We start from the raw sequence: 43,543 nt of genomic DNA on the forward strand, positions 1-43,543 counted from the left end.
TGCCTCAAGGTGATTTTGTTATCGCGGATAAAGGCTATGATAGTGAAGCGATTAGAAATAAAGTTCGAGAGAGAAATTCAAGCCCTGTGATCCCCAGAAAGCAGAACTCAAAAACGGGTAATGGAGATATAGATTGGTGCTTATATAAATATAGGCACTTAGTTGAAAATGCATTTGCAAGACTGAAACACTTCCGTGCTATAGCTACAAGATATGATAAATTAAAGTTACAGTTTGAAAGTATGCTAGCACTGGCGTGTGCAATGATTTGGCTGCCAATGTGAAAGATCAACAGCCCCTAGTTTTAGTCTTTTTTATTACTTCATCTGACTCTGGATCTTTGGTAATTGATAGTATTACCGCAGGAGGTAAATTAGATGTACCTGTAGTGCAAAGAGTTTTTTGGGCAAGTATAGAAGGGGTTATTGCTGCCGTATTGCTTTTTGGCGGCGGTGCCGATGCTTTAGGTGCACTGCAAGCTGCTGCTGTGACGGTTGGTTTACCTTTTACAGTTATCTTAATTTTTATGTGTTTAAGTCTATTTTTAGGATTAAATCGAGAGTATAAAAGGTTGATGACTTGATTTAAGTAGGCATGGATAGTGCTTACATTAAACAAGTTAGCTTATTAGGTGACCTTAAAACTGTTAAGCAAAGTGATAACCAATTAACGGAAAAATTTGAGTTATGAACAAAGATTTTATTCTTCAACGGATATGTATTTTTTCAGAAAAAGAAATAGACCCTAACTCTGATGAGCAAGTTATTAATATATTGAAGGATAAATTCAATATTTACTTGCCTCAGAGGCAAACACTAAACGAATCATTAACGGCATCATGCAGTGTGCATGAAATTGTTTATTTGCTTTTACAATACCGTAGTTCAAGTTGAAAAAACTATAAATTTTAAATAAAAAAGCCACAAACTTTTTGTGCTTTGTGCTTTGTGCTTTGTGACTTTTAAATTTGGCTATTTCAGTTGTGTGATAATAAATGATACATAGGTTTCTGTAGTTGTTTTTTTAAATTATTTTCACAATGAATTTAGCCATTATTTGCGTATATGGATAAAATTGGAAATTTATTTTTATCAAATGAAAGAGTAAAGGATTGAGTCTCATTACCTGAAAAAAGTAGTTTCTTTTCTAATGGCTTTTGACGTTCACCATTGGCAAACAATGCCATTAAATGAGTATGTTCAAATGTGCGGTTACCAGATGATAAGTTTGTTAAAGTTACGACGGCCCAGCGCTCGCCCTTATCATTACTCATGAGTACATAATTTAAAATCTCAAAATCACTTATTTTAGGATTAATATTTTTATCGTTGGGAAATTTAATTGCTATGTTTTTAGAAACTGAACGCTCTATAGTGAGGATGTCATCAGTTTCTGCCTGAGTTTGAAAAGCTAAAAAGATAAAAATAACTAAGCAAAATTTATACATTATTATATTCCATTCATTTGTTTAATAAATTTATTAGAATCATCGATTGAGTTATTCATATCTTTGATTAACGTTTGAATATCCCGTTTTAAGTTTGTAAATTCGCCCTTTATAGCGCTAATTGCTTGAGCATTTAAATTATGTTTTAAATATAAAGTATTGTCTTTTAATGCGGCTAATACGGGGGCCATTTTTTGTTCTGATCTTCGCATTGAGCGTAATAACTTATTAAACTGGCGCTGTGTTTGATTGAGTTTTTTTTGGCTTTCACGTTTTAAAGAGGCGCTTTGATATTGCTCTAATTCGGTTTCCCACTCAGAAAATAGTGCAAGGCCGACATCTTCCACTTTATTTATTTTATTCGTCACAGTATCTGCAGCACTTTTACTTGCTTCATAATCATCGCTTAATTGTTCATATACAGTTTGTAATTCACCACCATTAAAATTAATAAGTGCACTTAAATGTTCGAGTGATGATTGAAATTGTTTTTGAGACTTTTCTTGAGATTCTTTAGTTGCTTCCACTCGGTCAACTAATATATCCCTTTTGTGAATACCGACCTTTTCCATTGCTGAGTAATAAGCGCTCTGGCATCCGGTTAAAGAAAGCATCATGATGCTCATTAGTAATATTTTTTTCATTTGAATCTAATCCTTGAATTTTAATCACTATTATTAATGCTATTATAGGATATCAGTTAATTAAATAATCACAAAAAATGCAACAGAAACTAGATGTTATCATTCATAAATCGAAAGTGCGATTACAACAGCAGGTTGTTTGGTGGCGAGTCTATTTAGCGCGTTGTCAACAAGACCAAATCACAGTTAATGCAGGTTATTTGGCTTATGTTACATTATTATCTTTAGTGCCTATGATAGCTGTTGGTGTTGCTATATTTTCGGCTTTTCCTGTTTTTGAATCGTTTAGAACAGGTATTGAAAACTTTATTTTTAATAACTTCGTACCCACTTCAAGTGATGCAATTAAAGATCATATTAGTGCATTTGCAAGTAATGCAAGCCAAATGACAAGTGTCGGTATCGGGTTTTTAGTTGTTGTTGCTTTATTTTTGATCCGTAATATTGATAGCACTTTAAATAAAATTTGGCGTGTAAAAACAAAACGTAAAGCAATGTTTTCATTTGCTATTTATTGGATGGTATTAACGTTAGGGCCGGTGATTTTAGGGGCCAGTTTAGGTGTGACTTCTTATTTAGTTTCTCTAGCGAGCCTCGCCGATCAAGAAATTCCAGGCTTTAGTGGTGTTTTATTAAAATTACTACCGTATTTAATTTCTATGGCAGGGTTTATTTTACTTTATACATTAGTGCCTAATATAGATGTACCATTTAGAGCTGCTATGCCAGGCGCTTTATTTGCAGCAATTCTTTTTGAATCAAGTAAAAAAGGTTTTGCCTTGTATGTAAGTCACTTTCCATCTTATGAAGTGATATATGGGGCGCTTGCAACAGTGCCGATTTTATTTGTTTGGGTTTATTTATCTTGGATTGTTGTTTTGTTAGGTGCTGAATTTACGGTGTCATTACAAGAGCAAAAAAGAGAAAAGCAATTAAAAAAAGCAATAAATGAAGAAACTGTACTCGACTAATATTTATCCTATCAACAGCGACTATACTTTGTTAATTATTTCTATTAAAAATAACCTAACAGGGAGTAAATTATGCCACAGCTTTATGGAGTTGGGGGCGCCCGACGAAGCTATCATTTAGCTGTTGGTGAAGGTCATCAAATTCATATTGAAGAGTATGGTTGTTCCGATGGAATTCCCGTTTTAATATGCCATGGAGGTCCTGGCAGTGGTCTGAATCCATTAAACTGTCGCTACTTTAATCCAGAACATTATCGACTTATTTTATTTAGTCAAAGAGGTTGCGGATTATCTACACCTCACTTTGAGTTACAAGCAAATACAACACAACATTTATTGGCTGATATGGAGCAAATACGAAACTCCTTGGGTATTTCATTGTGGGTCATTACAGGTGAATCTTGGGGGGCAACTTTAGCTTTATTATATGCCATTACATATCCAGAGAAAGTATCTGGTTTATTGCTAAGAAGTACCTTTTTGGCTAGAAAAGCAGATATAAACTGGCTGTTTGGTGAGCATGGCGCGCCAGCTCAATCTTTTCCGGAGCATTTTGAAAGTTTTAGAACTGGATATAAATCTGTGTCCGAAACCTTGCAGTATTATAAAAAACAGCTCAGTAGTGAGGATGAATTTGCTTGCATTAAAGCTGCAAAAGCTTGGTGCGAATGGGAGTCTGTACTATCAGGCATGTATCCAAACCATATTGCAGATTTAAGATTAATTACAAAAGAAAAAGTGTTGGATGTAGCGCGCTTAGAAAATCATTATTTCACTCATGATTTTTTTATTGAGGATGAGTATATCGCAAATAAAGTTGATAAGTTATTAGATGTTCCTATGTGGTTCTTACACGGTCGACAAGATTTGATTTCGCCTTTTGCTGGGGTTTATCATTTAACAAAAAAATTAGAAGCAAATCCCAATATTAAATTAGATATTTTAAATGATGTAGGGCATAGTTCAGAAAATGTAAATTATGCAAATGCAATACGTATCGCATCAGATATGTTTTATTGTTTGATGAAAAAAAGATTTAAAATAAGGTAACTTAATAACGTGCAGGCATTAATTCAAAGAGTTTTGGAAGCTAAAGTTGTTGTAGATGGCAAAGCGATAGGGGAAATAAAGCAAGGTATTTTAGTTTTATTGGGTATAGAGAAGGGAGATGAAGAACAAAAGTCAGATAAATTACTTAAAAAGGTCATGGGATACCGTATTTTTCCAGATAAAGAAGGAAAAATGAATTTAAGTCTTAAAGATATCGAAGGACAGTTATTAGTTGTTTCGCAATTTACCTTAGCCGCAGATACCAAAAAAGGCATGCGACCTAGCTTTTCATCTGCTGCAGTTCCGTCAGAAGGTGAGCGTTTGTATAATTATTTTGTTTCCCAAGCAAAAGAGTATGCAAGTCATGTTGAAACAGGGGAGTTTGGTGCCGACATGAAAGTACATTTAGTAAACGATGGACCGGTTACTTTTCGCCTTGAGTCTTAAAACTCCGTCATTATGAATGTGTAACTGTGATGACAACACTTACGTGCCCGAATCACTCATACAAATGAGCTGAACGGGCCTAGTATGTTTGTTGCCTTACTATATTTTCAATTATTGGAGGGTTTATAATAAACCTATATTGTTTTATTAATTGTGAATCACTACTTTAATTGTTTAATACCCTAATTTAGAGTCTATTAAATTAATTAATGGCTCTTCTTTTATCATACATTGATAGTTTTTTGTGATTTGTTCTACAACTGTATCAATACTTGTTAAAGCTGAAGCATGTGGTGTGATAATGATTTTTGGATGAGACCAAAATGGGTGGTCTTGTGGTAAAGGTTCCGTTTTAAAAACATCTAAAATTGCAGTTGAAATTTCATTGTTTTGTAATGCTAATAATAAGTCATACTCATTTAAGTGCTCACCTCTGGCAACATTTATAATGCATGCATTACTTGGTAAATTTTGGAATAGTTTATAATTTAATATATCTTTAGTGTGTTCTGTAAGGGGTAGTAAACAGACTAAAAAATCTATTTGAGAAACCATTTCAACTAAACCTTCATCGCCATAAAAACAACTTATACCATTAATATTTTTTTGTGTTCTAGACCAGCCTGATACAGTAAAACCATTTATAGTAAGTAATTGTGCTGTTTTAGTGCCTAATTGACCTAAACCTAAAATACCCACTTTAGATGCATTATGTGCGCGCTTAGGTTTCCATAATTTATTATTTTGTTTGGTCTGGTATTCATTAAGGCGTAGTTTAAAATTAAGTATTTGTCCTAGAATATATAAAGCCATATCATTGGCCAATTGTGGGTCTACAATTCGAGCAATAGGAACTTCAGGTAGCGCTTCATGTTTCATTAACCCATCAATACCGGCTCCAAATGAAGAGATTGCTTTTACATTTGGTAAAGTTTGCCATAAGCCTTTTGGAGGGTTCCATGCAAGTACAAATTCTATAGCCGCATGGTTTTTGATATTAGGCCAAATTTCTATCAGGACATCTGGTAAGGCATGGGTTAACAGTGCTTGCAGTTTAGACATATCTCTATTTGGTACAACAATCAGTAAGCTCATTTTTTATTACGTATTCATTCAGCTGAAGTAAATAATACGCTGTAGCTAATCGTTTATATAGTAGTTATGGTATTTTTTATATTTGTAGCCACAATAAGTGGTTACTATATTCAGCTATTTTTTTATGTTTTGGGGTTTTGCCAAATACTGTTTTAAGTATTTTTTTTAGTTGAATTAGTTGGGATTCATGTTCGGCAACAAAATTAATAAAAACCCATCCATTTGTATTTAAAATATGATAAATGTCATCATAAAATTCTTGTTTGAATAAAAATATTGGCGGGTCAGTTTTACTAAATAGATCTATGATGACCCAATCGAAGGTGCTCTTATTTTTTAGTTCTGTAGTGGCATCCTCACAATGTAAATTTGAAGCTGCAAAACCCCCAAAATATTTTTTATAACAATGAATAATTTCAGAATTCTTTTCTACTGTGGTGATTTGGGCGTTAGGGTAGTGGAGTTGTAAATAATTTCGAACTGCACCAGCACCTAATCCTAATTCTAATACTGAACCAGGTATTGTCAATGGACGCCAAATATTTGAGAGTGATTTTAAATGAGGGAATAATAAGTGTTCAGGATTGTCTTTTTCTATAACTGATTGTAATATATGATCTATTAGTAGCCACCTTAATTGTTTGTACTGCCGAACTTGCACATTTTGACCATATTGTTTATGCCAATACAGTACATGACCAATGTCATTACAATGTTTTATAAAGTTATGGCTGATCACACCAGTTTTGGCTTTAATATAATCCATAGTTTACTGAACCCTAATTTTACAAAATATGTTGGAAGGATTGATCTCCCTCACATTTTTCGTTAATTAAGTAAGGATCATAGTAAAGCTTTGTCGATCGTGCCAATGATGTATTTTATCTTAAGGTTTTTTGTTGTAAGGTATTTTCAAATAAAACCACTGTAACAGGAATTTATATGTTTAAGGTGACAACACCTCTGAGTAGCCAAGACTGGCAAGATTATTATCAGTTACGTTGGCAAGTTTTACGTGCGCCATGGGATCAACCTAGAGGTTCGGAGCAGGATGATTTAGAGCAAGATTCTGAACACAGGTTCATTAGAAACGATAAAGGTGAAGTTTTAGGTGTTGCAAGATTGCATTTCAATAGTCATGTTCAGGCGCAAGTTCGCTATATGGCTGTATCTGATGAGCATCGCAATCAGCATTTAGGTAGTCGATTATTAAATGAATTAGAGTTACTTGCGTGGGAGCAAGATGTTGATGAATTAGTGCTTTTTGCAAGAGAAAGAGCGCTTAACTTTTATCAAAGCCATGGTTATGAAGTAAAAGAAAAAGCACATTTAGCCTATGGTGATATACAACATTACCGTATGGTAAAATCACGTCCGTCTCAGCCTGGTTGGTTTAGGCATCCTGATTGGGCGCAAGTTTTACAAAATACCTGGCGAGAGTCTATTCCTATCTCTCATGCTATGGGTATTGAAGTGGATACTTATACCGATTGGCAATTTACGACACGAGCTGATTTTGGTGCAAATATAAATTTACATGGCTCTATGTTTGCAGGTTCTATTTATAGTTTAGCAACACTAACAGGCTGGGGCGCAACTTATTTAGCACTAAAAGAAGAAGGTCTGGACGGTGAAATTGTATTAGCAGATGCAAATATTAAATATTTAAAACCGTTAAGAACGCAGCCAAAAGCCAGCGTTAAATTAACTGACTGCGAAGGTAGACTATCTAAACTATCAGAAGGTATCAAAGCAAAATTTATTGTGCCTGTTATTGTCTACGATGGTGAAGAAATAGTTGCTGAGTTTGAGGGGATTTTTGTCGTTTTACCTAAAGCATAGAAATAACTAAAGCCAATTTTTAGGGTACTGTAAGTAGTTCAGACTAAAAATCGGCTTTGTTTTAATTACAATGAAATTGAAACTTGTATCCCACTAAATATATGCTCTTTAGCTTCCCAAGCGTGACTATCTATTTGTCTAATTCTTGTAAAAGCTTCAACTTTTATTGGTTTTAGATCAATTCCTATACCTACACCAATATAGCCATCAACGTCGCTATCATGACTTTTTGTATTATGGTAATCATATTCGTCATCATCTTTCTCGCTGTCAAATACCTCACCATTTAAAAATGTATCAAATAAATCAATACCAACTTCACCATAAATTGATATATCTGAAAAATAACCAAATTTAAGCCCAGTATCTAAAGTTAAAAAATTATTTTGATGGTTTGTTTTATCTGTGACCTCAGCATAACCTAAGGCAGAAGTAACATAAGCGCCAAAATTAGAGTGCGATTTTTTTAAAGGCACTTCTAGACCAAAACTTACAATACTGTCATTACCGTGGATCTCATTTTTTATAAATATAGTGGGTGAAATATTATTTGAAGAGGCGTACAAAACGGGAAGCATATCGCTTGTACTACTAAAGGAAACTGACTGGGAAGTAGATGAAACAGCATAACAATAATTTGATGATAAAAATAATGAGATAAATATTAAGCCTGCTTTCATTATAAAAATACCCATTTAGTTTGATAATTAATGTATGTATTTTAATGTTTTTTAAGTAGTTAGTTTGTTAGAAGTGTGTTGAACTTTGTGAGAAATTGTAGAAGTTTAATATATTCGTAAAAAGGTTATACATATTTACGAATATATTATGTACTATATACAGGAACTTAAATAAAATAATAGATGAATAGGAAAACAGGTTTGGAAAACTATAAAAAATCAATCAATGATATGTCTTGGTGTGGTTTAGTCTCTTTGGCTATCGCACAGCAAAATGGTGATTGTGGTTTTAACGCGATGCAAGAAAATAAATTTTTGAGTATGTGGTTACATAGTGCTTATAAACAAAAACGGTTTCCTAAAGCCATTGCACCAGACTTAGAGCATTTAATGAAAATAGCTAAAAGCAAAGGTCAATTTGCCCAATTAAAATCATTATTAAATGAGTTATATCAAAATGCTGAATAAAAGTTTTATTTTAGGCACTGATATTAAGCACCTACAATAAATCACTTAATAAAATACCTATGCCAAAACGCTCTACAGAAGCATTGTAATCTATTAGGCTTTCACCATAACCATTAAAATATTGTGCGTAGCCACGTAACCGACCCCAAAGAGGAAAAGACCAGTCTAATTGTATTGCTCCGCGGTTATCTTTGCTTAGATTGTTACGGCTCATAAAACCAAATTCATGGTTGTTATAACGGTAAGCACCTGAAAATTCATAATATCCCATATATTTATGAATGTCGGCATTATCATCACCTTCAGATTGTAATGGATCATCTTTACGCTCTTCAGGTAGACGATACCAAGGTTTAAAACTGAAAACGAAACCACTTTGTTCCCAAATTAAATTTGCATAAATTCGGTTCCATGACCGAGATAATGGCATACTGCGACCATTTGATTGATGCTCAGCACCAAGAACAACTATCATTTCATCACCCCACAGGCGATTTTTTTCATCTAAAATATTAAGCCAAAAAATCTCAGGTTGATAATTTGTTTCTCTAAAGGGGGCTGATATATCCGAATTATAAACTTGCCAATATGACTGCATCGTAAAAGCAAAATAGATGATTTGATCTTTATCTGAAAAGTCATTAAATAAAGGGACTTTTAATGAAAGCTGAAATTTAGCTTCAAAATTATCTAGGATCTCTTCTTCTTCAGTTAGCCCTTCAGCATTGATAATTGGAAGATCATTAGGACTACTCATAAATGTAATGGGGAGCATATAGTTACGTTTATGTGGTGTGATCACATTCGGGTTATTCTGACTAACTTGTTCTCTAACGGCACGTTTATTTATTGCTGATAAAACTTTGTTTTCAGCAAACTCTTTACATTTATTTTTGAGATCCCCAATGGTTTGTTGATCATCACCAGATAGAATTTCATTCAATATACATTGTTTAACAGCTGATAATTTTTCTTTAACATTACTTTTTTCTTCATTTGCCAAAGTAGTAAAACTAAAACTTAACATACAAAAACTAACAAAATGTATAAACGAGCGCATTGAGGTATTACTTTGATAAATATAAAGTTGATTACAGTATACTTAGGGTCTGTTGATCTTTGAAGTACAAATGCTATTCAGCTTGATATAAAAAGAAAAAGGCAGATGATTTTCATCATCTGCCTTGAGTAGTCAAAAACACGGGTTCATGACTCTCACGCAATATTGTAGTGGTTTCGAAAACTAAGTTAGAAGTTCGTAATTGGTGAAAAATTTATAAAGCTCAGTACCTTGATTAACACTTGCTGAGGCAAAATGTAAAATTGTTATTGCATCTTGATCTAAACAAATAGACTGCAAAGGTTGTTCTGATAAATATCTTTCCATTCGTAGTATGTTAGCTATTGGTTCACCTGATTTTATATGGCTACCAAGCGGTGCTAAGTATTCAACCATGCCGCCCATTGGAGCATAAAATGCGATGTAATCTTTTAGCTCACATACATATCGTTGCATTGTTTTAGGTTGATATTGTGAGTCTGTAAAAGCTTCTTTATAAGTTAAATAACTTAAAATACTGTTTGCATCATGTTTTGCTTCTTTCAAATCTATTAGCTCTTGAGAGCCCAGTTCAACAGTAAAAGCTTCCACTGCAATAGGAAGTTCTTTTCCTAAAGTTGCAAATGCTTCTGTTAGGTTCCACCAAGGGCAAAAGTTCGCTTCATCCATAGCACCATCAAAATCATTAGGGATCATAAGTACATTTGGAATATCAAAATAACTCGCACTTGGCTTGGCATATTCAGGGCAATATAAATGCTTACTTGAAATTGGTCCTGTGTGTAAATCCAGTACGATATCAGCTTGATGCGCTAGCTTTTGTAAGTTTAATGCAATGCGTTTACCTGTGGTAATCGCATAAGCTGGGCCATCTAATACTTTATCTACTTCAGAAATCAGTGTTTGTCTAAATTCGTTTTTAATAGTTTCGATATCACTCTCTAAGTGTTTATTTGCAAACTCTTTTACCAAATGACTATTATCTTGGTACATGCGGTTCCAATTAGTACCAGTGATAGGATCAAATCGACCTAAAGTGAATTCACCTGACTTTTGATTACAACCAATTGGGTTTGCATAAGGCACTAAAGTGATATCAGCAGTTAAATGCATATGTTTTAACTGTTCAAGTAACTGATAAATTACTGCATTACCTTGTACTTCCGCACCGTGCATATTGGCTTGAATATACACTTTTGGACCAGTACCATCACCTTTAATACGATATACAGGGATCGTTAAAGGTAATCCATTCGCTATTTCACCAACTTGAATATCTTCTTGTGTGATTGGGTTTGTTACTTGTGTTGTCATAACCAATTACCTTAGTACAAATAGCTTTGAGCGGGTTGAGCTGGGCGAATACAGTGAGTTTGATTATTTTCTATCACATATTCTGCAGCAAGTTCATGGCATAAAAAATAAGGCATGCTTTCAGTAAAACCGTATGCACCACATTGATTGAATACCAACCAGTCATTTTCATTTATATCACTAGCGAAAGTATGTTCACCTAAGCTATCTAGTGCGGTACATAAAGGTCCATGCACATTAAATGATTTGCTAGGTGCATTAGAATCCCTTAACAATAAAGCTGGGAAATCTTGCGATGTCACCGCTGGGCGTAAAATATGGTTAATACCGCCAGCCATAATGAGTTGGTCTACACCGTAGTTTTGCTTTTGCTCTACGACAGGATTGGCATAATAACCGTATTCACCCACAGCGTAACGACCAAGCTCCATCCAAAGCTGTTCAACACCTGCATTTTTTTTGATAAGGCTCAGTGCTTCAATTAATTCAGGCCAGTGCAGTTGCTTATCTTCTTCGGTATAAGGAATGCCTAAACCACCGCCTAAATCGAGAGTTTTTAATTCAAAACCTAAATCTGTAGCTAATTGCTGTAAAGGAGCAACCATTTGTGACCACAAGTCAGCTAGCTTTTCAGTGCTAAGCATGTTGCCCCACTGAAAAATATGTAAACCAGTAAAGTTAAGCTGTGAGTGATCAGCAATATTAAGCGCTTGCCATTGCTCACACCCTAAACCAAATGGCGTTAAGCTATCGCCACCTAATGAGTTTTTTTCACCTTCAGGCCAGCGTAGTTGTACTCTTAATAATATGTCTAACTCAACTTCTTGTGCTGCAGCTTCTTCATTTAACCAAGTTACTTGGTTAAGACTTTCTGCAACAAAAGTGCGCACGCCTAAATTAATAAACTCATTAATTTGGCGTTTACTTTTGGCTGGGCCAGTATTAAGAACGCGATTAGGATCGATACCTTGTTTGAGCACTTGTTTTAATTCGCCACTGCTTGCAACATCAAAATTAAAACCAGATTTATCTATTGTTTTAATGATAGAAGAAAGTGGGTTAGCTTTAACTGCATACCATAACTTAATACCTGCATCACTGACTGATGAAGTTAGGCCTTGTAAATGTTCAGCTAAACCATCTAAATCATAAGTAAAAAATGGGTAAGGTTCATTTTTACTGATGCTATCGATATGTTGGCGAATTTGCGTGCTCAAAAAACTCATAATGATCCTAATTTAACTTATCTTAAAATATCTTCTAACTCTAAAGATGCGTCGCTTTGCTCATCACGATATTTCACGATTAAGGCACATGACATGCTTAAACCTTGTGCTTTACCCCATTCACTTGAAGATGGGCGAGAACCAGGAATTACAATTGCATTCTCAGGAATGGCTTCACCTTTATCTAAAACACGTTCATTAACACAGTCATATACTGGAATAGTTGCTGAAAGACGAACACCCGGTGCTAATACAGCACCTTTCTTTATTACAACACCTTCAACTAAAACACAGCCAGCACCAATAAATGCATCGTCTTCAACAACCACTGGGCTTGCACCAATTGGCTCTAATACACCACCAATTTGTACCGCAGCACTTAAATGCACGTTTTCACCAATTTGTGCACATGAACCAACAAGTACGTTACTATCAACCATAGTGCCCGCACCAACATAAGCACCAATATTCACATATGCTGGTGGCATGATAATAGTGCCTGATGCAACATGAGCACCACGACGTACACTTGAACCACCAGGTACCATACGCACGTTATCTTGTGCAGAAAAACCACGAGGTGCTAAATTGTCTTTATCTACAAAACCGCCTGGAAACTCAATATTGGCGCCATTTTTAAAAGCTTCTAAAATGCCTTTTTTAACTTCAACATTGGCATGCCATTGACCATTTTCGTCTTGAGTTGCTGCGCGTACAATGCCATTTTCTAAATTATTTAAAAGTTCTAACCAGTTCATTTTTACTACCTAATAATTGAATTTATATTTTGTTATTTACAAAAAACTTTACTGCCAAGATAAAATGTTTTTATTTGCCAGTTCAATCGCTGAAAAGTCTGTTAATTCAAGGTGCGTTAAAGGTGGTCTGAGTTGGGAAAGGGGTAAACGACCTTGCTGTTTCATTAATACTTTAACGGGAATTGGGTTTGCGACTGCAAATAAGCTATTAACAGCTTGCGTCCAAGTTTGAAATAAATTTGGGTTAGTACCTTGTAGTGATTTACGAACAAACTCTGAGGTTTGCTGTGGCCAAGCATTTGCTGCAACAGAAACTAAACCCTTGGCACCCGCTTGGGCAAAATAAGGTAATAAAGCATCATCACCACTGAAAATAGCAAGTTCTGGTGCTGCGCTTCTGAAGGCTTCAAATTTACTAATATCACCACTGGCTTCTTTCATTGCCCATAAATTTTTATGATGCGATAGATCTTTAACAACTTGGGGCTCTATTGCAACAGCGCTGCGTCCAGGTACGTTGTATAACATGCAAGGAAAATTAGAATCAGTTAATAAAGCCTCAAACCATTGAGTTTGGCCAATAACACCAGGCTTAGCATAAAGTGGGGTACCTAATAAAAAGGCATTAATTGGTAATTGATTACAGTAAGAAACCCACTCTTGTTGTTGTTTTAAATTACTGCCTCCAACAGCAACCATAAGAGGTACTTTAGGTTGTAATTGGCAAACAAATTCAACAATAGATTTATGTTCCTCTAAGGTGAGCGCTAAGCCTTCCCCTGTACTGCCGAGCAATAAAATACCATTATTAGCCTCAACTTGATCGGCAACCAAGCTTGCAAGCGTCACAAAATCAATATTATCTTGTGGGTCAAAAGGTGTAATTAATGCAGTCCATAAAGGATAGTCATTTAAATTGTAATTTTGGTTCATCTCTACCGAACTCGTATTATGCCGGTAGGTGCCATTTGCAGGACTCTAACGAACATATTAAATTCGAAGAGCAATGGACTTAAGAAGAAAAAGGCTAATGGCCTAAATTCTTTAAGACCAGAAGCTCTCCACCATTAGGTGACAGTCGATGGGATTCAACCCATTCGCCCGAAACTTTATTTAAGCAAAATAATAAAGATTTCTCGGCGTTAATTCCCCTTACAAGTTCTCATTGGAGTTTGCTCTCCTAAAACTTGCTACCTGAATAACGCACCTCTTCCAGCCCTACAATTTACATCCGAAATCTAAACGTTAGAGGATATAAATTTTTGAATAGGGAGTGTGTAGATGTTTTTAAAAACATCAACAACGGGCGAATTGAAACATTTTAGACGTCTGAATGTCAATAAGGATTTTTAAATTACTCAGTTTTTAGCTAAATAAAATCCCATTGCTATACTGAAAAAGAAATAATTTTAGTAGTTAAGGCTAAAAAAATAATGCAATTCAGATTGATTTTAATGGTTAGTATTACTGTTTTATTTTTAACGATTAGTACTGTGTGTTTTGCCAATATTGCACACCAAGATAAGCCTGAATTTATAATTAATGTAGGCATATTAACAACACAGAACAGTGCTGATAAGTTAATCGAATCAGTCTTTAAAGAAATATATAGCCCTTTAGGGTTTACTGTAAAACTCATTTCAGTGCCAAAACCAAGAGCATTTAAAATGCTAGAAACTGGCGAGATATCGGCTGAGTCGACGCGAATAAAATCAGCCTTTGACGGTTACAAAAATGTAATTCGAATTGAAACCCCAATTATGGCCGTTAACAAATTTTTTTATTGTACTAATCCAAGTTATTGTGGATTAGGTCACAACACAGTCGTGAGTGTTATAAAAAATAGTGTTCAAAGTAACAAGTATTGTATTAAAAATAATTTGAATTGTATCAGTGTAAATAATCAAAACTCAGCTTTGAAATCTATCATCATAGGTTACGCGGATACATTATTAGCTGATGAAACGTCGGTTAATATGACTTTGTGTGAAACAGAAATAAAAAAAATATATCGCAAAGCCATACCTAAAATGAACGTCAATTTATATCATTTTGTAAACAAACGTTATGCTAATTTAGCCTCTGGAATTAATGAACAAATTATCTTGCTTAGAGAAAATAAATCTGTAGATAAATTACTAAACAAAGTTGCAGAACAAAAAGATTGCCATGTTGAAGTGATTGATTTATAGCTGGAAAGTTATTTGTGTTTTATTTGAATTTTGATTGTATGTAAGTCAGAGTAATCAGGGGGGTTAAGTGTTTTTTAGTTTAAGTATGAAATATTATTTTTTGTTTTTTTTATTAATATGTCACTCAGCGTGTTTGGCAAACTCGGCTGAAAATAATAAATCTGATTTTACGATAAATGTTGCTGCTTTTACTGAAAATAAGGCGCAAAGTAATTTAGGGCAGTTATTATTTGAATCTATTTACAGGCCTTTAGATATTAACGTTAAATTTGTATCTCTTCCAAGAGATAGGGCATTTAAAATGCTTAATGAAGGGGACCTGTCGGGAGAGGCTGCGCGGATTAAATTTGCTTTTGATGACTTTGAAAATGTTGAGCGCGTTAATACCCCCATCCTTGAAATTAAAAACTATTTATATTGTATTAAGCCCGAAATGTGTAATTTTAAAAAAAAGACACTAATCAGTATAATTAAAAGCAGTATGCAAACTGAAATTTATTGTAAACAAAACAGCTTAACGTGTATTGGGGTTAATAATGAACATTCTGCATTAAAGTCTTTAGTGGTAGGTTATGCTGATACTTTATTAGCCAATGAGTACTCTGTAAATATTACAATATGTGAGGCCAAAATTGCTAAAGTTTATCGCAGGTTAGTTCCTGAAATGACCGTTAATCTATATCATTTTGTAAATAAGCGTTATGCTAATATAGTCCCCGATATTGAAAATCAAATACACCTTCTTAAAACCAATGGTTCTGTTAATAAATTAATAAAGAAAACTGAATTGCATCATAATTGTCAGGTTAAGATTATTGATTTGTAAGTTTTTTTGAATGCTCTATATTTTAACAATGCACTTATTTTAAATTTGATGAAATATGAATGTATTTTTGACCTTTGTCATGTTTAATTTAGGGCTGCTTTCTTTGCATGCCTTTAGTCAAATACTTAATGAAAATTCAACTGACCAAGCTAAAATTGAGCGCATTATTGTAACAGCACAAAAGCGGGTGCAGTCATTGAAAGATGTGCCTTTATCTGTTTCTGTTATGAGTGGCGAGCATATAGATAAATATGCGATTGCAAACCTTGAAGAGTTAAGTCTTTCTGTGCCTAATTTAACAATCAATGAATCAGGTATTGGCACTAACCTTTTTATTCGAGGTGTGGGCTCAGGGGTTAATATTGGTTTTGAACAGGCTGTGGGCACGTATATTGATGGTGTATATTTTGGGCGTGCGCGCAGTGCTCGATCTACGTTATTTGACATTGCTCGTGTTGAAGTATTAAAAGGCCCACAAGACACATTATTTGGTAAAAATGCGATTGCGGGTGCGCTTAATATCACAACGCGTCAGCCTAATTTTGATTTAGAAGGTTACCTCGAACTTAATACTGAACCTAAGTTTAACGGATTAGGTTTTAAATCGGCAATATCCATTCCTATTAATGATGAGCTAACAACACGGCTTGCTATGATGCAGCATAATGAAGATGGTTGGATTAAGAATGATTTTATTAATCAGCCAGAACGTCAAAAAGACGATTTAGTTATACGTTCCACTTGGCTTTGGCAACCTAGTGAACAATTGGATCTGGCTGTAAAAGCAGAGTATGGCAAGTTTGAAACGGTAGGACGTGTTGATTTGGTATCTCAACTGCCTCAAAATTTAGCTGTTTATGAGATCGTAAAAAATAGCTTTCCAAGCTTTAATCCTAGCTTGAGTTTAACTAAATTTATGGGAAGTAATACACCTATGGGGCTTGAGAATGCAGACAATGAAACGGCTTTATTAAGTCTTAATATGAACTGGATATTTCTTTCTGGCACCTTAACATCCTTATCGGCTTATAGTAATTATGACTTCACTGAAAATGCTGATGTAGATTATTTACCTATCGATTTTCTACATATTGCATCTAAACAAAAACAAAAGCAGTGGAGTCAAGAGTTACGCTTTACTTCAAATAATACTGGTTTAGGTTTTAATTATATTGCTGGTGTGTACTATCAAAAAAATGAGTTAACTAGCATACGTAATGTTGATATAGATAATCGGATTGTAGGTAATGACTTTAGTGGTAGGCGACATAATACATTTTTACAAGATGCAACAAATAAAGCTGTTTTTGCTCAAGTCAATTATAAATTTAACGCGTATTGGCTGTTAAATACAGGGTTACGCTATTCTTACAGTAAAAAAGCCTTGTTCAAACACTTATACATTGCGAACTTTATGTCTGAAGAGGTTAATTCAGATCCGGTTGCAAATTTTGTTTTTAGAAACTCATTTAATATGATCCCGCATCAGTTTTCATTTGAATCTGATCGAGACGGTATACCTTTTGATTTTAATCCAATAAGACGAGAATCTCATTTTTCACCTTCGGTAAATATTCAGTACTTCTCAAATCAAAATTTAATGATGTATGCAAGCATTGCTGAAGGTTTTAAAGGAGGTGGTTTTGATGAAGACAATACGGCTGGGATCCCTGACAAAGAAGAGTATGAAGATGAGCAGGTTCTAGCCTTTGAGTTAGGAGTAAAGAGCCTTCTATTTGATGAAATAAGCCTAAATTTAAGTTTGTTTAGAAGCCAGTATGATGACATTCAAGTAAGCACTTTTGATGGTCTATCTGGATTTAATGTGGGAAATGCGGCTAAGTCTATTAGCCAAGGGGTGGAGCTTGATGGTCGTTGGATCATAAATAAGCAGTGGCGAGTTAAGTATGCATTCACTTATTTAGACGCATATTATGAAAGTTACCTTCAAGGTCAATGCACATCTTCAAAAACGCATTGTGATGATTTAGGGGTTCAGGATTTATCTGGAAGGTCTTTACAGTTTTCACCTAAATTTAGTGGTGCAATTAATTTTCAATTTGAACAAGAAATTAATAATTGGTTAGTGATTGCAAATGGCAATCTTAATTACTCAGATGACTTTGAGATCCCTGGAGATCTAGACCCTGAATTACTACAAAAATCTTTTATTAAAATTAATGCGCGAATACAGTTAGGGGATTTAGATGAAAATTGGTATATCGCCTTGGTAGGGAAGAACCTGACAAACAAGTTAACAACAAGTTGGGGTAATGATATCCCATTTGCTCCAGGGGGATATTTTCAACATATAGATGCTCCTCGTAGTATTGAGCTAATGTTTAACTGGCGGTTTTAAAAATATAACGGATACGTTTTGGTACAATTAAGATACAAAACCGCAACATTCATTTATTAAGTAATAGCTTAATCTTGAAGCACGTAAAAATACAAGATTAGGTTTTATATGAAGTTAATTTATACCATTTTGAATTTCATTTTAATATGTGGCTCAGCTCAAAGCGTGATTGCAAAGGAAACTACTTCAAATAAAAGAGTTGCTTTACAACAGTATAGTTGGCACGGGGAACTACCAAAACAAAGAGTTGTAAAAGTATTTAATCCATTCGGTAGCATAAGCAGTAGTAATACAAATCATAACATGATCGAAATTGGTGGTGTGATCCAGCAAATAGGCTCGATTAAAAAACCTTATGATGTAGAGATTTCAGATGTTGATGGTATTACTGAAATTCATGTTGTTTATCCTGAAGGTATTAAATCTCTTTCAGGAGAAAGGATCGCACGTTTTGATTTAGGTATTTATGTTCCCGCAAATGTTACTTTATTGATGGAAACAGACTTTGGTGATATTAAAGTAAAAAAACATCGTTCACATTTAATTGCATATTCTAAATCAGGGAAAATAAAACTCGGTACTGCCGGTAGTGTTCAAGCACGTTCTGAATCGGGCAATATCTATGTAGATTTGTATGCAAAAAACTGGTTTCAGACGCAGAATATTAGCTCCGAAAAAGGTGATGTTTATTTAAGTATTGTCAATGATGCTAATGTAGAGCTTAAGTTAAGTGCTAGTGATATTCATTCAAACAAATTAGTTGATTACCCTAATATAAAAGTAAATTATAAAAATTTTCATGGTAGTGAACATAATAAAGTGTCTGTTGTTTTTGGTCGTGCTGCTCAAACTTTTAATGTGCACACTCAGCTCGGTAGTATTAATTTAAATGTACTAGAAAAGCCTTCTTTTAATAAAAGTGCCGGAATTGCACGCTTTAAAACCCGAACATATTCTCAATAAACTACAAAAATTCGCCCCCCTAAAAACAATAAACTATAGTTGGAGAGCTATTATGAGCTACGTAAAAACTGGTATAGATGAGGCGTGTCTATCAATACCAATTAAATCTAAATTAAATTGTGCAATGACCTTGATTTTTATAGGTATGAGTACATTTGGAACGGCTGCCACTTATGCCAATGATATTAAAATTGATGATACAGTGCGTACCAAGGTTATGTCTGGTGCGAAGAATATTGCCGTTTCTAATCCATCACACTTCAATCAAAATTTAGGCCAAATGTCATCCCCAGATAATTGGCAACCGGGTGATGCGGTTAAAGTTGCAAATCCACGACATATTCGCGATATACAAGGCTTATTACCATCTGTTAATGAAGTAGCAATAGGCCAAGACCCTTTACTCAGTAAACAATTTAATCAAGCAGAAAAGCGTAGCAGTACTTCAGCGGTTAATGTGGGGATTAATATTGATGGTCTGGGTTTTACAGGTGTTAATCCTCCAGATACCACAGGTGATATAGGCATTAAATATTTCATTCAATCTATCAATGGTAGCGAAGGTTCAATTTTTGCTATTTATGATAAAACAAATGGTGAAAAGGTTGCTGGTCCTTTAAAAATGGCTGACTTAGCAACAGGAGATTGTACTAGCACTATGGGTGATCCCATTATTTTGTTTGATGAAAAAGCAAAGCGTTGGATGATCACTGAGTTTACCAATGAATCAACTAAGAAAATGTGTGTTTATATTTCTAAAAGCGAGGATCCAGTAGCTGGTGGTTGGTATGGGTATGATTTTGCTGCACCAGAATTTCCTGATTATCCAAAATTTAGTCGCATGGGTGGCGTTTATTATATTTCTGCAAATGAAGGTGGCGGTGCTATTTATGCCATAGAGCGAGAGCAAATGCTAAAAGGGAAACCTGCTCGCATGCAACGTCAAACTGTGCCTAGTTTGGCTGGTTTTGGTTTTCAATCAATTACGCCCGTTGATGTTGATGGTGAGTCAGATCCTGTAGCTGGCACCCCGGGTTATTTTATTAGGCATAGAGATGATGAATTACATAATTCAGGTGCTAATGATGCAAATAAAGATTTCTTGGAATTGTGGAAATATAGCGTAGATTTTAATAATGCGGATAATTCTAAAGTCGAGGGACCCATTAATATTCCTGTTACTGACTTTGATTCAAACTTTACTTGTGATGGTTTTGGTTGTTTAGCACAAAAAGGCAGTGAAACACCTGTTGATCCTCTTAAAGAAGTTGTGATGTATAAAGCGCAATACCGAAAATTTAGTGGTCATGAATCGATAGTGGGTAACTATGTAACTAAAACAAAAGGAAATGTTGCAACTTTGCGTTGGTTTGAGCTGCGTAAAATTGGTGATGGTCAGTATTCTTTGCATGATGAAGGTGCATATAATGTAGATGATGGAAGTAGCCGTTATATGGCTGCTTCAGCTATGGATAGTAGTGGTAATCTCGCTATCGCTTATATGGTCACCGGTCCAGATAGATATCCAAGCTTAGCCTTTACTGGACGATTAGCATCGGATACAGCTGGCACTATGTCATTTGGTGAAAATGTGATTGTTGAAGGTACGGGTCCTCTATCAACCGTAAGAGATGGTGATTACGCTCAAATGGGGGTTGATCCTGTTGATAATTGTACTTTTTGGTTTACCGGTGAATATAGTGGTAAAGATGGACAATGGGGCACACGAATAACCAGTTTTAAAGTGCCTAGTTGTGGCGATCCAAACCCAGGTTTTACACTTTCAAGTAGTAATACGTCACAAAAAATATGTAAGGCTGGTAACTTAGAGCCAATCAATATTAGTATTTCTGGATATAACGAATTTAATAAAGCGGTTAATTTGAGCTTAGCTGATTTACCAACGCAATTATCAGGTAACTTTAGTGCAAACCCAATTTTGCCGGGTAAAACTGCTGCTTTAAATATGTTAGTGGCACAAAATACAAGTGCAGGTAGCTATTCATTTAATATTAATGCAAGCAGTGAAGGGGTTAAACCTAAATCTTCATCTGCGAGTATTGAAGTCGTTACTGATAAACCCGCTGTTAGCTTAACTGTGCCTAATAATGAAGCGACAGATGTGAAATTATTACCTACGTTTGAATGGAGTAAGGATGCTTTAGCGCAAAGTTATATTATTGATATAGCAACTGATGCTGAGTTTAGCTCAATTGTTGCAACAGCCACAATAAATGGGGGGGATAAATATCGACCGTCACAAAAACTGGCTGAAAAAACGAAATATTTTTGGCGAGTAAAGGCATCAAATATTTGTGGTGAAACAATAGCTGAAGTTAAAAGTTTTACAACAGGTGAGGATATAGGCAGCGGTACCCAAGCCGACCCTTATTTTTTAAAGGAAAATGAGCCTTATTCTGGTATTAATGTTGCGGCTAATGAAATGGTTTATTTTGTGGCTAATTTTGAGCAAGCACCAACCTCATTAACGCTAAAGTTAACCGCTGATAATGGTGATGGCGACTTGTATGCTGGCTTTTCAGAAGTTCCACAATCAAGGGATGACTTAGTTTGTTCAAGTGAAAATCCGGATACTTCAATTGAAGAGTGTATTATCGAAAATCCGCAAGCTGGAAAATACTTTGTTATGGTATCGGGCTATGCTGAACTTTCAAATGCGACTTTATTAGCGATTACGCCACCACCAGTCCCAGCTCAAATTACAGGCCAAACACCCGTGGTAATAAATGAAGATACTTTTACTATGCTATCACCTGAAAACTTAGCCATTACAGATCCTGATAGTGCAGCAAAAGACTTTATTTTAAAAGTCGGTGCCGGTGAAAATTATCAATTATTTGATAATGTTTTGCAGCCTAAAGCGAATTTTTATGGTGAGTTAACGGTTCCCGTTAAGATATTTGATGGTAAGGTCGACAGTGAAAGCTTTAATTTAAAGATAACTGTTAAACCAGTAAACGATACGCCAAAAGCGAATAGTGATATTGCAGCTGTTAAGCAAGATAGTAAGTCGAATATGATCTCTGTTATTGAAAACGATACTGATGTAGATATGGAAGATGTTTTAACCATTAAATCTGTTGATTATAATGGCGGAGGAGTTGTTGAAATTAAAGAAAATAAAATCAGCTACGTACCAAAAGCAGGCTTTTCTGGCATTGAAAAATTTAACTACACAATATCAGATAAAGCAGGGGCTGAATCTCAATCATCAGTGACAATTGTTGTTGAGGCAAAACCCGTAGTGGCACCTGCGGCTGAAACTCAATCTAAAAAATCATCTGGTAGTCTGGCGTTCATCATAATGTTAATGCTACCACTGATGTGGGGTCGACGTTCAAAACCTTAAATTAATCTCATTATAGACTCAATGAGAAAGTTGCAATAAAAAATGCCCAGTTCGGACGCGAGCTGGGCATTGTTGAAACAAAACAGTATTGAGGGGTGATTATTTTATATTATTAAAAACTGACACTGACATCAGCTGAACAATTATTTGTTCCTTGGTCACATACTTTATAAGTAAAAGTGCCTGATGTTTTAAATGAATCAGTAAATGAACCATCATTAGATGTTGTTGTTCTTAATGCGTTATTGCGATAAATGTCAACACTTGCAGTTGAAGCACCAGTCCAAGTTAAATTAACGTTATTTTTACCTCTAGAGCGAGATGTTGTGGCATCTAAAGTTACATCGCCTGCTGGAGGTGTTACGTCACCGCCACAGCCATTCGCTGTTAAATGTGCATCAGCTGCTGCAATTTTAACAATGCCGTATCCAAAGTAGTCATCGTTACCAGCTGCGCCGCTATCTTGCGCCGTTGCTTTTAATGCATCACGAATATCTGTACCTGTACAATCGCTATGGTTTGACCATAATAATGCAGCTAAGCCTGATACGGCAGGAGTTGCCATTGATGTACCACTCATATAACCATAATCAGAAGTGCTTATTGTAAGATCTGCATTTGTTGCAGCTAACAAGGTTGCACGGTCTTCAAACGCAGCACCTACAGCTGGAATATTTGTAGAGTTTGTATCACCTAATGTTGCGTATAACATGCCCGCTTCATTATTAATAATAATAGCACCAACACCTCCAGAGTTTTCACAGTTCAATACTTTGTCATGGAAAGAAATATTACCACGATCAATAATACAGATATTACCATTTGCACTGCTATCTGTCGTTTCAGCTGTACCCATGTAGTATGTATTACCGTAAATGCTACCTGCATTTTCCATTGCAGAAGCTGCCATTGTTGTGCCGTCGATAGTTAATGAAGCACTTGTGGCCATATCTGCTGGGTAAGTTGAAAGTGTATCTACACCGCCTGCTGTCACTTCAACACAGATAGTTTCATCTGTCGTTGTTGTTGCATTTTTGCCTTTACCTTTAGTGACTGTACAGCTTGGAAATTGAGAAAAATCGGCAATATTATTATCGGCATCATTAGCGCCTATCATCATTACAGATGAATAACCTGCTGGGTATGAACGCACATTGTTACCATCATTACCCGCAGCGGCAACAACTAAACCACCCGCAGCAGTAAATGCTTTAAATGCATTTTCTTCAGTGCTGTTTGCACCACCACCACCTAGACTCATGCTGATTATGTTCGCGCCTGCGTTAGTACATTTGTCTGCTGCATAAGCTAAATCTGAAGAATATCCCCAACCGTCAGCATTAAATACTTTAATAATGTGAAGATCAACGCCCGGTGCCATACCAATTACACCTACATTATTATCTGCAGCCGCAATTGTACCTGCAACGTGAGTTCCATGTGGACCACCGTTTACATCCCAGCTGCCAGTACCTGAGTCGTTATCACCTGTAATGTTGCCCCAAACAAAATCTTGGTTACTACGATCTAGGCCTGAATCAATAACACATACTTTCATGCCTGCATTGGCGTTAAAAGTCATTTGATCTGCTTGTGATTGCTTAACAGCATAAGGTGTTAATTGCTCTGTCATAGCATTACCTGCATCATCGCTGTAGACAGATAATGGCATACGACGGGCGTCTTCTTCGATTAGTTGAATATGAGGGTTGTTTAATAAACCTTTTACTTGAGATAGATCTTTTCCTGAGAATGTTGCTGCAAAAAAACCGTTACCCTCTACTTTTAATTCAGCACCCATTTGTTTAGCAAGTGCTTTTACAACACCTTTATTATTGTTGTCTATTTTGATGATGAAACGATCATCCGCAGCCTGTGCACTAAAAGCAGTTGTTACTGCTAAAGCTAAAATAGATGTCGTGAATTTAGATATTTTCATGTTAACTCCAAACGAGAACGTTATTATTTTTATAAATTATGTTGTCAATTATGTGTATTGTTTATACGCGTTAGCGAATTTTATTTGCGACTTTATCCTTAAGTTCGCTGACTTAAATACTTAATTGTAAATTTTAAGTAACATAAGTTTTAAGATGGATTGATGTTAGCAATTTTATTTTTGTGTCCTAGTAATTGGGCGACAGATTTTCGTACAAAAACGACGCTTAGGGTTGGTTGTCTTTTAAATCAATGGTTTGCTGGTTGACGAAAATGTAACAAAAGAGTGTTTCATTGTTTTAATTTTTTAAAGTTACTTTAAAGGTGGGGTTTATTACTCTTTTTCATTTTTAAATAGGCCTGAAACTCTTTGCAATAAAGGGTTTATTACAGCAATATCGCAATGCGGTATGTAAGTAAAATGTAAATAAAGCTTATTTTGTTAAGAAAGTGATTTAATCCTTTTTACTTAAATTAATTCCTTTTAAGCAAAAATAAATGACATTTTTAGTACAAATGCGACTTTTATTCGTTGTTTTGCGACATATCTTAGTTCAAAGCAGAAACTAATAATTACTTGGGTTAAATTTGTGGCAATTAAAATAAATAACTTGTTTACATTCTATTTGAATGAAGAAACAGCGTTCATTTGCACTTGGTCTGATAAATGATTGGGTAAAAATAAATTTAAAGTTAACAGTCATTAATTATTTTGCATTGTGCTGAAATTTTTATGGTAAAACTATCTGGGGTAAAATATGCGAGTTAAATCGTTTAAAGCAAAACCTATAACAGTAATAGGAATATTTTCTTTAGTTGTTGGTGCTGTGTTGAGTTACTTAAGCAGCACAATATCAAAATCTGGAAGTCAGCAACAATCATATTTATTGCAGGCTAAAAATATAAGCGTTTTAAAAAAAGCTTTAAATCGGCTTCATGTAAAACCAAGTCATGAATTGGCAATTATAAATTCGTTTGCTGTTGACCTTACATCTGAACAACTTAAAGTCTTAAAACAATATGGTGATTTTAAAGTTACTAAAAATAGTGATGTAAAACTCAGTGGCTCAGTTGCTTCAGCCTATTCTGAACAAATATCTGTAGTGAATAAAATTGTAAATGCGACAAGCGCACATCAGGTTAACAATTATGGCGCAGGCGTCACTATGGCGTTTTTAGATACCGGGTTACGTCAATTAACAGGTATAAGAGCGGATGTATATGGTTTGCAGAAAACCTATGGTACTTATGATGCCATTAATGATAAAACTTTAAATAATGATAATGAAATTAATGGTCATGGTACTCATGTATCAAGTATTGCAGGTAATAGTGAATTAGATATTTATGGTAAACCTATGGGGGTTGCGCCTAATGCACGAATGGTCGGAATAAAAGCATTTGATTTTGAAGGAAAAGGTACTTATGCCGATATTATTCGTGGAATAGATTGGGCTGTTAAGTATAAAGATACATTGAATATTCGGGTATTAAATATGTCATTTAGTGGCCCGCCTCGCTCATATTATTGGGATGATCCACTAAACCAAGCGGTGATGAAGGCATGGCAAAGCGGTATTGTTGTTGTTGCATCAGCTGGTAATAAAGGACCTGATCCTATGAGCATAGGCGTTCCCGGAAATAACCCTTATATTATCACTGTGGGAGCAATGACAGATCACTATACGCCTGATAATACGAATGATGACAGGTTAACAAGTTTTTCTTCTGCAGGCCCAACAGTTGAAGGTTTTGTTAAACCTGATTTAGTTGCGCCGGGTGGTCATATGGTTGGCTTATTACCTAGCAATACACGGTTAGCGAAAGACCATCCTGAAGCACATGATGGGGGGAAATATTTCACTATGTCGGGTACATCTCAAGCAACGGGTGTTGTTACTGGCATTGTTGCTTTGATGTTAAGTCAAGATCCATCATTATCACCAGATGATGTGAAATGTAGATTATTATCAACGGCAAAGGCTGCTTTTTCTGATGAAGATACATTTGCTTATAGTATATTTCAGCAAGGTTCTGGTTTAGTTGATGCACAAGGTGCGATAAGTAGCACTCAAAGAGAATGTGCTAATCAATCATTAGATGTTGCTTTAGACTTGGCGGGGACTGAGCATTATGGTGGTCCAGCAAATAGAAATAAAGATGGTGAGTTTTATATTATATCTCCAGATGGCTCTGTTCTGAATGATGGCGGTACTATCTGGAGAGATGGCGGTACTATCTGGAGAGATGGCGGCACTATCTGGAGAGATGGCGGCACTATCTGGAGAGATGGCGGCACTATCTGGAGAGATGGCGGCACTGTCTGGAGAGATGGTGGATATAGTTGGAATGATGGTGGCACTATTTGGCGTGACGGATATCCACAAAATGATGGCGGTACTATTTGGCGTGATGGTGGCTTTATTTGGCGCGATACAATTGAAAATGATAGTAAAGTTAATCATTGGGTTGATCAGGAGTAGGTTAATCTATTTCTTTAATTGATAAGGCTGTGAATACAGCCTTTTTTTTACCTGTTTTTCCGATAAGATAGCTTATTAATAATAAAAATAAATTGTGGTGTTGAATGAAAAGAGCGTTTCAAATCAAATACATTTATATTATTTTCATAATACTATTCATTTGTAATGCGAGTGCATTTGAAGCCGATTTTTTTAAGAAGTTATCGCCAAGTTTAGATATATCTCATCAGTCTATTCGTGCGATAACACAAGATAAAGATGGATTTATCTGGCTAGGAACCCAAGAAGGTTTAAGCCGTTTTGATGGGTATCAGTTAAATAACTACCACCATGATCCTGATAATATAAATTCACTAAGCCATAACATTATTAGTGCTTTATTAACGGATCGTTTTGGGCGGATCTGGATAGGCACGCGAGGTGGTGGGCTAAACTTATATCAAGCGCATAATAAGAGTTTTATGCGTTTTACTAGCCAACATGAGTTGAAAGCTATCACTAATAATAATATCAATGTTCTTTTTGAAGACTCTCAAGGAGCAATTTGGATTGGCACAAACAAAGGACTAAATAAAGTCTCCTCTGTAGGAAAAAATCAAACATTAAAAGTAACGAATATTGCTAAAGAAAAACTCAATGATATTAGTATCAGGGCTATCATAGAAGTCAATAAACAGGTTTGGATTGGTACCGAAGATTCAGGTATTTATGTGTATTCTTTAGCGGGGGAGTTTATTTCTCAATTGGTTCATATTAACGATAATCTGCAAAGTATTCCCAGTAATATTATTCGTTCTTTGCTACAGGACTATGAAGGTAATATTTGGATTGGCTCGATTGAAGGTGGTTTAAGCAAGTATGACCCAATAGCAGGGAGGTATCAGCACTTTAAAAGTGATGAAAAGAATGCTGATTCACTTGCAACAAATATAGTAACCACACTATTTGAAGATTCAGTTCATAGGCTCTGGGTCGGTACTGATAAAGGGCTGCATTTATATAATAAAAAGCAAAATAATTTTCAAAGATTTACCCACGCCAATACAAATATAAATAGTATTTCTAGCGACATTATTCTTAATGTATTTGAAGATAAAGGAAAAATGATTTGGATCGGTACGTTTTCAGGTGTTAATCGTTGGGATCCTAATGTTGCGACATTTAAACAATTTAATCTTGAAAGTAAACGTGGTCTTAATAACAATATGGTTAATATATTCTCGCAATTAGATAACGATAAAATATTAATAGGAACATATGGAGGAGGTGTTAATCAGCTGTCATTAAAAACATTAAAAATATCTCAACCTGACTACAATGCTGCATTAAAAGATAAACGTATTATGTCTATTTTGGTTAATGGAGATGAGGTTTGGCTTGGCACACGTGCTTCAGGGGTACTTAGAATTAATGCTAAAAATAATGCTGTTATTAACTATCGTCATAACCCTGATGATCCAACTTCTTTATCAGCAAATAGTATTACAGATATGAAAGTTGATGATGCAGGAAGTGTATGGGTGGCGACTTATCATGGTGGACTTAATAAATTTGACGGTAAGGGATCATTTACTCATTTCAGGCAAAAAAATGGATTAAGCAGTGACCATGTCTTTCAAATATTACCTGAAAAAGATCACATTATTTGGCTAGCGACAGATGGCGGTGGGTTAAATAAACTCAATACTAAAACAAATAAAGTAACAGTTTATAATCATAAGCTTGATGTGGCAAATAGCTTAAGTAGTGATGTTGCCTGGACTTTATATTTTGATCATGATGAAAACTTGTGGATAGGCACAGAAGCGAGCGGTTTGAATATATGGTCAAAACAAGACCGAACTAATAAAATTGAGAACTTCCAGCACTTAAATATTAACCATGGTTTAAAAACCAGTACAGTTTACGGTATTAATCAAGATAATAATCATGATATTTGGTTGAGTACCAATAAAGGTATTTCACGTTACTCACTCAAAGAAGCAAGTTTTATGCATTTTGATACTAGTCATGGTTTGCTTGATTTAGAATTCAATTTGCAGTCACTGCTAAAAACGAATGATAATAAATTATTATTTGGCAGTGCTAAAGGTTTTAATTTATTAGACCCTGATAAGTTATTGTCGAACCAACATGCACCTGATGTTAGGCTGACAGATATATATTCATTAAATACTAAACTTAAATTTAATACTCCTTTATCTGCACTAAAAAAGGTTGAATTTGATTATACAGATAAGCTTATTGCCTTTGAATATACGGGGTTAGATTTTGCGTCTCCTGAATCAAATCGTTTTAAATATCGTTTACAAGGGTTTGATAAGCAATGGATAGATGCCGGAAAACTTCGAAGGGCAACGTATACCAATTTAGGACCAGGTAAATATCAATTACAAATTATAGCTGCAAATAATTTTGATGTTTGGGGAGATCCTGATGTTAGTTTAGATATCATCATTCATCCCGCTCCTTGGGTTACCTGGTGGGCATATCTTATTTATGCAAGTGTATTAGCTTTATTACTGTTGATGTATTCAAAATATATGACACGTAAACTCATCACTGAACAACACCAAAGATTAGCGCTTAAAAAAGAAGTTTTTGAGAAAACACAAGAGTTCAAAAATCAAAATAAAGAATTGATTAAATTAAATCAAAAGCTTGAATCATCGGCTATCACTGACAAACTTACAGGAGTTAAAAGTAGGCGTTATTTAGATATTTATATTGAACAAACATCAAGACTCATGACGCAGATCCATAACAATATCAGTCCTACCCAGCATGCGCTATTGCCTAGATTATATTTAATGTTAATAAAACTTAATGTAGAAAAAAAAGACGATGATCGTATTTTAATTAATGTCGCAGAATTTTTAGGTTATAAACGTTCTGAAGATGACTTAGTTGTGCGTTGGTCAGATGATATTTTTGCCATTATTGGTTCAGAAAAAGATAATAATGTGAGCCTGTTAGCACAACAAATCGCGGGTGAGCAAAAAAATATTGCTTTAGATAAATGTATATTAAGCGTAGGTTATTCATTTTTCCCATTTAATCGTGAAAGACCTCACGAATTAAATTGGGATCAGACTAGTGTTATTGCAGAGATCGCTCTAAATTATGCCAATAGCAAAACTTGGTTAGGTATTTACCAACCAATTGAATATCCTTTTAATTTTAATCAACTGATCAGTGCGCCAGACCTAACGCATATTAAAAATTTAGTCACTGTATTGCATGATTAAAATAACATCATAAAAATGGATTTGGTTTGAAGGTGATTTTGTTTTTTGTATGGAGTTTTACTATTGAACGAATTGTATCTAAATACATTTATTACTAAATATTTAAATAGTCCTGTATAAGACGAGATACTTTGCTAATTAACAAGTAGCTCGCCTTGATTTATTCTAGGAGTGCATTTTTTCAGGTTATTTAGTTATAGCAACTTTTCTAAAGTTACTTCTCAAAAATACTATTATTAACAGTCACTTTACTTTAAGTGCTTCTTTAAAGCACCTGCTGCTTGGTCAAGGGCTGTTTCTACCGTAGGGTTTTTGCTCAAAGCGTTAAGTAAACCATAGTCATGTATCATACCGTTATAGCGAGTCGTGGTTACTTTAACACCCGCTAAGTTTAACTTTCGGCCGTAAGCTTCACCTTCATCACGCAATACATCCTTTTCAGCGGTTTGAATGAGTGCTGGTGGCAAGTCTTTTAATTGCTCTATGGTGGCACGAAGTGGAGATGCATAAATTTCATTTCGTTCTCTAAGGTCTGTGGTGTAGCTATCCCAGAACCATTCCATCATATTTTTTGTTAAGAAATGACCTTCTGCAAACGCTTGATATGAACTATTGGTAAAACTTGCATCTGTTACAGGCCATAATAGTAACTGAAACTTTAACTTGGGCACGCCTGCTGATTTTGCTTTTAGGCTAACAACTGCAGCAATATTACCTCCAGCGCTATTCCCAGCAACAGCCAATTGACTGCCATCGACGCCGATTTCAAGACCATTATCTGCAACCCATTTTGTGGCAGCATAAGCTTGATTGATTGCTGTGGGGTATTTGGCTTCTGGTGAACGGCTATAATCTACATATATTGCCGCTGTACCCGAACGGACTACCAAGTCGCGAATTAAGCGTTCATGAGTGGGAAAGTCACCAATCACCCAGCCACCACCATGGAAAAACATAAATGCAGGTAGTTTTTCTTGAGCACCTTTTGGTTTTACGATTACTAAGTCAACTTTATGACCATCAGCGATGATTGTTTTATGGGTGACATCTGCTTTTGGTAGTGTGACGCCTTGTTGAGCACCAGTAAGTACATTTCTGGCCTTATTTGCTGAGAGTCGTTCCATTGGCGTACCACCACCTTTTTCCAGTACTTCTAAAAAGGCTTGTGTTTGTGTATCTGTGCCTGGTGATCCTGCTGCTGCAATTGCACTGTTTGTACTAAAAATAAGAGGCAAAGCAAGTGTGAGCAGTGATAAATACTTCTTCATAATAAACCTTTCCTTGAGATAAATTAAAAATTAATTAATGCGTGTTGTTATGTCGATATTACCGCGGGTAGCATTTGAATATGGGCAAACTTGATGAGCATCATTAACTAATTTTTCTGCAATTTTTTGTTCTAAACCAGGTAGCTTAACTATTAAATCAACCGAGATGGCAAACCCTGTACCTTGAGTGTTTTCACCTATACCAACATGAGCAGTCACATTTAAATTATGTGGTAAAGAAAGTTTTTTCTGAGCCGCTACAAATTTCATCGCGCCAATAAAACAAGCAGAGTAACCAGCGGCAAAAAGTTGTTCAGGATTGCTACCATCACCACCTATACCCCCTAATTCTTTTGGCGTCGATAGTGCAATATCCAATTTATTATCATCTGAGATAGCACGTCCATCTCTACCACCTGTTGAAGTAACATTTGCTTGATAAATTCTATTCATAACTATTTCCTACTTTTAATTGATGTTGCGATAATAATTATCGCGATAATCTCGTGAGTTAATAAAAACCCAGGCTTTCTGGGTTGAAATGAATGTTATCGCGATAACTATTTGCGTGCAAGTTTTATTTTAATAAATTTTTTCTCAACTTGACCAATTGTTCTTTCAGGGTCGTTATTTCATCAATAGCAATACCACATGTTTGAGCAACGCATTGATTCACATGTTTCCCTTGTTCTTTAAGTGTATGTCCTTTAAGTGTTAATTCTATGCTGAGTGAGCGGTCATCTTCTGACCCTCTAACACGTTTAATTAAATTATCAGCTTCCATACGTTTGATCACGGGTGTTAGAGAGCCTGACTTTTGACCTAATCGATCTGCTATTGTTTTTAAACTTAAACCATCTTTTTCCCATAGGATCAGCATGACAGTATATTGCGGATAAGTAAGATCTAATGGAGATAAATGTTTTTTATAAAGCTGTGTCATTGCTAAAGAAGTTGAGTAAAGAGCAAAACACAGCTGGTTATCAAGGTTAAGTTGTTTGTCAGTATTCATAGTTTTGTGTACTAATAGTTATTGCCGTTAGTATTAGAGTACTGATTTTTTTTTGTTGTTACTAGGTCAGCGTTAGATATATTTTCTTTTTATTTAAGGTATAAATAGGGATCTTATTCGTATTTGTTTTGGTTGCTGTGAAATTAATCACAGTGCTCTTTTTGATATTGCTTCGGCGTACAGCTAAAGCGTTCTTTAAAGCAGCGGCCAAAGTAGGTTTGAGATGTAAAACCTACGGTTAATGCAACTTGGCCTATTTGTTCGCCATTTAATAAACGCTCTTTGGCTTTTCCTAGTCTGAATTCTTTAATATAGTTATTTGGGCTCATGTCTAATAGTGTTTTTAATTTCCTCTGAAGTTGGCGTTCACTTACAGCTAGTTCCTTTGATAATATATGGATATCTAAATCCATATTAGTATATAGCTCACTGGTTATATGAGCTAGCTTAACTAAAAATTTATCTGTTTGACTCATGAGCTGGGATTTATCGGTTGATAATTCAATTGCGTTATCAAGGGCCTCTTTTTTATTTGTTTTTTGTTGGTTTTTTAATGCATGACTTAAGTGAATTGTTTTAAGTTGTTTTCTGTTTTCAATAAGGCTATTTATTCTAGCTAGTAATTCTTGTTGGTTGAAAGGTTTACTGAGATATTCATCTGCTTTTAATTCAAATCCAGAAATACGACTATCCAAATCACCTCTTGCAGTTAATAAAATAACAGGAATGTGATTGGTGAGTTCATGTTCTTTCAGGGCGGTTAAAGTTGCAAAGCCATCTATGCCTGGCAGCATTAAGTCACATACAATAATATCTGGAATGGTTGTTTTTGCCAGTTCAATGCCGTTTTCACCTGTATCGGTAATAATGCAATGGTGCTGCTGTTCAATGACTCTCTTAATGTGAGTTTGCATATCTGCATTGTCTTCGATAACTAAAACGACTTGTTGAGAATGAGGTTTTTTTATTGTTTGCTCTTGTGGTTGCTGAATGATTAGTGAACTGACTTCTTGTTCTGAAATACTGTGTGGAATGATATGTTCATTTTGAGGTTGAGAGGATACAGGGATCACTAAAGTAAACCGACTACCTACACCTTCTTCACTGATTAAATTTAATCGCCAACCATGTATTTTTACCAGTTCATTCACTAAAGAAAGCCCAATGCCGACTCCAAAAGTACCTTTATTCATAACCTCATCTGCACGATGAAAACGTTGAAATATCTTGTCGTGTAAATTGGAGTTTATACCTATGCCTGTATCAATTACATTAATGAAAATTTCATTATGCTCAGCATAAACTTCAACCTTAACTGTGCCGCCTTTTGGTGTATATTTGATTGCGTTGGATAATAAATTAAAAATAATTTTTTCAAAACTTTGTGCATCACATTCTATATAAGCATCTTCTGTGATATTAAAGTCAAATGTTAAATGACTTTGTGTCGCCAATCTTGAAAATGATGTGAGTGGCATGTTCATTAAAGATTTTAAAGAGTAAGTTAGTTTTTCAATAGGGGGAGTATCAGCTAACCGAGAGAGTTCTAATAACTGCTCAACCATACGCACTAGGCGTAAGCCATTCCTCTTGGCTGTGGTCAAATCAATAATTTCACTTTGATGTGTAGTTGATGTTAGTTGATGATCTATGATGCCATTAATAATAGTCAGTGGGGTTCGTAATTCATGTGAAATATTGGCAATGAAATTGTCTTTAGATTCAAGGTTTTTTTGCTCAGTTAATTTACGTGATGTTAAATCTATGAAAGTTAAAACAACTAAAGGCTGCTCTGCGCGTTCAGCCCATTGAAGCTCAGCCTGCACTGGAAAAACATTTAAATCTGATCGTAATGCAATGCATTCTTTAGAAATTCCAATTTCGTTACGTTGTAATGAATGCAGGTTACTTTGAAAGTTAAAAAATAGTTTCATTTCATCATCTGCTACAAACAAATCACTGGCATTACATTGAATGAGTTCATCTTCCAAACGTTGAAAAAGCTGCACCGCAGCTGGATTTGCACTGAGTATTTTCCCTTGCGTATCACAAGTTAAAATAGCGTTATTTGACGCGCGAACGATGGCTTTTTCTTCACTATAAGTAATTTGGGTGTTGAGGTGTGTGATTTCGCTAATAAGATGTTGATTTATTTCTTGTTGTTGAGTCAGTTTTTGAATTATTTTGGAATTCTTTTTTTGTTGTAATTGAATTAAACGATATAAATAAATAAAGGAAATTAATAACATAAACAATGTTATTAAACTTTGACCTAAATTTTCAATTAAAAATACAGGTTTTAGCTCAATTGCTAATATATGTATTATAGGTAATGCCATGAAAAATATAATGTTATAGCTAGGTAATATATTTGTTTTTATTGATGTATCTGAGTTTTTATTTACTTCTTTTAATAATAAGCTTGCACCTAGTATTAAGATTAAACCTAATGTAATCAATGAATATTGGTATGATAAAAAAGATATTTCACTTGGATTAAGCCTTTTATAAATACCTAAAACATGGCTTATGGTTAAAGTGAAAAATGCCAAGCATAAACATATATATACCCATTTCCAATAATGATTAACGGTATAGCGTAGGTGATATAAAATCTGAATAATGATCAAAATATCGATTAATATATAAAAATAATGAGAAGGTAAATAACTTATATAACTAGAGGGCGAAAAATTAGCTGGCAAAATAATAAAGTAACTAAAGCAAGCCACAATGAAAATACTTCTAGGGATCAAACCAACTGCAATTTTAGAGATAGGCATCACACCTAAATTAGGATTCATTGCGAGCGCAGTGATAGAGAATAAGTAAAATAATAAATATGAATAATCGTTAATAAGTAGTTGGTTTTTTTGATTAAAACCATCTAATGGGAAAAAATTTAAAATCACTGAGCTTGTGATAGCGAGTAATAAAAATTGCCAAAATAACTTTTCTGATTTGGTGTAATTTAACCTTAACAGGTTTACCAAAGCTAAAAGACAGGCAAGGCTTAGAGCTTGTATTAAAAATGAAGCAGCTGGTAAAAACTGCGCCTCAGATAAAAATAACTTATTTAAACCTAAAATACTGAAACCTAAAAATATGAAGATCAGTAAACTTCTAATTGTTTTTAACAATATACACTCACATGAAAATAAACGGTTTACTAAATAGGAACTTCTAGCATATCAACCCAACCAGTAACATCAAGTTAACAATGTGTAAATGAAATATATTTGAATAAATTAATTAAAATGTCGCTAATTTTGGAATAATTGTCGCTAATTTACTATTGGTTACTTAAATTTATGCTCATGATTATTGAGTGATTTATATGCAATATATTTCAATCGTCACTCACAAATAATAATAGGATAAAATATGAAATTTCAAATGAAATACTTAGCAGCAAGTATGTTAATTTTAGGATCTAGTTCAGTTATAGCAGGTAACTCAGATGCTAAACTAGATGTCATGGTAAAACTGAAATCAAACCTTTCTGTTACTGGGCATCAGTCGAATAAAGATAATGCAAAAAATCTTGCTGCAGGGATGGGAGTTGGAGCGGTTAAACATGCCTATGGTACTGCATTTTTTGGCTTTGCGGCGTCAGTTACACAAGGGCGTTTAGATGCCCTTCGCAATAATGCAAATGTTGCTTCAGTTGAGTTTGATGGTGAAAAAAGTATTAATAGGGGTAAGCCAGGTTCAGGTGGAACAACGCCAAGCCCACAAGTTATGCCTTGGGGGATTGCACGTACAGGTGCTGATAATAATTCAAATGAGGGGGCGGGTGTACATGTGTATGTATTAGATACAGGTTTGGATTCAAACCATGCTGATTTAGCTGCCAATATTGGTAACAGTATGGCGTTTGAGCAATGTAAAGGTAAGTCGTGCGATACTTCATGGGATGATGATCATGGTCATGGAACGCATGTTGGCGGCACTATTGCAGCTATTGATAATGATATTGATGTCGTGGGTATGGCTTCACAGGTAACATTGCATGCAGGAAAAATTTGTTCGAGCAGAGGCTCTTGTCCAAATTCAAGCACAATTGCTGCACTTGACTGGGTTACATCGGAAGTGCAGTTACGTGGTGAAGCGGCTGTGGTAAATATGTCGATTGGTGGTAGTGGTAGTGTGACTGGTAGTTGTAGTAACAATGGCTTCACAGGAAATGATGCCTATCATGAAGCAATTTGTAATGCCCGCAATGCTGGTGTGGTCGTTGTTGTGGCGGCGGGTAATGATAGTGATAATGCTGCTAATTACACACCAGCAGGATATGCAGATACAGTTATAACTGTAAGTTCTGTTAAAGAAGGTGATGATTGGAACAGCTTTTCTAATTGGGGTTCAAAAAGTGCATCTTGGACGAGCAATAACTCGGCTCCAGTTGCAATTGCAGCACCAGGCGGTACGATTTTATCTCTGAAACCTGGTGGTGGTACTGCTACTATGAGTGGTACTTCAATGGCTTCACCTCATGTCGCTGGTGCCGCTGCATTGTATTTAGCAACACATCCACAGCAAGCAAATGGCAGTGCATTTATTAATACACGTGCTGCTTTATTACAGGCAGCTGAAAATACAAATAGCTTTAACAATACTTCGGGTGACCCACATTCTGAAGATTTCTTAGATGCTTCAAACTTATAATTATTGAAATTTACTCTGTTTTAATACGAAGCTTCTACTTATTTATAGGTAGGAGTTTTTTTATTTTTAAATTTGCATTATTTATGTTTCGTAAATAGGTAATTTATGTTGTGGTTCTTTTACATTTGATGCCTGATTTAGGTGTTTTGTAGACAAAAATGATTATTTGAATTTTACTGCGTGTCTGACTTCTGAAATTGTAAGTTTTTATTTTTTAAATATATTTAAAGTTATTTGATCTTTAGTCGATATTTAAAATATATTTAATTTGTGCTCAATTTTCTAAAATTACTAAATAAAGTGATTATCAAGAAGCCTGCTCATTTATTTTTCGTAATTGCATCTTGCATGCAAAATAATTTTCTTTGGTGGATAATATATGCAAATAAAACATAAGTTAATTCTAAGCACTGTATTGCTTGTTGTGAGTTTACTTCTAATGTTGTTAATTCAAAGTTATAGCATGAATAGTATGAATCGTTTATTGAAAGGGGCTGAAATAGCAGGTTTGGTTGATAAAAATGTTTTAGAGCTAAGGCGAAATGAAAAGGACTTTTTAGCCCGTAAAAATCAAAAATATGTACAAAAATTTAATGACCGCACAGACAAGTTATTTAAAAATGTGGCGCAACTAAAGGCTATATTTTTAAGTTTTGATTTAAAAATAGAAAAAATAAATCAGTTTGAAGGGATTGTTAAAGATTATCAGAATAAGTTTAGTGAGCTAAATATACTGCAGGAAAAAATAGGTTACCAGTTAGATGAAGGTGTCACTGCACAGTTACGTAATGCTGGCCGTCAGTTAGAAAGCATTGCAAGTAATTATGATCTCAAAATAGTAAATGAAATTTTATTATTAAGGCGAGCGGAGAAAGACTTTATGCTACGTAGAGATTCTAAATATATAAGTAAAGTTGTTACGCAATTATCTAAAATAAAAGAACTCGTTTCCCAAAATAACTTACCAAATAACTTGAAAAGTATTTTAAATGAATATGAAATGCAGTTTTTATCATTATCAAAGTTATATCAAGAGTTTGGTTTAACAGCTTATGAAGGAAAGTTAGGGGAATTACGAAAAACAATTCATCAAACAGAAACGTTACTAAAAGACATTATTAAATTAAATTCAGCAGAAATAGAAGCAAACTCTCAAAAAATTGAAGTCTGGTTATATAGTTTGTTTTTCGTTTTGTTAATTGTTTCAGCTGTTATTTCATTTTTAACATCTCGAAGTATTTTGCAGCCGATAGAGGCGTTGCGCCAGTTGATGTTACACATAGGTGAAAGTAAAGATTTAACTCAAAAAGCAGATGAAAGTAAAACCGATGAAATAGCAGAAATGGCGCGTTATTTTAATCAAATGGTTGCGCAATTTAAGCATTTAATTGTAGAGGTCAATGGTTCGGTTGATACGCTTAATGGGGCAACAGGAAAACTTGCAGAAAATATCGCAATTACTCATGATGGTGTGCAAAATCAAATGAATGAAACTGATATGGTTGCTACGGCTATCACTGAAATGGTTTCTACAATTGATGAAATAGCCAGAAATACAACTGATACTGCGAATAAAGCCCAAGTCACAAATGATAATGCATTGAGTGGCCAGCAAGGTGTTGATAAAACAATAGAAAATATAAATAAATTATCAAGTAATTTATTAGATTCTGAAAATGTGATTAATCAATTAGAAAATGATAGCCAAAGCATAGGTTCAGTTGTTGATGTTATTAGAGGTATTGCTGATCAAACTAATTTATTAGCGCTTAATGCAGCCATTGAAGCAGCAAGAGCCGGTGAACAAGGCAGAGGTTTTGCGGTTGTTGCCGATGAAGTACGTACTTTGGCAAGTAAAACACAAGAATCCACAACTGAAATTGAAGCAATTATTGCACAATTTCAAAAGCGCACTGCGGATATTGTGACCTTGATGGCGCAATGTAGAGCGCAAGGTAAGATAAGTGAAGAGCAAGCAGCAACAACAGGTGAAATGCTGGCTGCTATTACATTAGATGTGTCTACGATTTTAGATATGACGACTTCCGTTGCAACTGCGATTGAAGAACAAAGTGCTGTGGCGTCGGAGGTTAATGTGCATGTAGTCTCTATTAGAGATATTACAGATCAAACTGCTGATTCATCACATCAAAACTCTCAAATGAGTGAAGAAGTATCTCAGCAAGCAGCTGTTTTGCATCAATCGGTTGAAATATTTAAAGTAAATTAATAGTTTATTGCTGTAACTTAAGTTAGAGATTATTAGACAACTTAGTGTCTTATATTTGGATAAAAAAACCAGCTTATGCTGGTTTTTTAAAGGTTGGCAAATGTTGTTATTATAAAACTAATTTCTAACTTTTATATCACCAACTCCAACTTCTATATCGATGCGGTATTGACCTGAACTACTATAGTCACTTGAAGAGCTTACCATAGTGCGTTTTTGATTTGAGTTACCTGAAAATCCTGATATTCGGGTATCACCCACTCCAGACTCTAAATCAATTTGTTTAAAATCTTCAGTATTTGTTTCTATCATGACAGAGCCTACACCAACATCAATTTCAACTGAATTGTCTAATTCATCTATGTCTACACTTCCTACACCTAAATCAATATCAATCGCTGCAGTTCGCGGTACTTTAATGAACCATTTTTGGTTTAAGTCATCATCATCAATTTCAAGAGCAATTTTACCATGATGTATCTCTTTTTTTAGCTCTATGTTAGTTAAGTCTTTATCTGAATTAAACCAGTCGTTCCAACCTTGATTTTTATGTTTAAGTTCGATTTCAATTTCAAGCTGATTACTATCAACTACTTCAATTTCAACACTGCCAACTGGAAATTTGATATCTAAACTTTGTTCTTCAGTTAACGTGATGTTTTCAACAATACGTTTATCTGAGTCAGCTAAAACAGTTGAACTCATGATTGTGGCAATAATGCTTGTAGCGATAAATAATTTTTTCATCTAATAGTTCCTGTTGTCTAACTCGAATTTAATAATCGTTTAATAAGTTAGACGCAGGGCATTTCAAAAGGGTTTAAATAAAAGATAATTATTTTTTAGTGACTTTGAAGCCTTTATTTTGTAATTGTTGGATCAGACCTTGCTCTGAGGATAAGTGCAGAGCACCTACCGCAATAAACAAGGATTCATTCTTTAATCTAGGGACAAATTCATTGAGCCAATTTTGATTACGGTCCGTCAGCATTATTTTTTCACTGAACTTACCTAGTTCACTCTTAGTAAATATTTCAGTGTAATAGCGATTTAAGTCTTGTTGGGAGCCTCTTTTCCAGCTAGAAATTAAGCGACCAAAATGAGATTGCATATCTTTTAATTGTTCAAACGTATCTGAAATCATAATGTCGTTATAAGGTTCTAGCTTGGTAAAGATAGATAGTTGTTGCTCTAAAGTTTCAAATTGTTCTATGTTAATTTTATGTTCATTGGCAAAAGCAATGATTTGTTTATCAATGCCATTTGTTTCACTTAATCCAGCATTCTGATATTCCATTTGTGTAATTATTAACATAACAGCCCAAGGCTTCATGGCATTAAATACGTTAATATTGATAGATTTTCCATTAAAGTAGTTCTCAATTGCTTGATAATTTTGTGCCTTAAGCTCTGACTTTAATGTTTCCCCTTGAGGTAACATCATAAAAGGCATGGTTTTTGTTTGTAGTTCAAAAGGAGTGAATTTTGAAATATCTACTTCAACAATGACTTTGTCTGACTTCTTTATTGCGGTGGTCACTTTTGTTGGTAAGGTACTCATACTTTTATCACCAACATGTACAGTGCCAAAAAGGTAAGATTTTTTAGTGCCATCCTTTTCTATCAACCACAAAGCTGGCGTGGCACATACTGAAAAATTTACAGTAATAAATAAAGTGAAAACGATAAGAGGTCTAAATTTAAATGTCATAAAAAGCCGAGATTATTATTTTTAATTTGATGCTAATATTTTAAACCTTGCTGAAAGTTTGTCTAATATTAATTATATGATTTAGTTATAAGTGATTTTTACAGGAACGAATATACCTGAATGTAATGAAATGTTAGCTATTTGTTTTCACGTATTTTATAAATTGAGACTATTAATTCCATTAATCTATAAATTACCAATAATTACCGCATTAAATATGCGCGAGGTGACTAAAATAAAAATAATTTATATCTTGACATCTAAGCTTTAAAAAGTTAAAAATTAGCCACTAAATAAAGTTGAGAATGAAACTCCTTTATTTAAAAACCGAATTTTAAAGTTAATTTTATATAAAAAGTGATTATTTATTAATGTTTAATACAGCAAACTCTCTCGTCCAAATTATTATTATCGTGGTGATTATTATCACCGCGGGGGCGGGTTAGTGCTGTAATCTAAGCAAGAATAACCAAAACCCCTCGCACCTACAGGTTCGAGGGGTTTTTTCGTTTTTAGAGCATAAAATTTTAGTTAGCATTTATTTAAGTACAGGTTGGGATTGAGGATGACAGGCGCAGAGTTATTAATCGAGTTATTAGCCAAGCATGGTGTAAAGGATGTATTTGGTTACCCTGGTGGAGCCATTATGCCGATTTACGATGCATTGTATGGTGCTCCGGTTAAGCATTATTTAACACGCCATGAACAAGCCGCGGGATTTTCTGCTATTGGATACACGCGTAGTACAGGGAAGTTAGGAGTGTGTTTTGCAACTTCAGGCCCAGGTGCTACTAACCTAGTTACTTCAATCGCCGATGCCATGATGGATTCAATCCCTTTACTTGCTATTACAGGCCAAGTGCCTACAGCAGCAATAGGTTCAGATGCATTTCAAGAAGTTGATGTATTAGGCGTATCTTTAGCAATAACAAAACATAGTTATTTAGTTGAGCGTGCAGAAGATTTAGCTGAAATACTACAAGAAGCCATCCATGTTGCTACTTCTGGTCGCCCTGGCCCAGTATTAGTCGATATTCCAAAAGACATCCAATTAGCACAAGTTAATTTTAAGCCTTGGTTAGCAGCAGAGGACTATCAGCCTGAAGTTGATTTAAATGAAGTTGCTAAAGCAAACGAATTACTTAAAGAAGCTAAAATGCCAGTTGCTTATGTCGGCGGTGGAGTGCATGCCGCTGATGCTCAAGATAAATTAATGGCATTTTTAAATGAAACACGTATGCCAGCAGTGTCGACTTTAAAAGCGTTAGGTTCAGTATTACCTGATTACGAATATGATTTAGGCATGTTAGGTATGCATGGTGGCCAGGCTGCCAATTTAGCTGTGCAAAAATGTGACTTATTAGTCTGTATTGGCGCGCGTTTTGATGATCGTGTTACAGGTAATTTAAGTAAGTTTGCTTCTAATGCAAAAATCATCCATTTAGATATAGATGCTGCTGAAGTGGGTAAACGTAAACCAGCTGAGGCATCTTTAATTGCAGATTTACATGATTCATTGCCTTTATTAACGCATCCGCAAACGAATGAATCTTGGTTAACGCATATAAAATCAATGATGGTGAAACACGCTTGGCGCTATGACTATCCTGGCGAAAAAGTTTTTGCACCTTACTTATTAAATAAATTAAGCCAAACAATGCCAAGCAATGGTGTGGTGTGTTGTGATGTGGGTCAGCACCAAATGTGGGTGGCACAACATATGAAGTTTAATAGTCCAAAAAACCACTTAAGTAGTGGTGGTGCAGGCACTATGGGATTTGGTTTACCTGCTGCAATAGGTGTTCAGGTTGCACGCCCTGATGACTTTGTTATCACAGTGTCGGGTGATGGTTCAATCATGATGAACATACAGGAACTCGCTACAATCCGTCGTAATAACTTACCAGTCAAAATATTAGTAATAGATAACCAAAGATTAGGCATGGTAAGGCAGTGGCAGCAAATGTTTTTTGAAGAACGCTACAGTGAGACTATCCTTTCTGATAATCCTGACTTTGTTGCATTAGCCGCTGTATTTGGCATTAAAGGTCAAACTATCACTAAGGCAAGTGAAGTGGATGATGCAATACAAACACTGGTGAATTCTAAAGGTCCTTACATATTACATGCTTGTATCGATGAGCAAGAGAATGTTTGGCCACTTGTTCCACCAGGTGCAGCAAACGATCAGATGGTTACAGAAGTTAAGTAATAAGTCATTAAATAGATTGATTGCACGTATTGGCATATCAATACCACCAGGTGAAGCAAAC

33 protein-coding genes, 1 pseudogene and 1 riboswitch are annotated in these 43,543 nt (G+C 35.0%); of the genes and pseudogenes, 17 read left to right on the forward strand and 17 right to left on the reverse strand.

From position 1 onward, the window contains the following. Both BM088_RS20650 and BM088_RS20655 read left to right on the forward strand, forming a co-directional pair. Positions 1-284: transposase (locus BM088_RS20650; protein WP_143085127.1), on the forward strand; the 284-nt coding region annotated here is incomplete at its 5' end. Positions 285-298: 14 nt separating this feature from the next. Next, a pseudogene (locus BM088_RS20655) lies at positions 299-583 on the forward strand (BCCT family transporter); the annotation flags it as partial. Between the two features lie 462 nt (positions 584-1,045). Here the strand turns inward: BM088_RS20655 and BM088_RS20665 are convergent. Both BM088_RS20665 and BM088_RS20670 read right to left on the reverse strand, forming a co-directional pair. Further along, positions 1,046-1,447: a hypothetical protein gene (locus BM088_RS20665; protein WP_177208119.1), complete on the reverse strand. Its 402-nt coding sequence runs from the start codon at positions 1,445-1,447 to the stop codon at positions 1,046-1,048. 2 nt (positions 1,448-1,449) lie between these two features. Continuing rightward, positions 1,450-2,091 carry a DUF2959 domain-containing protein gene (locus BM088_RS20670; protein WP_091989245.1) on the reverse strand — a complete coding sequence of 214 codons (642 nt, stop codon included), beginning with the start codon at positions 2,089-2,091 and terminating at the stop codon, positions 1,450-1,452. 77 nt (positions 2,092-2,168) lie between these two features. Between BM088_RS20670 and BM088_RS20675 the strand changes: the two genes are divergently transcribed. From BM088_RS20675 to dtd, 3 genes are all read left to right on the forward strand, one after another. Then, on the forward strand, positions 2,169-3,062 hold the full coding sequence (locus BM088_RS20675; RefSeq protein WP_091989248.1) for a virulence factor BrkB family protein: 894 nt from the start codon (positions 2,169-2,171) through the stop codon (positions 3,060-3,062). A gap of 72 nt (positions 3,063-3,134) precedes the next feature. Continuing rightward, the gene (gene pip / locus BM088_RS20680; RefSeq protein ID WP_091989251.1) at positions 3,135-4,112 is read left to right on the forward strand and encodes a prolyl aminopeptidase; all 978 of its coding nucleotides are present in this window, start codon (positions 3,135-3,137) and stop codon (positions 4,110-4,112) included. 9 nt (positions 4,113-4,121) lie between these two features. After that, the gene (gene dtd / locus BM088_RS20685; protein WP_091989254.1) at positions 4,122-4,559 is read left to right on the forward strand and encodes a D-aminoacyl-tRNA deacylase; all 438 of its coding nucleotides are present in this window, start codon (positions 4,122-4,124) and stop codon (positions 4,557-4,559) included. A gap of 174 nt (positions 4,560-4,733) precedes the next feature. Here dtd and BM088_RS20690 read toward each other — a convergent pair whose 3' ends face one another. Both BM088_RS20690 and BM088_RS20695 read right to left on the reverse strand, forming a co-directional pair. After that, complete coding sequence (locus BM088_RS20690) at positions 4,734-5,654, reverse strand: 2-hydroxyacid dehydrogenase (RefSeq protein WP_091989257.1); 921 nt, start codon at positions 5,652-5,654, stop codon at positions 4,734-4,736. A 76-nt stretch (positions 5,655-5,730) separates the two neighbouring features. Then, a complete protein-coding gene (locus BM088_RS20695; protein ID WP_091989260.1) occupies positions 5,731-6,420 on the reverse strand; it encodes a spermidine synthase in 690 nt (229 codons plus the stop codon). Between the two features lie 176 nt (positions 6,421-6,596). On the opposite strand from BM088_RS20695, the gene BM088_RS20700 reads away from it, so the two are divergent. After that, the gene (locus BM088_RS20700) at positions 6,597-7,496 is read left to right on the forward strand and encodes a bifunctional GNAT family N-acetyltransferase/hotdog fold thioesterase (protein WP_091989263.1); all 900 of its coding nucleotides are present in this window, start codon (positions 6,597-6,599) and stop codon (positions 7,494-7,496) included. Between the two features lie 65 nt (positions 7,497-7,561). Here the strand turns inward: BM088_RS20700 and BM088_RS20705 are convergent, their stop codons facing one another. Further along, positions 7,562-8,176 carry a hypothetical protein gene (locus BM088_RS20705; protein WP_091989267.1) on the reverse strand — a complete coding sequence of 205 codons (615 nt, stop codon included), beginning with the start codon at positions 8,174-8,176 and terminating at the stop codon, positions 7,562-7,564. Between the two features lie 201 nt (positions 8,177-8,377). Between BM088_RS20705 and BM088_RS20710 the strand changes: the two genes are divergently transcribed. After that, positions 8,378-8,644: a DUF2913 family protein gene (locus BM088_RS20710; protein ID WP_177208120.1), complete on the forward strand. Its 267-nt coding sequence runs from the start codon at positions 8,378-8,380 to the stop codon at positions 8,642-8,644. 31 nt (positions 8,645-8,675) lie between these two features. Here the strand turns inward: BM088_RS20710 and BM088_RS20715 are convergent, their stop codons facing one another. The 5 genes from BM088_RS20715 to dapA all read right to left on the reverse strand — a co-directional run bounded on the left by BM088_RS20715 (position 8,676) and on the right by dapA (position 13,935). After that, positions 8,676-9,704: a phospholipase A gene (locus BM088_RS20715; protein WP_425439328.1), complete on the reverse strand. Its 1,029-nt coding sequence runs from the start codon at positions 9,702-9,704 to the stop codon at positions 8,676-8,678. 183 nt (positions 9,705-9,887) lie between these two features. Beyond that, positions 9,888-11,018: a succinylglutamate desuccinylase/aspartoacylase family protein gene (locus BM088_RS20720; RefSeq protein ID WP_091989278.1), complete on the reverse strand. Its 1,131-nt coding sequence runs from the start codon at positions 11,016-11,018 to the stop codon at positions 9,888-9,890. Between the two features lie 11 nt (positions 11,019-11,029). Continuing rightward, a complete protein-coding gene (locus tag BM088_RS20725) occupies positions 11,030-12,244 on the reverse strand; it encodes a PLP-dependent decarboxylase (RefSeq protein WP_091989281.1) in 1,215 nt (404 codons plus the stop codon). A 17-nt stretch (positions 12,245-12,261) separates the two neighbouring features. Continuing rightward, on the reverse strand, positions 12,262-13,002 hold the full coding sequence (locus BM088_RS20730) for a 2,3,4,5-tetrahydropyridine-2,6-dicarboxylate N-succinyltransferase (RefSeq protein ID WP_091989284.1): 741 nt from the start codon (positions 13,000-13,002) through the stop codon (positions 12,262-12,264). A gap of 48 nt (positions 13,003-13,050) precedes the next feature. Continuing rightward, positions 13,051-13,935, reverse strand: coding sequence for a 4-hydroxy-tetrahydrodipicolinate synthase (gene dapA / locus BM088_RS20735; protein WP_091989287.1), 885 nt, complete (start codon positions 13,933-13,935; stop codon positions 13,051-13,053). Between the two features lie 113 nt (positions 13,936-14,048). Beyond that, positions 14,049-14,222: riboswitch (Lysine riboswitch) on the reverse strand. Positions 14,223-14,435: 213 nt separating this feature from the next. Here dapA and BM088_RS20740 point away from each other — a divergent pair. From BM088_RS20740 to BM088_RS20760, 5 genes are all read left to right on the forward strand, one after another. Continuing rightward, on the forward strand, positions 14,436-15,194 hold the full coding sequence (locus BM088_RS20740) for a hypothetical protein (RefSeq protein ID WP_091989290.1): 759 nt from the start codon (positions 14,436-14,438) through the stop codon (positions 15,192-15,194). 85 nt (positions 15,195-15,279) lie between these two features. Continuing rightward, positions 15,280-16,020 carry a hypothetical protein gene (locus tag BM088_RS20745; RefSeq protein ID WP_143085128.1) on the forward strand — a complete coding sequence of 247 codons (741 nt, stop codon included), beginning with the start codon at positions 15,280-15,282 and terminating at the stop codon, positions 16,018-16,020. A 55-nt stretch (positions 16,021-16,075) separates the two neighbouring features. Beyond that, the gene (locus tag BM088_RS20750) at positions 16,076-18,379 is read left to right on the forward strand and encodes a TonB-dependent receptor (protein WP_091989296.1); all 2,304 of its coding nucleotides are present in this window, start codon (positions 16,076-16,078) and stop codon (positions 18,377-18,379) included. A 108-nt stretch (positions 18,380-18,487) separates the two neighbouring features. Further along, on the forward strand, positions 18,488-19,342 hold the full coding sequence (locus tag BM088_RS20755) for a DUF4097 family beta strand repeat-containing protein (protein ID WP_091989299.1): 855 nt from the start codon (positions 18,488-18,490) through the stop codon (positions 19,340-19,342). Between the two features lie 52 nt (positions 19,343-19,394). Beyond that, positions 19,395-22,712: a cadherin-like domain-containing protein gene (locus BM088_RS20760; protein ID WP_091989302.1), complete on the forward strand. Its 3,318-nt coding sequence runs from the start codon at positions 19,395-19,397 to the stop codon at positions 22,710-22,712. Positions 22,713-22,824: 112 nt separating this feature from the next. Here BM088_RS20760 and BM088_RS20765 read toward each other — a convergent pair whose 3' ends face one another. Next, entirely contained in the window at positions 22,825-24,651 is a 1,827-nt protein-coding gene (locus tag BM088_RS20765) for a S8 family serine peptidase (RefSeq protein ID WP_091989305.1), read from the reverse strand. A 757-nt stretch (positions 24,652-25,408) separates the two neighbouring features. Here BM088_RS20765 and BM088_RS20770 point away from each other — a divergent pair. Both BM088_RS20770 and BM088_RS20775 read left to right on the forward strand, forming a co-directional pair. Then, positions 25,409-27,133 carry a S8 family peptidase gene (locus BM088_RS20770; RefSeq protein ID WP_091989308.1) on the forward strand — a complete coding sequence of 575 codons (1,725 nt, stop codon included), beginning with the start codon at positions 25,409-25,411 and terminating at the stop codon, positions 27,131-27,133. A 104-nt stretch (positions 27,134-27,237) separates the two neighbouring features. Continuing rightward, a complete protein-coding gene (locus tag BM088_RS20775; RefSeq protein WP_091989311.1) occupies positions 27,238-30,381 on the forward strand; it encodes a ligand-binding sensor domain-containing protein in 3,144 nt (1,047 codons plus the stop codon). Between the two features lie 248 nt (positions 30,382-30,629). On the opposite strand, the gene BM088_RS20780 is transcribed toward BM088_RS20775, so the two are convergent. The 4 genes from BM088_RS20780 to BM088_RS20795 form a co-directional block, all read right to left on the reverse strand. Continuing rightward, positions 30,630-31,649 carry an alpha/beta hydrolase gene (locus BM088_RS20780; protein WP_091989314.1) on the reverse strand — a complete coding sequence of 340 codons (1,020 nt, stop codon included), beginning with the start codon at positions 31,647-31,649 and terminating at the stop codon, positions 30,630-30,632. A gap of 30 nt (positions 31,650-31,679) precedes the next feature. After that, positions 31,680-32,102 carry an organic hydroperoxide resistance protein gene (locus BM088_RS20785; RefSeq protein WP_091989317.1) on the reverse strand — a complete coding sequence of 141 codons (423 nt, stop codon included), beginning with the start codon at positions 32,100-32,102 and terminating at the stop codon, positions 31,680-31,682. Between the two features lie 124 nt (positions 32,103-32,226). Further along, complete coding sequence (locus tag BM088_RS20790) at positions 32,227-32,661, reverse strand: MarR family winged helix-turn-helix transcriptional regulator (protein WP_091989320.1); 435 nt, start codon at positions 32,659-32,661, stop codon at positions 32,227-32,229. A 143-nt stretch (positions 32,662-32,804) separates the two neighbouring features. Then, the gene (locus BM088_RS20795; protein ID WP_091989325.1) at positions 32,805-35,801 is read right to left on the reverse strand and encodes an ATP-binding protein; all 2,997 of its coding nucleotides are present in this window, start codon (positions 35,799-35,801) and stop codon (positions 32,805-32,807) included. 244 nt (positions 35,802-36,045) lie between these two features. Between BM088_RS20795 and BM088_RS20800 the strand changes: the two genes are divergently transcribed. Then, the gene (locus BM088_RS20800; protein ID WP_091989328.1) at positions 36,046-37,329 is read left to right on the forward strand and encodes a S8 family serine peptidase; all 1,284 of its coding nucleotides are present in this window, start codon (positions 36,046-36,048) and stop codon (positions 37,327-37,329) included. A 379-nt stretch (positions 37,330-37,708) separates the two neighbouring features. Next, entirely contained in the window at positions 37,709-39,559 is a 1,851-nt protein-coding gene (locus BM088_RS20805; RefSeq protein WP_091989331.1) for a methyl-accepting chemotaxis protein, read from the forward strand. 117 nt (positions 39,560-39,676) lie between these two features. On the opposite strand, the gene BM088_RS20810 is transcribed toward BM088_RS20805, so the two are convergent. Further along, a complete protein-coding gene (locus BM088_RS20810) occupies positions 39,677-40,306 on the reverse strand; it encodes a hypothetical protein (protein ID WP_091989334.1) in 630 nt (209 codons plus the stop codon). Positions 40,307-40,394: 88 nt separating this feature from the next. Beyond that, a complete protein-coding gene (locus tag BM088_RS20815) occupies positions 40,395-41,270 on the reverse strand; it encodes a TraB/GumN family protein (RefSeq protein WP_091989337.1) in 876 nt (291 codons plus the stop codon). A gap of 565 nt (positions 41,271-41,835) precedes the next feature. Here BM088_RS20815 and ilvG point away from each other — a divergent pair. Further along, entirely contained in the window at positions 41,836-43,482 is a 1,647-nt protein-coding gene (gene ilvG, locus BM088_RS20820) for an acetolactate synthase 2 catalytic subunit (protein WP_091989339.1), read from the forward strand. Positions 43,483-43,543 lie beyond the last annotated feature (61 nt).

The sequence above is a fragment of the Pseudoalteromonas denitrificans DSM 6059 genome (assembly GCF_900112265.1).
In the GTDB taxonomy this organism is placed as follows: domain Bacteria; phylum Pseudomonadota; class Gammaproteobacteria; order Enterobacterales; family Alteromonadaceae; genus Pseudoalteromonas; species Pseudoalteromonas denitrificans.

Bases quoted from the DNA above. Each gene is read 5' to 3' on its own strand.
- BM088_RS20665 (WP_177208119.1), bottom strand. From the start codon at position 1,447: ATGTATAAATTTTGCTTAGTTATTTTTATCTTTTTAGCTTTTCAAACT.
- BM088_RS20670 (WP_091989245.1), bottom strand. From the start codon at position 2,091: ATGAAAAAAATATTACTAATGAGCATCATGATGCTTTCTTTAACCGGA.
- BM088_RS20675 (WP_091989248.1), top strand. From the start codon at position 2,169: ATGCAACAGAAACTAGATGTTATCATTCATAAATCGAAAGTGCGATTA.
- pip (WP_091989251.1), top strand. From the start codon at position 3,135: ATGCCACAGCTTTATGGAGTTGGGGGCGCCCGACGAAGCTATCATTTA.
- BM088_RS20690 (WP_091989257.1), bottom strand. From the start codon at position 5,654: ATGAGCTTACTGATTGTTGTACCAAATAGAGATATGTCTAAACTGCAA.
- BM088_RS20695 (WP_091989260.1), bottom strand. From the start codon at position 6,420: ATGGATTATATTAAAGCCAAAACTGGTGTGATCAGCCATAACTTTATA.
- BM088_RS20700 (WP_091989263.1), top strand. From the start codon at position 6,597: ATGTTTAAGGTGACAACACCTCTGAGTAGCCAAGACTGGCAAGATTAT.
- BM088_RS20705 (WP_091989267.1), bottom strand. From the start codon at position 8,176: ATGAAAGCAGGCTTAATATTTATCTCATTATTTTTATCATCAAATTAT.
- BM088_RS20715 (WP_425439328.1), bottom strand. From the start codon at position 9,704: ATGCGCTCGTTTATACATTTTGTTAGTTTTTGTATGTTAAGTTTTAGT.
- BM088_RS20720 (WP_091989278.1), bottom strand. From the start codon at position 11,018: ATGACAACACAAGTAACAAACCCAATCACACAAGAAGATATTCAAGTT.
- BM088_RS20725 (WP_091989281.1), bottom strand. From the start codon at position 12,244: ATGAGTTTTTTGAGCACGCAAATTCGCCAACATATCGATAGCATCAGT.
- BM088_RS20730 (WP_091989284.1), bottom strand. From the start codon at position 13,002: ATGAACTGGTTAGAACTTTTAAATAATTTAGAAAATGGCATTGTACGC.
- dapA (WP_091989287.1), bottom strand. From the start codon at position 13,935: ATGAACCAAAATTACAATTTAAATGACTATCCTTTATGGACTGCATTA.
- BM088_RS20740 (WP_091989290.1), top strand. From the start codon at position 14,436: ATGCAATTCAGATTGATTTTAATGGTTAGTATTACTGTTTTATTTTTA.
- BM088_RS20745 (WP_143085128.1), top strand. From the start codon at position 15,280: ATGAAATATTATTTTTTGTTTTTTTTATTAATATGTCACTCAGCGTGT.
- BM088_RS20750 (WP_091989296.1), top strand. From the start codon at position 16,076: ATGAATGTATTTTTGACCTTTGTCATGTTTAATTTAGGGCTGCTTTCT.
- BM088_RS20755 (WP_091989299.1), top strand. From the start codon at position 18,488: ATGAAGTTAATTTATACCATTTTGAATTTCATTTTAATATGTGGCTCA.
- BM088_RS20760 (WP_091989302.1), top strand. From the start codon at position 19,395: ATGAGCTACGTAAAAACTGGTATAGATGAGGCGTGTCTATCAATACCA.
- BM088_RS20765 (WP_091989305.1), bottom strand. From the start codon at position 24,651: ATGAAAATATCTAAATTCACGACATCTATTTTAGCTTTAGCAGTAACA.
- BM088_RS20770 (WP_091989308.1), top strand. From the start codon at position 25,409: ATGCGAGTTAAATCGTTTAAAGCAAAACCTATAACAGTAATAGGAATA.
- BM088_RS20775 (WP_091989311.1), top strand. From the start codon at position 27,238: ATGAAAAGAGCGTTTCAAATCAAATACATTTATATTATTTTCATAATA.
- BM088_RS20780 (WP_091989314.1), bottom strand. From the start codon at position 31,649: ATGAAGAAGTATTTATCACTGCTCACACTTGCTTTGCCTCTTATTTTT.
- BM088_RS20785 (WP_091989317.1), bottom strand. From the start codon at position 32,102: ATGAATAGAATTTATCAAGCAAATGTTACTTCAACAGGTGGTAGAGAT.
- BM088_RS20790 (WP_091989320.1), bottom strand. From the start codon at position 32,661: ATGAATACTGACAAACAACTTAACCTTGATAACCAGCTGTGTTTTGCT.
- BM088_RS20800 (WP_091989328.1), top strand. From the start codon at position 36,046: ATGAAATTTCAAATGAAATACTTAGCAGCAAGTATGTTAATTTTAGGA.
- BM088_RS20805 (WP_091989331.1), top strand. From the start codon at position 37,709: ATGCAAATAAAACATAAGTTAATTCTAAGCACTGTATTGCTTGTTGTG.
- BM088_RS20810 (WP_091989334.1), bottom strand. From the start codon at position 40,306: ATGAAAAAATTATTTATCGCTACAAGCATTATTGCCACAATCATGAGT.
- BM088_RS20815 (WP_091989337.1), bottom strand. From the start codon at position 41,270: ATGACATTTAAATTTAGACCTCTTATCGTTTTCACTTTATTTATTACT.
- ilvG (WP_091989339.1), top strand. From the start codon at position 41,836: ATGACAGGCGCAGAGTTATTAATCGAGTTATTAGCCAAGCATGGTGTA.